The sequence below is a fragment of the Deinococcus aerolatus genome (genome assembly GCF_014647055.1).
In the GTDB taxonomy this organism is placed as follows: Bacteria; Deinococcota; Deinococci; order Deinococcales; family Deinococcaceae; genus Deinococcus; species Deinococcus aerolatus.
This window is the reverse complement of sequence record NZ_BMOL01000006.1, coordinates 113,548-170,420: the sequence shown is the minus strand read 5'-3', so window position 1 is coordinate 170,420 and position 56,873 is coordinate 113,548. Positions and strand designations below refer to the sequence as shown.

Annotated in this window: 49 protein-coding genes (2 of these 49 only partly in view); 22 read left to right on the top strand and 27 right to left on the bottom strand. The window is 67.6% G+C overall.

Annotation, left to right across the window (positions count from 1 at the left end; translation table 11 throughout):
• A protein-coding gene (locus tag IEY31_RS08655; RefSeq protein ID WP_188970953.1) for a PucR family transcriptional regulator crosses the window boundary here: on the bottom strand, positions 1–152 show its beginning. 553 nt of this gene lie to the left of the window's left edge; 152 of the gene's 705 nt are visible here — the first part of the coding sequence; it begins with the start codon at positions 150–152; the stop codon falls past the left edge of the window.
• 95 nt (positions 153–247) lie between these two features.
• On the opposite strand from IEY31_RS08655, the gene IEY31_RS08650 reads away from it, so the two are divergent.
• Genes IEY31_RS08650 through IEY31_RS08630 form a run of 5 tightly spaced genes read left to right on the top strand, consistent with a single transcriptional unit; the run spans position 248 to position 5,797 of the window.
• Positions 248–1,444, top strand: coding sequence for a trans-sulfuration enzyme family protein (locus tag IEY31_RS08650; RefSeq protein WP_188970951.1), 1,197 nt, complete (start codon positions 248–250; stop codon positions 1,442–1,444).
• Positions 1,445–1,482: 38 nt separating this feature from the next.
• The gene (locus tag IEY31_RS08645; RefSeq protein ID WP_188970949.1) at positions 1,483–2,256 is read left to right on the top strand and encodes a LamB/YcsF family protein; all 774 of its coding nucleotides are present in this window, start codon (positions 1,483–1,485) and stop codon (positions 2,254–2,256) included.
• On the top strand, positions 2,257–3,810 hold the full coding sequence (pxpB, locus tag IEY31_RS08640) for a 5-oxoprolinase subunit PxpB (protein WP_188970947.1): 1,554 nt from the start codon (positions 2,257–2,259) through the stop codon (positions 3,808–3,810). It begins immediately after the preceding gene.
• Between the two features lie 53 nt (positions 3,811–3,863).
• A complete protein-coding gene (locus IEY31_RS08635; RefSeq protein ID WP_188970939.1) occupies positions 3,864–4,679 on the top strand; it encodes an SDR family NAD(P)-dependent oxidoreductase in 816 nt (271 codons plus the stop codon).
• Entirely contained in the window at positions 4,676–5,797 is a 1,122-nt protein-coding gene (locus tag IEY31_RS08630; RefSeq protein ID WP_188970938.1) for an NAD(P)/FAD-dependent oxidoreductase, read from the top strand. Before IEY31_RS08635 ends, IEY31_RS08630 begins: the two co-directional genes overlap by 4 nt.
• A 135-nt stretch (positions 5,798–5,932) precedes the next feature.
• Here the strand turns inward: IEY31_RS08630 and IEY31_RS08625 are convergent, their stop codons facing one another.
• The 12 genes from IEY31_RS08625 to IEY31_RS08570 all read right to left on the bottom strand — a co-directional run bounded on the left by IEY31_RS08625 (position 5,933) and on the right by IEY31_RS08570 (position 20,654).
• The gene (locus IEY31_RS08625; RefSeq protein WP_188970937.1) at positions 5,933–6,421 is read right to left on the bottom strand and encodes a hypothetical protein; all 489 of its coding nucleotides are present in this window, start codon (positions 6,419–6,421) and stop codon (positions 5,933–5,935) included.
• Positions 6,422–6,444: 23 nt separating this feature from the next.
• Positions 6,445–8,265, bottom strand: a complete 1,821-nt coding sequence (locus tag IEY31_RS08620; RefSeq protein ID WP_229723433.1) for a hypothetical protein — start codon at positions 8,263–8,265, stop codon at positions 6,445–6,447.
• Between the two features lie 104 nt (positions 8,266–8,369).
• Complete coding sequence (locus IEY31_RS08615) at positions 8,370–9,023, bottom strand: GNAT family N-acetyltransferase (protein WP_229723432.1); 654 nt, start codon at positions 9,021–9,023, stop codon at positions 8,370–8,372.
• Positions 9,024–9,042: 19 nt separating this feature from the next.
• Positions 9,043–10,323: a phenylacetate--CoA ligase PaaK gene (gene paaK / locus IEY31_RS08610; protein ID WP_188970935.1), complete on the bottom strand. Its 1,281-nt coding sequence runs from the start codon at positions 10,321–10,323 to the stop codon at positions 9,043–9,045.
• A 298-nt stretch (positions 10,324–10,621) separates the two neighbouring features.
• Entirely contained in the window at positions 10,622–12,220 is a 1,599-nt protein-coding gene (locus IEY31_RS08605) for a glycerol-3-phosphate dehydrogenase/oxidase (protein WP_188970926.1), read from the bottom strand.
• 160 nt (positions 12,221–12,380) lie between these two features.
• Positions 12,381–13,901: a glycerol kinase GlpK gene (gene glpK, locus IEY31_RS08600; protein ID WP_188970924.1), complete on the bottom strand. Its 1,521-nt coding sequence runs from the start codon at positions 13,899–13,901 to the stop codon at positions 12,381–12,383.
• Between the two features lie 404 nt (positions 13,902–14,305).
• On the bottom strand, positions 14,306–16,069 hold the full coding sequence (locus IEY31_RS08595) for an ABC transporter substrate-binding protein (RefSeq protein ID WP_188970922.1): 1,764 nt from the start codon (positions 16,067–16,069) through the stop codon (positions 14,306–14,308).
• A gap of 181 nt (positions 16,070–16,250) precedes the next feature.
• A complete protein-coding gene (locus IEY31_RS08590) occupies positions 16,251–16,523 on the bottom strand; it encodes a DUF2160 domain-containing protein (RefSeq protein WP_188970920.1) in 273 nt (90 codons plus the stop codon).
• A gap of 58 nt (positions 16,524–16,581) precedes the next feature.
• Positions 16,582–17,448, bottom strand: coding sequence for a carbohydrate ABC transporter permease (locus tag IEY31_RS08585; protein ID WP_188970918.1), 867 nt, complete (start codon positions 17,446–17,448; stop codon positions 16,582–16,584).
• Positions 17,445–18,332 carry a carbohydrate ABC transporter permease gene (locus IEY31_RS08580; protein WP_188970916.1) on the bottom strand — a complete coding sequence of 296 codons (888 nt, stop codon included), beginning with the start codon at positions 18,330–18,332 and terminating at the stop codon, positions 17,445–17,447. The genes IEY31_RS08585 and IEY31_RS08580 overlap by 4 nt, the downstream gene beginning before the upstream one ends.
• A gap of 67 nt (positions 18,333–18,399) precedes the next feature.
• A complete protein-coding gene (locus IEY31_RS08575) occupies positions 18,400–19,494 on the bottom strand; it encodes an ABC transporter ATP-binding protein (RefSeq protein ID WP_188970915.1) in 1,095 nt (364 codons plus the stop codon).
• The gene (locus IEY31_RS08570; RefSeq protein ID WP_188970913.1) at positions 19,494–20,654 is read right to left on the bottom strand and encodes an ABC transporter ATP-binding protein; all 1,161 of its coding nucleotides are present in this window, start codon (positions 20,652–20,654) and stop codon (positions 19,494–19,496) included. Before IEY31_RS08570 ends, IEY31_RS08575 begins: the two co-directional genes overlap by 1 nt.
• 404 nt (positions 20,655–21,058) lie before the next feature.
• Here IEY31_RS08570 and IEY31_RS08565 point away from each other — a divergent pair, with 404 nt between their 5' ends.
• The 10 genes from IEY31_RS08565 to IEY31_RS08520 all read left to right on the top strand — a co-directional run bounded on the left by IEY31_RS08565 (position 21,059) and on the right by IEY31_RS08520 (position 34,075).
• Positions 21,059–22,063 (top strand): sugar-binding transcriptional regulator, encoded by a 1,005-nt coding sequence (locus tag IEY31_RS08565; protein WP_188970911.1) that lies wholly within the window; start codon positions 21,059–21,061, stop codon positions 22,061–22,063.
• Between the two features lie 129 nt (positions 22,064–22,192).
• Positions 22,193–26,623 carry an alpha-2-macroglobulin family protein gene (locus IEY31_RS08560; RefSeq protein WP_188970909.1) on the top strand — a complete coding sequence of 1,477 codons (4,431 nt, stop codon included), beginning with the start codon at positions 22,193–22,195 and terminating at the stop codon, positions 26,621–26,623.
• Positions 26,624–26,633: 10 nt separating this feature from the next.
• A complete protein-coding gene (locus tag IEY31_RS08555; RefSeq protein ID WP_188970907.1) occupies positions 26,634–27,248 on the top strand; it encodes a hypothetical protein in 615 nt (204 codons plus the stop codon).
• A gap of 33 nt (positions 27,249–27,281) precedes the next feature.
• On the top strand, positions 27,282–28,322 hold the full coding sequence (locus IEY31_RS08550) for a zinc-dependent alcohol dehydrogenase family protein (RefSeq protein ID WP_188970905.1): 1,041 nt from the start codon (positions 27,282–27,284) through the stop codon (positions 28,320–28,322).
• A gap of 103 nt (positions 28,323–28,425) precedes the next feature.
• Positions 28,426–29,070: a class I SAM-dependent methyltransferase gene (locus tag IEY31_RS08545; RefSeq protein ID WP_188970903.1), complete on the top strand. Its 645-nt coding sequence runs from the start codon at positions 28,426–28,428 to the stop codon at positions 29,068–29,070.
• Positions 29,071–29,327: 257 nt separating this feature from the next.
• Positions 29,328–30,233, top strand: coding sequence for a lysophospholipid acyltransferase family protein (locus IEY31_RS08540; RefSeq protein ID WP_229723431.1), 906 nt, complete (start codon positions 29,328–29,330; stop codon positions 30,231–30,233).
• On the top strand, positions 30,230–31,423 hold the full coding sequence (locus IEY31_RS08535; protein ID WP_188970901.1) for an ABC transporter substrate-binding protein: 1,194 nt from the start codon (positions 30,230–30,232) through the stop codon (positions 31,421–31,423). Before IEY31_RS08540 ends, IEY31_RS08535 begins: the two co-directional genes overlap by 4 nt.
• Before the next feature lie 5 nt (positions 31,424–31,428).
• Positions 31,429–32,268 (top strand): ABC transporter permease, encoded by an 840-nt coding sequence (locus tag IEY31_RS08530; RefSeq protein ID WP_229723430.1) that lies wholly within the window; start codon positions 31,429–31,431, stop codon positions 32,266–32,268.
• Complete coding sequence (locus IEY31_RS08525) at positions 32,265–33,044, top strand: ABC transporter permease (RefSeq protein WP_188970899.1); 780 nt, start codon at positions 32,265–32,267, stop codon at positions 33,042–33,044. Before IEY31_RS08530 ends, IEY31_RS08525 begins: the two co-directional genes overlap by 4 nt.
• Positions 33,041–34,075: an ABC transporter ATP-binding protein gene (locus tag IEY31_RS08520; protein WP_188970897.1), complete on the top strand. Its 1,035-nt coding sequence runs from the start codon at positions 33,041–33,043 to the stop codon at positions 34,073–34,075. Before IEY31_RS08525 ends, IEY31_RS08520 begins: the two co-directional genes overlap by 4 nt.
• A gap of 13 nt (positions 34,076–34,088) precedes the next feature.
• Here the strand turns inward: IEY31_RS08520 and IEY31_RS08515 are convergent, their stop codons facing one another.
• The 4 genes from IEY31_RS08515 to IEY31_RS08500 form a co-directional block, all read right to left on the bottom strand.
• Complete coding sequence (locus IEY31_RS08515) at positions 34,089–35,081, bottom strand: tyrosine-type recombinase/integrase (protein WP_229723429.1); 993 nt, start codon at positions 35,079–35,081, stop codon at positions 34,089–34,091.
• Positions 35,082–35,324: 243 nt separating this feature from the next.
• Positions 35,325–36,767, bottom strand: coding sequence for a potassium/proton antiporter (locus IEY31_RS08510; RefSeq protein WP_188971001.1), 1,443 nt, complete (start codon positions 36,765–36,767; stop codon positions 35,325–35,327).
• A 97-nt stretch (positions 36,768–36,864) separates the two neighbouring features.
• Positions 36,865–37,614 (bottom strand): DUF1175 family protein, encoded by a 750-nt coding sequence (locus tag IEY31_RS08505; RefSeq protein WP_188970893.1) that lies wholly within the window; start codon positions 37,612–37,614, stop codon positions 36,865–36,867.
• Between the two features lie 82 nt (positions 37,615–37,696).
• Complete coding sequence (locus IEY31_RS08500) at positions 37,697–38,857, bottom strand: anhydro-N-acetylmuramic acid kinase (RefSeq protein WP_229723428.1); 1,161 nt, start codon at positions 38,855–38,857, stop codon at positions 37,697–37,699.
• Between the two features lie 211 nt (positions 38,858–39,068).
• On the opposite strand from IEY31_RS08500, the gene IEY31_RS08495 reads away from it, so the two are divergent.
• Genes IEY31_RS08495 through IEY31_RS08485 form a run of 3 tightly spaced genes read left to right on the top strand, consistent with a single transcriptional unit; the run spans position 39,069 to position 42,455 of the window.
• Positions 39,069–40,598, top strand: a complete 1,530-nt coding sequence (locus IEY31_RS08495; protein WP_188970891.1) for an ABC transporter substrate-binding protein — start codon at positions 39,069–39,071, stop codon at positions 40,596–40,598.
• 34 nt (positions 40,599–40,632) lie between these two features.
• Entirely contained in the window at positions 40,633–41,583 is a 951-nt protein-coding gene (locus tag IEY31_RS08490; RefSeq protein ID WP_188970889.1) for an ABC transporter permease, read from the top strand.
• Positions 41,580–42,455, top strand: coding sequence for an ABC transporter permease (locus IEY31_RS08485; RefSeq protein ID WP_188970887.1), 876 nt, complete (start codon positions 41,580–41,582; stop codon positions 42,453–42,455). Before IEY31_RS08490 ends, IEY31_RS08485 begins: the two co-directional genes overlap by 4 nt.
• 42 nt (positions 42,456–42,497) lie before the next feature.
• Here IEY31_RS08485 and IEY31_RS08480 read toward each other — a convergent pair whose 3' ends face one another.
• Complete coding sequence (locus IEY31_RS08480) at positions 42,498–42,677, bottom strand: hypothetical protein (RefSeq protein ID WP_188970885.1); 180 nt, start codon at positions 42,675–42,677, stop codon at positions 42,498–42,500.
• Between the two features lie 19 nt (positions 42,678–42,696).
• Between IEY31_RS08480 and IEY31_RS08475 the strand changes: the two genes are divergently transcribed.
• Positions 42,697–42,990 carry an IS1 family transposase gene (locus tag IEY31_RS08475; RefSeq protein WP_188970883.1) on the top strand — a complete coding sequence of 98 codons (294 nt, stop codon included), beginning with the start codon at positions 42,697–42,699 and terminating at the stop codon, positions 42,988–42,990.
• Positions 42,991–43,053: 63 nt separating this feature from the next.
• Here IEY31_RS08475 and IEY31_RS08470 read toward each other — a convergent pair whose 3' ends face one another.
• The 4 genes from IEY31_RS08470 to IEY31_RS08455 form a co-directional block, all read right to left on the bottom strand.
• Positions 43,054–43,758, bottom strand: coding sequence for an HD-GYP domain-containing protein (locus tag IEY31_RS08470; RefSeq protein ID WP_188970881.1), 705 nt, complete (start codon positions 43,756–43,758; stop codon positions 43,054–43,056).
• Between the two features lie 413 nt (positions 43,759–44,171).
• Complete coding sequence (locus IEY31_RS08465) at positions 44,172–45,299, bottom strand: ABC transporter permease (protein ID WP_188970879.1); 1,128 nt, start codon at positions 45,297–45,299, stop codon at positions 44,172–44,174.
• The gene (locus tag IEY31_RS08460) at positions 45,296–46,267 is read right to left on the bottom strand and encodes an ABC transporter permease (protein WP_188970878.1); all 972 of its coding nucleotides are present in this window, start codon (positions 46,265–46,267) and stop codon (positions 45,296–45,298) included. The genes IEY31_RS08465 and IEY31_RS08460 overlap by 4 nt, the downstream gene beginning before the upstream one ends.
• A gap of 195 nt (positions 46,268–46,462) precedes the next feature.
• Positions 46,463–48,190, bottom strand: a complete 1,728-nt coding sequence (locus IEY31_RS08455; protein WP_188970997.1) for an ABC transporter substrate-binding protein — start codon at positions 48,188–48,190, stop codon at positions 46,463–46,465.
• A 207-nt stretch (positions 48,191–48,397) separates the two neighbouring features.
• Between IEY31_RS08455 and IEY31_RS08450 the strand changes: the two genes are divergently transcribed.
• Genes IEY31_RS08450 through IEY31_RS08440 form a run of 3 tightly spaced genes read left to right on the top strand, consistent with a single transcriptional unit; the run spans position 48,398 to position 51,074 of the window.
• Complete coding sequence (locus IEY31_RS08450; protein WP_229723426.1) at positions 48,398–49,171, top strand: GntR family transcriptional regulator; 774 nt, start codon at positions 48,398–48,400, stop codon at positions 49,169–49,171.
• Complete coding sequence (gene murQ / locus IEY31_RS08445; protein ID WP_188970874.1) at positions 49,168–50,079, top strand: N-acetylmuramic acid 6-phosphate etherase; 912 nt, start codon at positions 49,168–49,170, stop codon at positions 50,077–50,079. Before IEY31_RS08450 ends, murQ begins: the two co-directional genes overlap by 4 nt.
• Positions 50,076–51,074: a serine hydrolase domain-containing protein gene (locus tag IEY31_RS08440; protein ID WP_188970872.1), complete on the top strand. Its 999-nt coding sequence runs from the start codon at positions 50,076–50,078 to the stop codon at positions 51,072–51,074. Before murQ ends, IEY31_RS08440 begins: the two co-directional genes overlap by 4 nt.
• A 4-nt stretch (positions 51,075–51,078) precedes the next feature.
• Here IEY31_RS08440 and IEY31_RS08435 read toward each other — a convergent pair whose 3' ends face one another.
• The 5 genes from IEY31_RS08435 to IEY31_RS08415 all read right to left on the bottom strand — a co-directional run.
• A complete protein-coding gene (locus tag IEY31_RS08435) occupies positions 51,079–52,122 on the bottom strand; it encodes an SIS domain-containing protein (protein ID WP_373289135.1) in 1,044 nt (347 codons plus the stop codon).
• A 118-nt stretch (positions 52,123–52,240) separates the two neighbouring features.
• The gene (locus tag IEY31_RS08430; protein WP_188970870.1) at positions 52,241–52,990 is read right to left on the bottom strand and encodes a response regulator; all 750 of its coding nucleotides are present in this window, start codon (positions 52,988–52,990) and stop codon (positions 52,241–52,243) included.
• A 41-nt stretch (positions 52,991–53,031) separates the two neighbouring features.
• On the bottom strand, positions 53,032–53,790 hold the full coding sequence (locus IEY31_RS08425; RefSeq protein ID WP_188970868.1) for a DUF4388 domain-containing protein: 759 nt from the start codon (positions 53,788–53,790) through the stop codon (positions 53,032–53,034).
• Entirely contained in the window at positions 53,787–56,657 is a 2,871-nt protein-coding gene (locus tag IEY31_RS08420; RefSeq protein WP_188970866.1) for a hybrid sensor histidine kinase/response regulator, read from the bottom strand. Before IEY31_RS08420 ends, IEY31_RS08425 begins: the two co-directional genes overlap by 4 nt.
• Before the next feature lie 49 nt (positions 56,658–56,706).
• Positions 56,707–56,873: the 3' end of a methyl-accepting chemotaxis protein gene (locus IEY31_RS08415; protein WP_188970864.1), read on the bottom strand. The gene runs 2,095 nt beyond the window's last position; only the last 167 of its 2,262 coding nucleotides appear in the window; its start codon lies beyond the right edge, outside the window; the stop codon is at positions 56,707–56,709.

The window sequence follows — 56,873 nt, the reverse complement described above, 5'->3', positions numbered from 1 at the left end:
AGCAGCTCCCCGCCGCTGAGAAAGCGGGCCGCGTCGCTGATCTCGGAGACGTGGACCCAGGTGACTGGTGTCCCCAGCCGGGCGTGGCCGCTCCTGACCTCCGCCCCAGCGAAGGCCGGGAGGGTCAGCAATTCGGCCAGGGTAGGCAGCATGGGGCACAGCTTAGCGGCCTCCCCACCGGCCCAGGGTGCAGCGTCCGTCCCCCTCAAACGAACGCCCGTTAGGCCAGGTGTCCTAAGATGGCCGTATGTCCAATTCAGACCCACGCGGCTTTCGCACGCGCGCCGTTCACGCGGGCCAGGGAATCGACCCGGCCACGGGCGCGCACGCCACGCCCATCTACGCCACCAGCACCTTCGCCTACGGCAGCGCCGAGCGCGGCCAGCGGCTGTTCGCAGGGGAGGAGAGCGGTTACTTCTACTCGCGCGTGACCAATCCCACCGTGCGCGCCTTCGAGCAGAAGCTGGCCGATCTGGAAGGCGCCGAGGACGCGGTGGCGTTTGCCAGCGGGATGGGCGCAGTATCGGCCATTGCCCTGACCCTGCTGAAATCCGGCGACGAGGTGGTGTTCCTGGCCCCGCTGTACGGCGGTACCGAGGGCTTCTTGCTGGAAGTGGCCAGCAAATTCGGCGTGGCGGTCCATGAGGCCCATGACGAGGCGGACCTGGAAAGCAAGCTGAACGCAAAGACCCGGATGGTCTGGCTGGAAACGCCCACCAATCCCCGGCTGGGCATCTTCGATCTGGCGCGGGTGACGCGGGCGGCGAAAGCGGTGGGGGCGCTGACGGTGGTCGACAACACCTTCAGCACGCCGTACCTGACGCGGCCCATCGAGTTCGGCGTCGATCTGGTGATGCACAGCGCCACCAAGTACCTGGGTGGGCACGGCGACGCCATCGGCGGCGTGGTGGCGGGACCGGCAGACCTGCTGATGGAACTGCGCGGCGTGGGGTTGCGGCACGTAGGCGCGTCGCTGGGGCCATTCGAGGGCTACCTGTTCCTGCGCGGCATGAAGACCCTGCCCCTCCGGATGGAGGCCCACTGCGCCGGGGCGATGGCGCTGGCCGAAGCCCTGCAGGGCCACCCGGCCATCGAGGCGCTGTACTACCCCGGCCTCAAGAGCCATCCCGGCCACGACGTCGCCGCGCGGCAGATGCGGGCTTTCGGCGGGCTGATCAGCCTGGACCTGGGCAGCTGGCAGGCCGCCATGGCCTTTCTGGACAGCCTGACGCTGTTCACGCAGGCCGTCAGCCTGGGCGACGTGGAAAGCCTGACCTGCCATCCGGCCAGCACCACCCACGCCCTGCTGGGTGAGGAAACCCTGCTGCGCCATGGTGTGACGCCGGGACTGGTCCGCATGAGCGTGGGCATCGAGGACCCGGCTGATCTGGTCAAAGACGTGCTGGCCGCGCTGGAGACGGTACGGGTGGGTGAGCTGGCGTAAGTGCGCCCTTGGGCGTCCTTTTCCGCTAGCCTGACCGTATGACCCGCACCTCCATTGACCTGAACGCCGACGCGGGCGAGTCCTACGGGGCCTGGACGCTGGGCGACGACGCCCATCTGTTTCCCCTGCTGAGCAGCGTGAACGTCGCCTGCGGCTTCCACGCGGGTGACCCGCTGACCATGCAGAGGACGGTGGAGTTGGCGCGGCTGCATGGGCTGGGCCTGGGGGCCCATCCCAGCTACCCCGATTTACCCGGATTCGGACGGCGAATCCTGGAGGCGGCCCCCGATCAGGTCTACGCCGACACGCTGTACCAGATCTCGGCGCTGGCAGGTATGGCGCAGGCTGCTGGGAGACGGCTGCAACACGTCAAGGCACACGGCGCGCTGTCCACCCGTGCCTGGACGCACGCGCCGACGGCGGCGGCGATTGCCGGGGCCACCCGCGATTTCGATCCGGCGCTGCCGCTGATGGTCCTGCCGGCCACGCTGCTGGAAACCGAGGCCCGCCGGCTCGGCGTGCCGGTGGTGCTGGAAACCTTTCCAGAACGCGCCTACCTGGGAGACGGACGGCTGGCCCCACGGTCCATGCCCGGCTCCAGCATCCACGATCCCGCTGAGGCCGCCCGCCGCGCCGTGATGATGGCCACCCAGGGGCGCATCGAGGCTATCGACGGCGGCTTCTTCGAATTCGAGGTGGATTCGCTGTGCATCCACGGCGACAACCCCAACGCCGTGCAGATTGCGCGCGCCGTCCGGGACGCGCTGGAGGCTGCGGGCGTGGAGGTCCGCACCTTCGCCGCGCCAGCCTGAATGCGTCGCCCTGCCCGGCCCACCGGCTTCTACGTTCAGTTCTCTCAGGAGCTGGACCTGCACCAGAATGCCCGCCTGCACGCCCTTCACCGGGCGCTGCGGGCCAACCTGCTGGCGGGGGTCACCGATCTGGGTCCCGGCTACGTCAACCTGTTCGTGGAATACGACGAGGCACGGGTCTCTGGGGCAGAAGTCCGGGCATGGGCCGCGTGGCATCTGGCCAGTTTCGACGACCCGGTGGACGCTGAAGGCCGCCTGATCGAACTGCCTGTTCGTTACGACGGCCCCGATCTGTCCGATGTGGCTGCCCGCACTGGCCTTGGCGAGTCGGAGGTGGTCCGCCTGCATTCGGGTGCCGAGTACCACGTCTACGCGGTGGGTTTCACACCCGGCTTTCCCTTTCTGGGCGAGGTTCCCGAACAGCTCAGGTTGCCCCGCCGCTCCACCCCGCGTGCCAGTGTGCCGCAGGGTGCAGTCGCCGTCGCCAATGCCCAGACCTGCGTGTACCCGCTGCCCTCACCGGGGGGCTGGAACCTGCTGGGAACGGCGCTGACCACCATCTATGATCCCAACCGAGTGGAACCGTTTCTGATCGCGCCGGGAGACCGCGTGCGCTTCCGGCCTTCCCAGGGTCAGACGCCGCCCCTGCCTGCCGTGCGCGAGCTGTGGCCGACCGAACCCCGGCTTCCTGCTTTCCGTGTGGAGAAGCCCGGCCTGCTGGACCTGCTGATGGACGGGGGACGCCCGCATCAGGCGCATGTTGGTCTGGCCCGCAGCGGCCCGCTGGACCCGCTCGCGGCCCACTTCGCCAACGGGCTGGTGGGCAACCCGCCGGACGCGCCGCTGCTGGAACTTACCCTGAAAGGTCCGGTGCTGACTGCCCTGCGTGACGTGGTGGTGGGTGTGGCCGGATTTGGAATGCGGCCCCAGGGTCATCCGATGCAGCAGGGGTTCCGGCTGCGCAGGGGCGAGGCCTTGCGTTTTACGTCCACCCAGACCGGCGCGCGGGCGTATCTGGCGGTGGCGGGCGGCTTCGAGGGTACCCCGTTCCTCGGCAGTTGCAGCACCGACCTGATCGGCCGGGTGGGTCGGCCTCTGCGTGCAGACGACGTGCTGGGCGTCGCTGGCGTGCAGGACGCTCTCCCGGGGTTTGCCAATCTTCCGTTGGGCCTGCCCCAGCACGTCACCCTGCGCCTGCGGCCCGGCCCGCAGGCCTCGCTGGAGGCCCTGAAAGCCCTGGGGAGCGCCCCTTTCCGCGTGATGGGCTCAGACCGCATGGGATTGCGTCTGGGCGGCCCCGAAGTTCCGGGTGGGCAGGTGACCAGCGAGGCCACGCCGACCGGCGCGGTACAGGTCACGCCGGCTGGAGAGCCGATTATCCTGCTGGCGGACCGGGGGCGCATCGGCGGCTACCACAAACCTGCCGTCGTGCATCCGGAGGACCTGCCGCTGGCAGCGCAATTGCGGCCCGGTCAGCTGGTGTCTCTGACCCCTGATCTGTCTGGCACACCGCAGGACTGGGCGCGGCGCTGGTGCCTTGGCGCCCCGAATTAACCCTCAGCACCACCCCCACACGCCCAACAGACCCCACCCACAGGAGAAGAAACATGAGCAACCCACAACGCTTCAGCAACAAGACCGTCCTCATCACCGGCGCAGGCGGCGGCATCGGGCGGGCCGTGGCCCTGCGCTTTGCCTCCGAAGGTGCCAAAGTCGCCGTCAATGACATCAAGCCCGAGATGGTTCAGGCCGTGGTGGACGAGATCACGGCGGCGGGCGGCGCGGCCCTGGCGGTGCCTGCCGACGTGTCTGACACCGCTGAGGTGGACGCCATGTTCAGCGCCACCGAGGCTGAGTTCGGCTACGTGGACGTGCTGTACAACAACGCCGCCCTGATCGACACCACCCGGCACTTTCTGGACGCGGACGAGGCCTGGTGGGACCACATCCAGAAGGTCAATCTCAAGAGCGTGTTCCTGTGCTCGCACCGCGCGGCCCGCATCATGGCGCGGCGACGCAGCGGCGTGATTCTCACGACCTCTTCCGGCGGGGCCACCCGCGCCCACCGGGGCAATGTGGCCTACGACGCGATGAAAGGCGGCATCGAGGCGATGACCCGCTCGATGGCCCTTGATCTCGCACCCTACGGCGTTCGCGTCTGCGGTGTGGTGCCGGGCTTCATCAACACCTACGGTCTGACCGAGGAGCAGCTGCGCGAACGCGAGAAGACCGTGCCGCTGGGCCGCTACGGCGTGGCTGAGGACATGACCGGCGCGGCGCTGTTCCTGGCGTCCGATGACGCGGCATACATCACGGGGCAGTTCATCAGCGTGGACGGCGGCGTGCTGGTGCAGCAGCGCTCAGCCAACGTGGACACGTACCCGGTCGAGGGTTTTCCGGTGATCGAGGCGGACCTGAAATGACCGCACAGACCGCCGACATCGTGGTGATCGGCGCGGGCATCATCGGCGCGGCCAGTGCCTACCGTCTGGCGCAGCGCGGCCTGAAGGTGGTGGTGCTGGACAAAGACCGCCCGGCCAGTGGCTCCACCGGCCGCAGCGTGGCGGGCGTGCGGGCGCAATTCCACAATGAAACCAATATTGTGCTGTCGCGCGAGAGCATCGCGGAGTACGCCGCCATGCCGGCGTCCGGCTACCGCGCCGAGGGCTACCTGATGCTGATTCCGGAAGCGGGCTGGCCGGGGCACCGCGACGCCGTGGCGCTGCAGCAGAGCCTGGGCATTCCTTCGGAGGCCCTGACCCCCGATGAGGCGCAGCGGTACGCCACCTTTGACACTGCTGGCCTGGGCGGCTGCAGCTTCTGTCCCACCGACGGCAAGGTGGACGCCCACAGCCTCAACCACGAGTACGTGCGGCTGGCACGTGAAGCCGGGGCGCAGGTGGTGCTGGACACGCCAGTCACGGCCATCACGCGCGTGGGCGGACTCTGGCGGGTGGACACGCCGGCCGGCCCGTATCAGGCCCCGCAGCTGCTGAACGCGGCGGGGGCGTGGTCCGGGGAGGTGGGGAAGCTGGCTGGCCTGGACATTCCAGTGCAGCCGGCCCGCCGGATGGTCTTTTGCACTGGCCCGCTGACGCTGCCCCGCCCGGTGCCGATGACCTTTGACCTGGGCAGCGGCGTCTACCTGCGCTCGGAAGGAGAGCGTCTGATCTTCGGACGGGCGGACCCGCTGGACAGCGGCTGGAAGGAGGGCCTGAACTGGGGCTGGTTGGAACCTACCCTGGAACTGGCGCTGACACGCTGGCCGTGGCTGGACGCGGCCGCGCTGGACCGCAACGCCAGCTGGTGGGGCTACTACGAACTGACCCCCGACGGCTTTCCGGTGGTGGGCCGCATGCCCGGCGCGGAGGGCTGGCTCAACGCCTGCGGTTTTTCCGGACACGGCGTCATGCAGGCGGCCGCCATAGGCCGCGTGGTGGCCCAGATCGCGACGGGTGAGACCCCCTTCATCGATGTCTCGCCGCTGGGCATCGAACGCTTTGCCGGTACGGAGGTGCGGAGGCTGGACCTGCAGGTGTAGGGCGCTGGTCCACCGTCAGGTTGATGTGCAGCGCTTGGTAGAGACACCGACGGGGTCTTGAGCGTCCCGACATCCCTCGTGATTTTCACTCGCCTGCCCGGCAGACCTCCCGAATCTTCACGGCTTCGGCCTTCCCTAGCGCAACCGGGTGACCGCCCGCTTCGTAAGACTGAGTAGTGCGGCCTCGCTGGGTCCTTTCCCGTTCACCAGACTGATCATCATCAGAATATGCGGGCCCTTGCGAACAATTACCGAGACGCCGCTGGTCAAGGTACTGGGCTGTCCCTCCACCGCAACGACGGAGCTTGCCCCGGCGTAGGCCTCATCGCCCAGCTTTGGGACCGCATGGATCAAGCCGGGCAGGTCTGAGGCCTCTGCCATCTGTTTGAGCGGCTTGCCCTGAAGGATGCTATGGGAGGCCACCATCACCACCAGACCACCTTTGGCCTGCTCGAATTCGCATCTGTTCATGCCGTCCGCAGTTTCCAGCTGGCCTACCCTGACCTTGCTGCCGTACACGCCCTGAACTTCGGCGGCGCTCAGGAGTTTGCAGGGATTGGGCAGGGCCGCTGCGCTCCATCCCGAGAAAGCCAGCAATGCCGTGAACAACAGTCCGTTCTTCATGTTTTCCTCCCTGAGGGAACAGGTCAGCGGTGTGGCGTGTGTTTGACATCAATCCGCAGGTCCCAGACCTTCTTACCGTCTTTTTGAGGTGTCCGACTCCCGTCATCGTGCTGGGTCAGGCGGCCAAGCACGCCTGGCGCAGGCTGCAATGGTTCCAGCGTCCAACCCGCCTGTTCGTCTCCTGCCGGGCGCAGCCGCTGACTCCACTCGGTCAGCCAGGTCTGGGCCTCCTGTTTCTCAGAAGACGATCCGCCGGTCGAAACGCATTTCACGAGACTGATTTCTGTCGGCTCACCCGGCTGGATCGTCAGCGTGGAGTGTTCAAGATCCACTTCACGCGCGACGCTCAGAAGACCAATCCTCGGCAACCGCCCGAGAATTTTCTGGACTTGTTCACTCAGGCCCTGGATTTTCTGGGGCGGCTGCACCTGCTTGTCCTTAAAGAGCAGATCCAGCTTCACCTGCATGTTCCCCGCCCGCGTTCCGAAAGCCGACGAGGTACAACTGCCTGTGACGCCTATCGTCACCATTGAGGTGGAGCCCGCTTCCTCGTACTTCGCGTAGCTCAGGGGACCCTGACCGGTCGGAAGGGAAACCCCGACTGCAGAGGAGGCCTGCGTCACGAGGGGAAGGCGCGCCTGAACGCTGATCTGGCGCTTGAGCTCGGTTGAGCCCAGTGAAATGGCGCCTGAGGCGTCAGGCCGCACGCCCTCGTAGTCCAGCGTCGACACCATTTCCAGCTCATAGCGGCCACAGCGCTGCACGTAGTCTTTGAGGGCGGCGGCCAGTTCCCCACCGTCCAGCAGGGAACGGGGTGCGTCATCCGCCCCCACCAGTTGTCGGCTGCGCTCCCAGCCGATGGCCCACTGGACCAGGCCGGCCACGTCCCCTCCGCTCATCAGGCAAAGCTCGAACTGCTCTTTCAGACATTGCCGGCCCACCGCATCGCTGAGTCCCTCACCCAGCACATCGTGCAAAACGTCAAGCGCCTCATCGCCACGGCCAAGCGTCTGCATCTGCTTGATCAGGCCTACCCGTTCCTGGAGATAGAGGTGGGCCAGCGCGCAGTTTTCATTTGCCACAGCTTTCAGAGGCTCAAGAACTTGTGTTTCATACGCCTTGAGCAGCGCTGTGAGTTCCTCCAGGGCAGCAGACGACATGCCTGTCTCTGCATCGTCTATGCCCAGCAGCTGATTCTGCCGTTCCTGGCCCAGCACCTTGGCCATGTCCCGGCCCAGCTGCTCCTGTGCTTCCAGAGCGGGACGCGCCAGCTCAATGCTGCGTTCCGTTTCGGAGGCGCTGGAGGTTCCGTAATCCGAAAAGTGGTTGAGAACAAAGGTAATCTGGGTCGGGTTTGCACGGGCCACGATGACGTCCAGGTGCTGCCGCTCTCCCTCGATCCGCCACGGCATCAGGGTCTGGAGGTTCAGTGGCTTAGCGGGTGTGATGGCCAGGGTGGCCGGGCGCAGGAAGCTCAGGCCGTGCGGTTCCAGACGTGCACCGACACCCAGTCCAGCCTTGAAGGGCAGGCCGCCGACCCGGGTCAGAGGGGTGACCGTGATTCGCGTCGGCCCCGGCAACGCGCCGGGTGGAACGGTGAGGAGGTAGGAATTGCCAGCGTCGTCCAGGGCCTCCAGTTCGCCGCCGCTGGCGTCAACGACGGCGCTGTACGCACTGGATTGATCTGCCACGGGCTGCACCACCCGCAGGGGGACAGTCCGTGTGTACCAGTCTGGCGGCACGCTGGCCGCCTGAGCTGTGCCCACGAAGGCCAGCCAGCCGATCCATTTTCCCGCCCCGCGAAGCCGGGACCAGGTGTGTGTCTTGCGGGCCAGGGGCCGCACATGCCGACAGCTGTCACTGCCATTCATGATCCATCATACGCGCAAACGGAAACGAGGTGTAAAGCCTGGGGGGTGGATGCTGGGGCGCTGCCGGCGGCTGCGCTTCAGGGGCTGTGCGTGACCTCCAGGCGGCACGTCAGGCACAGTTGCTGGGCCGATTCACCCAGCCATGGCGTCCACAGACCGCTTCTCTCCGCAGCGGCAACCGTGAACCCTGCTTTTGCGTAGAGGCCCAGCGCGGCCTGGTTCTGATCGGTGGTAGACAGTTGCACGCCCGGCACGCCCAATTGTCCTGAACGCTCCAGGAAAGCCTGGAGCAGGCCCAGCCCCAGCCCCAGCCCGCGTGCCTGGGGCAGCAGATTCAGGTGCAGGTGCGCTGGGAACTGCGAAACTGGAGCGTGGGGTGAGGGATACCGCAGGGTACGCAGGAGGTAGGGGAGGCCCGACAGGGGGTGGGTGTACCGGCGGGTCAGCAGGCCGGGCACAACGGTGTCGGCCACGACACGCGCAAGGGCGCGCCGGTAGGCCACCTCATCGGCCGAACCAATGATGTAGCCGATCACGTCGCCGTCCACCTGGGCCACGAAGCCCACAGCCGCCGGCAGCCGGAAATAGGCCCGGATCCACAGGTCCGCGAAAAGCTGGCGATCGGGAAAATACGGCGCGGCACTGTTTCCAAAATAGCCGGTCAGGTAGGCGATCTCGCCCAGCCTTGCCTCGTCGGCGGGCAAGGCCGGGCGGATCAGCGCAGGGCTCAATGTGCGCTCACCTGTCTCGCTACCGTTCTCCCCGCAGGTCGGTCACGCGGCGCAGCTTGCCGCCCTCGCTGCGGGGTAGAGTGCCCGGTACGCACAGTTCACAGTGCACGGTCACGCCCACCTGGGTCTTGATCAGCCGCACGATCTCGTCGCGCAGACTGGCGGCCTCCGATTCGGCCTCCACCTGCAGGGTCAGCTCGTCCATGATGCCGGTGCGGGTCAGGGTCACGTGATAGTGCGGGCTGACCTGACCCAGGCTGACCAGCACGGCTTCCAGCTGGGTGGGATACACGTTGACGCCGCGCAGGATGATCAGGTCGTCGCTGCGGCCGCGGATGATGTCCATGCGCCGCATGGTGCGCCCGGTCTGGTTGTCGCCGGGCAGCAGCCGGGTGATGTCGCCGGTCCAGTAGCGCAGAATCGGCAGGGCGCTGCGGCTGATGCTGCTCAGGATCAACACGCCCCACTGGCCGTCCGGCACCGCCTCTCCGGTGTCGGGGTCCACGATTTCCGGGTAGAAGTGGTCCTCCCAGATGTAGCTTCCGCGCTGCTCGGCGACGTCCTCATTGCTGACGCCGGGGCCGATGATCTCGGACAGGCCGTAGATGTTGGTGGCGGTCACGCCCAGGCGTTTCTCCACCTCGGCGCGGGTCTTCTCGGCCCAGGGCTCGGCACCCAGCACGGCGTATTTCAGGGAGTGATCGCCCGGCCCCAGCCCCTGGCGTTCCAGCGCCTCGGCCAGCACCAGCGCGTAGCTGGGGGTGCAGGCGATCACCTCCGGCTCAAGGTCCTGGATCAGCCCGACCTGCCGCTCGGTGCCGCCGCCCGAGACCGGTACGGTGCACAGGCCCAGCCGCCGCGCGCCGCCGTCCAGGCCCAGCCCGCCGGTAAACAGCCCGTAGCCGTAGGCGTTGTGAAAGACCATGCCGGGCCGCGCGCCCGCCGCGTGCAGGCTGCGGGCCACCACCTCGGCGAAGATCTCCAGGTCGCGCTCGTCGTAGCCCACCACCGTCGGTTTGCCCCCGGTGCCGCTGCTGGCGTGCAGGCGGCGCAGGTTCTGGCGGGGGGTGGCCAGCAGCCCCAGCGGGTAGTTGTCGCGCAGATCTATTTTGCGGGTGAAGGGAAAGCGGCTCAGATCGTCCAGCGACTTCATGTCGCCGGGCTGCACGCCCACCGCACTGAACTTTTCGCGGTAGGCAGGAACATGTTCGTACTGCCGCGCCACCATGTCCTGGATACGCTGCAATTGCAGGGCGCGCAGTTCGGGCAGGGGCAGGGCTTCACGGTCAGGCTGAAACAAGGAAAAACCTCCTGGGATAGGGGCAGTCTAGCTGTCTTCCGCTGGAGGGTGACGTCGCGGGGCGCTGGGGTGGGCCGTTCGGGTCCTGGAGCATCCAGGAGAGGCCACCTGAGATCCCCACGATGGGACCGAAATGGCCAGCGTGTACCTCAATCATTCACCGCGCTGCGTGTCCTGGCGCCGCTCTGGCACACCGTTAAACATGTTCCCCAGGTGTGAACGGTGGGGCTGCCCAAAGGAAAAAGCCGTCCACACGCTCCGTGTCGGACGACCTTGATTGCTCTGCCTGAGCGGTTGTTCAGGCCGGGCGCACGGCTCCGCTCTCTCCCGCCTGCATGTCTGCGGGAACCACGCCCCCGGGCAGCATGTACCCCGCCGACAGCTCGCGGTAAGCCTGTACCTGCGCGGCCTGCCAGGCCTCGTCCCGGCCCAGCTCCTCGGCCAGGATGGCGGCCACGCGCGGCGCGGCGTCGGCACTGGCGCGGGCATTCAGCAGCAGGGCGCGGGTGCGGCGAGACAGCACATCCTCAACCGTGCGGGCCTGCTCCTGCTGGGCGGCCCAGCGCACCTCCGCCTCGAAGTAGGGCAGCTCGGCATGCAGCCGGACAGACGCGCCCGGCAGCGCCATGACCCGCTCGGCGTCGGTGCCGTAGACCTTCCAGGGCTCAGGCCGGTCCTCGGCGGTGGCCCCGTGGAGCTTCAGGCCCTCGGTCAGGCTCATGCGCCGGGGCAGACCCGCCAGTTCGGCGGCGCGCGTTACGGCGTCGGCGCCCATGCGGCGGTAGGTGGTCCATTTGCCCCCGGTCAGCGTCAGCATGCCGCCCGCTGAGATGCGAATCACGTGGTCGCGTGACAACGCCTTGGTGTCGGTGCCCTCGGCGGCCTTGACCAGTGGGCGTAGGCCCGCGTACACGCTCCGCACATCCGCGCGGGTGGGTACAGGGGAGAGGTACTGTGCCGCGGTCTCCAGGATGAAGTCCACCTCCTCAGGCAGGGCGCGCGGCTCCCACGACACGTCCGGTACCGGGGTGTCGGTGGTGCCGATCACCACATGGTCATGCCACGGCACGGCGAACAGCACCCGCCCGTCGTCGGTGCGCGGAATCATCAGGGCACTTTCTCCAGGGAGAAAGCGGCGGTCCACCACCACGTGCACCCCCTGGCTGGGCGACAGCATGGGCTTGACGTTCGGGTCTTCCATGCGCCGCAGATCGTCCACGAACACGCCGGTGGCATTCACGACAACCCTGGCGCGGGCCTCGTGGGTCTGGCCGGTTTCCCCATCCTGCCAGTGCACTCCCACCACCTTGCCGCCTTCCATGACGAGGCCCGTGACGGGCGCGTGGTTGAGGGCCACGCCGCCGTGGTCTTCCAGCGTCCTCAGCAGGGTGACCGCCAGCCTGGAGTCGTCAAACTGGCCGTCGAAGTACAGGATTCCGCCGCCCAGCCCGGACTTTTTCAGGGTGGGGATGTTGGTCAGGGCCTGAGCCTTGTTGATGTATCGGCTGGCCTGAAGGTTCAATTTTCCGGCCAGCAGGTCGTACATCTTCAGGCCAATGCCGTAGAACGGCGCGGACCACCACTTGTAGGCAGCAATCAGAAAGCCCTGATCCCGCACCAGATGCGGCGCGTTCTTTTTCAGCAGGCCGCGCTCATGCAGCGCCTCGCGCACCAGTGAGATGTTGCCCTGGGCCAGGTAGCGCACGCCGCCGTGGACCAGCTTGGTGCTGCGGCTGGAGGTGCCCTTGGCATAGTCGTGAGATTCCAGCAGCAGCGTGCGGTAGCCGCGGGTGGCCGCCTCCACTGCCGTCCCCAGGCCGGAGGCGCCGCCGCCGATCACCAGCATGTCCCAGGTGTGAGCCTCGATGGCCGCTTCGATGATGTCTGCACGCTTCATAGGGGTTCCTTTTAGAGCCGGGGAAAGAGCAAGGAGGTCACGGCCTTCAACATCGGCTTCGATGGCGAAGAACGTTTGTTCAATATATTTGAACATATGTTCACGATCAAAACAAGGGCTGAGCCTGTCCGTGGCAGCTGTGCAAACCATCACTGCGTCCCTATTCGGGCCTGTCCCAGTCGCGACTGCGCTCAACGGCACGTTTCCAGGTATGCAGCCGCGCCTCGCGCTGGTCGACCTCGATTGTTGGCTCAAAGGTACGCCCGGTCTGCCACAGCGCCTTGAGTTCATCCTGATCCCGCCAGAAGCCCACTGCCAGTCCGGCCAGATACGCCGCGCCCAGCGCCGTGGTTTCCGTCACCTTCGGCCGGATCACCGGCACGCCCAGAATGTCGGCCTGAAACTGCATCATGGCGTCGTTGACGCTGCCGCCGCCGTCCACTCGCAATTCTGAGACCTGCGTCCCCGTGCGGGCGGTGTCCTGCTGCATGGCCTCCAGCAGTTCGGCACTCTGGAAGGCCACACTCTCCAGCGCGGCGCGGGCAATGTGGGCGGCGGTGGTGCCGCGCGTCATGCCCACGATGGTGCCGCGCGCGTAGGGGTCCCAGTACGGTGCGCCCAGCCCTACAAAGGCCGGGACCAGGACCACGCCGCCGCTGTCCGGCACGCTGGCCGCCAGCGCCTCCACGTCCCCGCTGTTGCGGATCAGGCCCAGGCCGTCGCGCAGCCACTGCACCACCGCGCCCGCCACGAAGACGCCGCCCTCCAGGGCGTAGGTGGTCTGCTGGCCCCCCTGCCCGTCCGGCAGTTGCCACCCCACTGTGGTGAGCAGCCGGTGCCCGGACTGCACCGCGTGCTGACCGGTGTTGAGCAGCATGAAGCAGCCGGTACCGTAGGTGTTCTTCGCCATGCCCACGTCCAGGCAGACCTGCCCGAAGGTGGCCGCCTGCTGATCGCCCGCGATGCCCGCAATCGGCACCTGCGCGCCCAGCAGTCCCGGCGCGGTGTGTCCGTAGACCTCCGAACTGGCGCGCACCTCGGGCAGCATGGCGCGGGGAATGTCCAGCACGGCCAGCAATTCGTCGTCCCAGTCGCCCGTGTGGATGTTGTACAGCAGCGTGCGGCTGGCGTTGCTGGCGTCAGTGATGTGCAATTCGCCGCCGGTCAGCTTGTAGACCAGCCAGGAATCCACTGTGCCGAAGGCCAGTTCGCCGCGCTCGGCCTTCTGGCGTGCGCCCTCCACGTGGTCCAGAATCCACCTGATCTTGGTCCCCGAAAAATAGGCGTCCAGAATCAGTCCGGTCTTCTCGTGAAAGAGGCTTTCCTTGCCCGCCTCCCGCAACTGGTCACACAGGCCAGCGGTGCGGCGGTCCTGCCAGACGATAGCGTGGTGAATGGGCTGCCCGCTCTGACGGTCCCAGACCACCACCGTCTCGCGCTGGTTGGTGATGCCGATGGCGGCCAGATCCGAGGCGCGAATCCCGGCGCTGCTCAGGGCCTCTTGCATCACGCCGCTCTGGGTACTCCAGATCTCGCTGGCGTCGTGCTCCACCCAGCCGGGACGGGGGAAAATCTGCCGGAACTCCTTTTGCGCCCGCGCCCGGATCTGGCCGGCGTGATCGAAGACGATGGCGCGGCTGCTGGTGGTGCCCTGGTCAAGAGACAGAATGTACTGGGTCATAGACGGTGGGGGCCTCCTGTACCGATTGAGTCTGAAGATAATGACGCCTGAGTCTGAGAATGGAAGTGAAAAGCAAAGTGACGACCCGAAATGTTTAAGATTCTTTGTTGTGTGGTCCTGAGATTGCTGGAACACATGGAAAAGCCAGGCAGAAAGTATGGTTTTGCCAATAGATTGGGGCTTGCTGACTTGTCCTCACGCGTGGCTTTCAAAAAAACTGGCCAAACGTCAAAGCGAGAGGGTCTACCGCGCCGCCGGGCAATTCAAACGCCAGCGGCGCGGAGGGCCAAGGTCAATGTTTATACCGGAAGTGTTTGTGTCGGCAAAGTGCAGTGACCCCTCCCCGCCTCAGAGACCGCCACAACACGCAGCAGCTCTGGGGCCAGGGCAAGAACAGAACTCAATTACTTGACCTTGCCTGCCTTCCAGTTCTTCAGCAGGGTTTCATAGGCCACGGTCTCACCCTTTTCCTTCTCGTTGGCGAGCTTGGGGTAGGGTGCGCCGGGCTGATCGAACCAATACTGCGCGGTCTTTTCGGGGTTCATAATCGGGGCGCAGCGCTTCATGCCCGCGCGTTCCAGACGGCTCATGATCTTGTCCTGCTCCTTGGCAAGGCCGTCCATGGCCTGCTGCGGCGTGACTTCGCCGGCAGCGGCGGGAGCAATCGCCTGCCACCACAGTTGCGCCATCTTGGGGTAATCGGGGATGTTGGTGCCGGTGGGGGACCAGGCCACGCGGGCAGGCGAGCGGTAGAACTCAATCAGGCCGCCGTACTTGTTGGCATTGTCGGTGAAGTACTTGCTATTGATGTCGCTCTCACGGATAAAGGTTAGGCCCACGATGCTCTTTTTCAGGCTGGTGGTCTTGGCCGTCACAAATTGCGCGTACAGCCACGCGGCGGCGGTGTGCTTGGGATCCGTACTTTTCAGGAAAGTCCACGCACCCACGTCCTGATAACCCAGCTTGGTGCCCTCGCGCCAGTAAGAGCCGTGCGGGCTGGGGGCCATGCGCCACTTCGGCGTACCGTCGGCGTTCACCACGGGCAGGCCTTTTTTAACCATATCGGCAGTAAAGGCGGTGTACCAGAAGATCTGCTGGGCAATGTTGCCCTGGGCGGGCACTGGCCCGGACTCGGAAAAGGTCATGCCGCCCGCCTCTGGCGGCGCGTATTTCTTGAGCCACTCCACGTACTTGGTCAACGCGTACACCGCCGCCGGGCCGTTGGTATCCCCGCCGCGCGTGACGCTGGACCCCACCGGGTGACAGTTCTCCACGCGTACGCCCCACTCGTCTACCGGCAAGCCGTTGGGTGTGCCCTTATCGCCGTTGCCCGCCATGCTCAGCCACGCGTCGGTGAATCGCCAGCCCAGGCTGGGGTCTTTCTTGCCGTAGTCCATGTGACCGTACACTTTCTTGCCGTCGATGGTCTTGACGTCGTTGGTAAAGAAGTTGGCGATGTCCTCGTAGGCGCTCCAGTTGACTGGCACGCCAAGTTCATAGCCGTACTTGGCCTTGAACTTCGCTTTCAGGTCCGGGCGGGCAAACCAGTCGGCGCGGAACCAGTACAGGTTGGCGAACTGCTGATCGGGCAACTGGTAGAGCTTCTTGTCGGGGCCGGTGGTAAAGCTCAGGCCGATAAAGTCCTTGAGATCCAGTGTGGGCGAAGTTACGGCCTTGCCTGCCCCGGCCATATAGTCACTCAGCGGCAGCACGAAGTCGTTGCGGAAGTGCGTGCCGATCAGATCCGAGTCGTTGACGTACGCGTCATAAATGGTCTTGCCCGACTGAAACTGCGTTTGCAGCTTCTCGATCACGTCGCCTTCCTGAATGATGTCGTGCTTGACCTTGATGCCCGTGATCTCGGTGAACGCCTTTGCCAGCACTTCGGATTCATATTTGTGTGTGGTCAGTGCCTCGGAAGCTACGGTGATGGTCAGACCCTTGTACGGCTTGGCCGCGTTGATAAACCACTCCATTTCCTTCATCTGCTGCGCCTTGCTCAGCGTAGACGGCTGGAACTCCTTGTCCACCCATTTCTTGGCAGCGGCAGTGCTGGCGGCGGCAGTCTGGCCCTGGGCCTGCACCCCCAGCGTGGCGGCCAGCGTGAGGGCCAGCGCACCGCTGAAGAGCAGACTGTTGCGGGCAAAGCCTTGTTGCTTGCGGTTCATAAGTCCTCCAGAAAGGGGTTCTCGAACGTCTTCCGACTACCCGGTTGTGGGTCAGCCTGGGAAACGGGTGGGGGCGGACCTTCTCCGGCCTGTCAGGGTCTGATCGCAGATGGAAGGGATGAGCTGCGGACCCACGGATGGACAACGGGTGGACAAGGGGGGGAAACGGAAAGCGGCGGGTCTAGCCCCAGCGCATGGTCACGCCCAGCCAGATCAGCGAGAGGGTCAGGCCGATCAGCGGGGTGGCGTCGGTCACGCCCCACCACGTCAGGTTGATAACCAGCAGGCCCAGCATGGCGATGTAAAAACGGTCGCCCCTGTCGGTGGGAATGGGCAGGAAGCCCTTGCGCGTCACCGGCGCAGAACGCAGGTCCATGATGGTCAGCACGGCGATGGCAGCGAAGATCAGCATGATGAAGACGGCGGTGGGCCAGGTCCAGGACATCCAGGCCATGTTCAGGTCCTCCTTATACGCAGGGCGCGAGGAGATACGGTGGCGGTAGCCGGCAGCATCACACGCGCCCCAGTGCGAAGCCCTTGGCGATGTAGTTGCGCACGAAGTAGATGACCAGTGCGCCCGGCACGATGGTCAGGACGCCGGCGGCGGCCAGCAGACCCCAGTCCATGCCCGACGCGCTGACGGTGCGGGTCATGACGGCGGCGATGGGTTTGGCGTCCACGCTGGTCAGGGTACGGGCCAGCAGCAGCTCAATCCAGCTAAACATAAAGCAGAAGAACGCGGTCACCCCAATCCCGCTGCGGACCAGCGGAATAAAGACCCGAAAAAAGAAGTGCCCAAAGCTGTAACCGTCGATATACGCGGTTTCGTCGATCTCACGCGGCACGCCGCTGATAAAGCCTTCCAGAATCCACACCGCCAGCGGCACATTGAACAGCAGGTGGGCCAGCGCCACGCCGATGTGGGTGTCGAACAGGCCCACGCTTTGATAGAGCTGGAAGAAGGGCAGCAGGAACACGGCGGGCGGGGCCATGCGGTTGGTCAGCAGCCAGAAGAACAGGTGCTTGTCGCCCTGAAAGCTGTAGCGCGAAAAGGCGTAGGCGGCGGGCAGCGCGATGACCAGTGAGATCACGGTGTTCATGGCAACGTAGGTCAGGGAATTCAGGTAGCCGGTGTACCACGCGGGGTTGGTAAAGATCTCCCGGTAATGCTCAAAGGTAATCGCCTGGGGCCACAGGCTGAAGCCCGACACGATCTCGGCGTTGGTCTTGAGGCTCATGGTGATCATCCAGTAGATCGGCAGCAGCAGCAGGATGAAGTAGATGGGGAGCAGCACGCTGCCAGGGCGGAAGGGACGCCGGAGCCGGGGCGCGGGAACGCCCAGGACCTGGGAAGACTGGACTTGCGAGGACTGGCTCATGGCGTCTCCTGCCTGGGGGTCTGGGGATTGGCGTTGCGCTGAATAACGGTGTACAGGATGAAACTGACGATCTGGATGATCAGGAAGTACACCAGACTGAAAGCCGCCGCCGGGCCGAGGTCAAACTGCCCCACCGCCAGCTTGGTCAGGTACACCGACAGGAAGGTGGTGGCGTTGCCGGGACCGCCGCCAGTCAGCACAAAGGGTTCGGTGTAGATCATGAACGAGTCCATGAAGCGCAGCAGCAGCCCGATCATCAGCACGCCGCCCAGTTTGGGAAGCTGGATAAAACGGAACACTGCCCAGGCTTTTGCACCGTCAATCTTGGCGGCCTGGTAATAGCCTTCCGGGATAGCCCGCAACCCCGCATAACACAGCAGCGCCACCAGCGGCGTCCAGTGCCACACGTCCATCAGGATCACGGTCAGCCAGGCGTGCAGCGGATTGGTGGCGTAGTTGTAATCAACTCCCAGACTCGCCAGGAAATGCCCCCCCAGTCCGATGTCGGCGCGGCCAAAAATCTGCCAGATGGTTCCCACCACGTTGAACGGCACCAGCAGGGGCAGCGCGATCAGCACCAGCGACAGCGACGCCTTCCAGCCGCGCGCCGGAAGCGACAGGGCAATCAGGATGCCCAGCGGAATCTCGATGGCGAGAACGATCATCGTGAACAGCAACTGGCGCACGAACGCGCCGTGCAGGTCCGGGTCGCGCAGCACTTCCTGAAACCACTCCAGGCCCACGAAGACCTTGCGGTTCGGTCCCAGGATGTCCTGCACCGAGTAGTTGATGACGGTCATCAGCGGAATAATCGCGCTGAAGGCCACCGACAGCACCACGGGCAACACCAGGAACCAGGCTTTGTTGTTGCGGGTCTTTAGCATGGCATTCTCCGTAGGTGGCCACTCCAGATGACGTCGGGGCGCAGCAGATTGGGGCGGCTCACGGCGCTCACCGGACGATCCGCGAGTTGGCGTACAGCTTGGTGTGCTCCGGCGGAAAGCTCAGGTAGCCGGGCCCGGTGAGAATTGCGGCGTCCTCGGCCAGCTTGGCCTTGACGGTGTGCTGGCCCATCACGGCGGTGGCGATCTTGTAGTTGCCCAGATCTTCCACCCGCGTGATGTCGGCCTGCACCGCGCCGGGCTGAGGGCTGTTGCTGCACCCCAGAAACTCCGGGCGGATGCCCAGCGTCAGGTTGCCGCGTCCGCGTGCGCGTTCCAGGCGATCCGGGTTGAGGGGGAGCTCGTAGGTCTGGCCGTCCACCTGCACGCCCTGAGCGCCGGGAGCCACTGCGCAGGGCAGCAGGTTCATGCCTGGACTGCCGATGAAATAGCCCACGAACACATGTTCGGGTTCCTCGAACAGCGCCTGCGGCGTCCCGGCCTGAACCACCTCACCGCCCTCCATCAGGACCACCTGATCGGCGAAGGTCAGGGCTTCCACCTGATCGTGCGTGACATAGATCAGGCTCAGCTTCAGTTCGTAGTGAATCTGCTTGAGCTTGGAGCGCAGTTGCCATTTCAGGTGAGGATCAATCACAGTCAGCGGCTCGTCGAACAGGATGGCGGCCACGTCCTTGCGGACCAGCCCGCGTCCCAGCGAGATCTTCTGCTTCATGTCGGCGGACAGACCGCTGGCGCGGTTTTTCAGATCCCCGGTCAATTCCAGCAACTCCGCCACCTGCGCCACCCGCGTTCGGACTTCGGATTCCGGCACCCGGCGGTTTCGCAGCGGAAAGGCCAGGTTGTCATGCACGGTCATGGTGTCGTAGATCACCGGAAACTGAAAAACCTGAGCGATGTTGCGGGCCTCGGTGGGCAGGTTGGTCACCTCCTCTCCGTCAAACAGCACCCGCCCGTGCGAGGGCCGCACCAGCCCGGAAATGATGTTCAGCAGCGTGGACTTGCCGCAGCCGGACGGTCCCAGCAGCGCGTAGGCTCCGCCGTCCTGCCAGGTCATGGTCATGGGCTTTAGCGCGTAATCCTCGGGTTCTTGGGGGTCGGGCATGTACGCGTGAGCCAGCTCGTCCAGTTCGATGCGGGCCATTACGCGCTCCTCTCGGTGGGCGTTGGAGCGATGGGCGCTTCCAGTTGGCTGGGCGCGGGCGGGCGCGGTGGTGCGGCGGCCAGCTGCCCGTCAGAGGCGAAGGCGAACATGCGGTCTGGATCGACGTACAACGTGACGTCCTCGCCCGGTTTGATCGAATGGATGCCGGGCAGTTGCGCGACCATGTGTGCGCCCGGCGCGGCGCTGGGGCCGCCACCAGGGCTGATCAGGCGGGTATGCAGGTAGGTTTCTGATCCCGACAGCTCGGCCACGTAGACCCGCGCGGCCAGGGCCACGTCGTTCGGGCCTTCGGGGCGCAGTCCAGCGTGGTTGGCCCGCACGCCCAACTGGTGGGGACCGCTCAGGCCCGACATGTGCGGCGGCAGCGGGAAGCTCAGCCCTCCACTCAGCAGTGTGCGGCCCTCACCCAGTTTGGCTCCCAGCAGATTGATCGGCGGATCGCTGAACACCTGCCCCACCCGCACAGTGACCGGCTGGTGGTAGACCTCCAACGTGGGGCCGGACTGGAGCAGACGGCCCTCGCTCAGCACCGCCACCTGTCCGCCCAGGCTCAGGCCCTCGAACGGTTCGGTGGTGCTGTACACCACCACGGCGTCGCGCCGGGCAAAAATTTCTTTCATCTCGGCCCGCAGCTCCTCGCGCAGCTTGTAATCCAGGTTGACCAGCGGCTCGTCGAACAGCAGCAGCTCGGCCTCCTTGATGAGGGCCCGGGCGATAGCGACGCGCTGCTGCTGACCGCCCGACAGCTCGGCGGGCAACCGCTTGAGCATGGGTTCCAGATGCATCAGTTTTGCCACGCCGTGTACCCGTTCGTTGAGCTCACTTCCCTTCAGCCCGGCGATCCGCAGGGGAGAAGCGATGTTCTCAAAAACACTGAAGCTGGGGTAATTGACGAACTGCTGATAGACAAAGGCCACGGCGCGTTTCTGCACGCTCACGTTGGTCACGTCCCGTCCGTCTACCAGCACGCGCCCGGTGGTGGGCTTGTCCAGCCTCGCCATGATCCGCATCAGTGAGGTCTTGCCCGCCAACGTCGGCCCCAGCAGCACGTTCAGACCTGGGTTGAGGGTCAGCGTCATGGGATAAAGGTGGATGTCATCGCCCACCTTCTTGGTCACGTTGTCCAGGGTGAGGCTCATGAGAAATACGCCGGGAGACAGGCAGAACCTCTGGCAACCGCGGTGAGGGTCATAAACCTCCTTGGAGTCGTCTGATCGAAGAATGTCTGGGCCCCTGCTACCGGCAAGGTGGGTATCGGCAGCGTCCTCAGAGACGGGCTGAACCAAGAAGAGTCGCCAATAAAAGCATAAGGCGAAAGGCGGCTGATAGGCGGTGGGGACGGCCAACATGCACGGTCAGTTGCGGAGAAGCTGAGAACTGGGATTGAGAACAAATGATATGACGGATTGAACAGATGTGCAAGGTTTGTCTGGCGGCACCAGGGGCACCTGACCTGAACACACCTGACCTTGCGAATGGACGGCGCACTGCCGGACGGCTGAAACGCTGTCCTGGGCCGCAGGAGGACGTATGCTGATCGTCCATGCCTCCCGCTTCCGCCGTACCTGCTGCCACCTCTAACGTTGCCAGCCAGGACGTTCTGGCCGTCCAGGTGGCCCGGCTGTATTACGTGCAGGGCCTGACCACCGACGCGATTGCCGGGGAACTGGGGCTGTCGCGGCCCAAGGTGTCGCGGCTGCTGTCGCACGCCCGGCGCAGCGGTCTGGTGGAAATCCGGATTCGTGATCCCGAAGGCCAGTCCCAGGACCTGGAGGCCCGGCTGCAGGCCCGCTACCCGTTCCTGACCGCGCAGGTGGTCAGCGTGCCGCAGGGCAGCCCCGAGCAGCTGTGGCTGGAGCGCACCGCCGCCGCCGCTGCCGCCGCGCTGGGCGAGATGCTGCGCCCCGACATGACGGTGGGGCTGGCCTGGGGCACCACCCTGAGCGCAGTGAGCCACGCCCTGGTTCCCCGGCCCGTGCCGGACCTGACCTTCGTGCAGCTCAACGGCTCGGCCAGCGCCGCCGACTTCATGAGCGGCTTCGTGACCGACACCATTGTGCGCTTTGCCCGCAATTTCACGGCGGGCGCGCAGCTGTTCCCGGTACCGACGTTCTTCGACGACCCGGACACCAAGGGGGCGATGTGGCGCGAGCGCAGCGTGCGGCACGTGCTGGGCCTTCAGGAGCAGGCTGACTTGCTGGTCTATTCGGTGGGCAGCCACACCGCCTCCATCCCCAGCCACGTCTACAGCGCCGGGTATCTGGACGCTGCCGATCTGGCCGCGCTGGGGGCCGAGGGCGCGGTGGGGGACATCGCCACCGTCTTTTACCGTGCTGACGGCAGCGACGCGGGCCTGTCGCTCAACGCCCGTGCCAGCGGCCCGCCCCTGAGTCTGATCCGGGAGGCTGCCGGGTCGCTGTGCGTGGTCAGCGGGCTGGGGAAGGCCGCCGCGCTGCACGCCGCCCTGGCCGGACGCCTGATGCGCCGCCTGATCGTGGACGAGTGGACGGCGCGGGCGGTGCTGGACCTGGGCGAGCCCGGCCGCTGAGGTTCCCAGACGTCTGACATGGAGATGAACTCGCCCCTGGCTGGAGCCCCCCACAGCCACGGTGAAAGGTGACACAATCCAGGCAGCACGGACGCTCGGACAGGCGCGGGAGCGAAAAAAGGGGCAGACATGAAGCGACGTTGGACGCGGGGCGTGTTGTTGTCGGGCTTGCTGCTGGTGGGTCTGGCCCCGGCGCAGCGCAATGTGGCCATCTACGGCGGCGTGTTCCGGGGCAGCCAGCCGGTGCGGGTGGAGGTGTCGGCGCCGGCCGGGACGGTGTTCACGCTGAGGCGGGTGCTGGATCCGGCCGCGCTGTTCGCCGCCTCGCCCGATCCACACAGTCCGGGGGTCACGGCGCAAAAGGTCAGCCAGACGATCCGCAGCGTCACCCTGAGAAAGCGGGACCAGCCCCTGGAGTTCGGCCGGCTGCCCAGCGGCGTGTATGTGGTGGGCAGCGGGCGTCTGGGCGCGGTGGTGCTGGTCAGCAACCTGGGCCTAGTGGTCAAGCGCGATCAGAACGCGGCCCTGGCCTACACAGCCGACCGCGAGAGTGGCCAGACGCGGGCGGCGCGGGTGTGGCCGCTGGGCCGCGGCGCTCCGGTACTGGCGGGAGGCGACGGCGTGGCCCGCTTCGCGAAAAAGGCCAGCGTCAGCGGAGACACGGAGACCTATCTGGCCCGGCACGGCAACGACTGGGCGGTGAGCGGGGCGGACTGGAACAGCTACGCGGCCCCGCTGGTGCGCGGCTACGTGTACACGGACCGCCCCATCTACCGCCCCGGCCAGCATGTGGAGTTCAAGGCGGTGCTGCGGCAGGCCGGCCAGCTGACCCCGCTGGCGAACACGGCGGTGCGGGTGGCCATCAGGTCGCCGGACGGCGATGAGGTGTACCGCAAGACCCTGACCACCAGTGCGCTGGGTTCCCTGAGCGCCGGGCTGGACCTGGGGGCCGGCGCGAAACTGGGCGAGTACTATTTCTCGCTGGTGCCGCAGAACGCTGCCGGGGACGGCCAGACCGACATCGGCGGCAGCTTTCAGGTGGAGGCCTACCAGAAGCCCGAATACGCCGTCACGCTGGCGCCGGACCGCCGACGTGCGGTGCAGGGTGAGAAGGTCAGTGTGCGTATCTCTGCCCGCTACCTGTTCGGCGGCAACCTAGGCGGGGCCAGGGTCAACTACAACGTGACCCGCGCGCCGTATTACCCGCCCGGCTTCGACAGCGCGTCCCTGCCGCCCGACGACGGGGGCCGCGACTACGGCTCGGACCTGGTGATCCAGGAGGAGACGCGCCTGAACGCCAGCGGCGACCTGGACCTGACGTTGCCGCTGGCGCGTGACCCTGATGGCCAGCCGGTCAGCTACCGCATCGAGGCCGAGGTGGAAGACGAGTCGCGCCGCACCGTCAGCGCCCAGACGCAGGTGATCGCCTTTCCGGCCAGCCTGAACGTGGAGGCCAGCACCGACGGCTACATCTACGACGCCGGCAAACCGATTCGCGTTTCGCTGGACACCCGTGACCTGCGGGACGTGGGCCGCGCCGCGCACGTCACCCTGGACCTGATCCGCCAGCGCTACGACTACGACCGGAAAAAGAGCCTGTGGGTGCTGAGCGAGACGCGGGTGGCCCGCTCGCAGGTCACCACGAATGCGGGCGGCACGGCCAGCAGCACCCTCAGCACCGTGCGCGGCGGCGGGTATCTGGTGCGGGCGACCGTCCGCGACGCGCAGGGCCGCGCCAGCACCTTTGAGAATTTCGTGTGGGTGCTGAAGCCCGGCGAGGACTACGGCTGGAACTCCCGCGACCTGACCGTCCAGCTGGACCGCAAGAGCTACGCCCCCGGCGACACCGCCACGGTGCTGGTGGGCAACCCGAAGCCCGGCGCCCCGGTGCTGGTCACGCTGGAGGGTGACCGACTGCGCAGTTCCACGGTCCTGCGCGGCAGCGGCGCGGTGCTGACCTACCGGTTTCCGGTCACGCCGGACATGGCCCCCAACGTCCACGTCGCGGCGGCCACGCTGTCGGACGGTCAGTTCTACAGTAGCGAGGCCAGGGTCAGCGTTCCCCGCGCCGGCGCGGCACTGACCGTCAGGGTGAGTCCCGAAAAGGCCCGCTACGCTCCCGGTGACACCGGCAAACTCAGCGTGGACGTGCGCGGCGCGGACGGCAAGGGCGTGGCCGGCGAGGTGGCACTGGGCGTGGTGGACCAGGCCATCTACCTGGTACAGCGCGACAATGCCACCCCGATTGCCCAGGTGTTCGACGCGCCGCGCGCCAACGCGGTGGGGACCAATTCCAGCCTCAACTTCTACTTCTCGCAGGTGGGCACCGTGGCGGGTGGCCCCAGACCGATGGAATCTGCACCCGCCTTCGCTCAGGACAAGCAGGCCAGGGCCGCCGACGCCGCCAGCGCCGACGCGGTCACGCCGCGCCAGGAGTTCAGGGACACCATTCTGTGGCTGCCCAACCTGCTGACCGACGCGCAGGGCCACGCCGAGGTGGAGGTCAAGTTTCCTGACAACCTGACCACCTGGGTGGCCACGGCCCGTGCCCAGACGGTGGCCCCGCGTTTCGGGCAGGGCACCGCCACCACCATGACCACCAAAGACGTGATTGCCCGCCTGAGCCTGCCCACCTTTCTGGTGCGCGGCGACACGGTCACGCTGTCGGGCATCGTCAACAACACCCTGAACTTGGAGGTGACCGGCACGGCCAGCGCCGTCCTGAAGGGCCTGAGTCCCCTGGGCGGCGCGGCGCTGCAACCGGGGGGTGCGCCGCTGCGGGTGGGTGCCAACGGACGCGCCCGCAGCGACATGCAGGTGCGGGCCGGCAACGTCGGCACGGCAGAGGTGACCTTCACCGCCCGCACCGCCTCCGGCAACGACGCCCTGAAACTGCCGCTGCCCGTGAAGGCCAGGGGCTACGAGGTCACCCAGACAGCAGTGGGCAGCGTCAGCCAGCCCAGCGTCACGCTCAACCTTCCGCCGGACGCGAACCTGAAAACGCTGGACCTGAGCCTGAGCCTCACGCCGTCGCTGCTGTCGGCCGTGTCGCCGGCACTGGAGTATCTGGTGGGCTATCCCTACGGCTGCACCGAGCAGACCATGAGCCGTTTCCTGCCCGCGCTGCTGGCCGAAGAAACCCTGGGCAGCGCCGCCCTGCCGCAGGGCGTGACCCAGCATCTGCCCGACATCGTGAGTGCGGGACTGGCCCGGCTGGAACTGTTCCAGCACGAGGACGGCGGCTGGAACTTCTGGCAGTACGACAGCAGCACCCTGGAAATGAGCGCCTACGTGGTGGAGGGGCTGTTGCGGGCCAAGGCGCTGGGCGTGAAAGTCAACAACGACGTGCTCTACAGCGGGCTGCAGTACCTTGCCCGGCATGTGCCCAACCCGAAGGGAAGACAGGCCGAACGCGCCAGCGCGTACCGTGCCCTGGCCGCCGCCGGAAAAGTGGACAGGGGCCAGCTGGCCACCTTCGCCCGCCGGGGGGACCTGGAACCCTACGCGCTGGCCCAGACCGCGCTGGCGCTGAACAAGACGGGACAGGAGCAGGCCGCCCGCGACGTGCTGGACCTGCTCAAGGCGAAGCGCATCGGGACGAACGGCGGCGCGCTCTCGCACTGGGAAAAGCCGAAACGGAGCGGCGGCGACGTCTGGTACGACTCCTGGGACGACAACAGCGTGCAGGTCACCGCCAGGGCGCTGGAGGCCCTCGCCACGCTGGAGCCGAACAGCCCGCTGATTCCCGGCGTCTCGCAGTGGCTGCTGGGCAACCGGCGCGGCCCGAAGTGGCTGTCCACCCAGGACACCACCAGCGTGATCATCGCGGCGCTGGCCCTCAAGCCTGTGAAAGCGGTGAGCGGTGACGTGAGTGTTCTGCTGGACGGCAAGACGGCCGGGGAGGCCACGCTGGGCGGGCAGGGGGCCACCCTGAAGATCGACACCAGCACCCTGAAGGCCGGGGCACACACGGTTACGCTGCAGGGCGCGCCCGCCGGGCTGACCTTCAGCACCCAACTGAAATACAGCCGCGAGCCCGCCGAGCTCAGGGGCGACGCCAGCAAGGGCTTCCGCCTGAGCCGCCAGTATCAGCGCCTGGAACCGGTGTGGGACGCGAAGAAAAAGAGCTACAGCTACCGCCGTGTGCCGCTGCTGCGGGGCGGGCAGATGCAGCCGGTCACGGTGGGCGACCTGATTCTGGTGACGCTCAGCGTGCAGCCGGTGGGCCAGGCCGCGCGGTACCTGGTGGTCAGCGATCCCATCCCGGCTGGCATGAAGGCGCTGGATGAACGCAGCCTGGCGATTGCGGGCCTGCAAAATCCCGACGGGTACGGCTGGGACCGCTGGAACTACTGGTACGCGGGCCGTGAGCTGCTCGATGACCGCGTGGACCTGTACGCCGACCACCTGAAAGGCGAGCAGAAGCTGACCTACCTGCTGCGCGCCCAGACCCCTGGCACCTTCACGGCGCTGCCCACCCACGCCTTCCTGATGTACGACCCGGACGTCGAGGGCTACGCCCCGGCGACGACGTTCACGGTGCGGGACCGGGGCCGGTAGTGAGGCAGTCGTGAGCAGGCCGTTCCCCTGGCGCATGCTCGCGGCGTTCCTCAGTCTCACGCTTCCGATTCCCGGCGCCCAGGCCTATGAAGCTCAGCACGGCGCCCTGACGGTGAGCTATGCGGACCCGCGGGACCGTCAGCACCTCGGCGTTGTCTTTGTGGCGTGGGACCGGGCCGCGCGTGACCTGAGGGCGCTGGGCCTGCCGCCGCCTGCCCGCGTGCGTCTGGAGGCGGCCGGCAACGCGGCGGACTTCGCGGCCCGCACCGGAGAGCCGGTGAACATCGCGGCGTCCACCCGGGGCGCGGTGATCCGCACGCAGCGGCTCTCGGCGCTCTCGGCGCGCGGCCTGCTGCCCACCACCGTGCGGCACGAGGCCTTCCACACCGCCCAGTCGGCCCGCATTCCACGCTGGCTGGCCGAGGGGCTGGCCCGCACCTTTAGCGGCGAGGGACAGGCGGACCCGCGCACCTCGACGGGATTAGAAAGCGCACGTGCCAACCGTCTGGACGCCGAATTGCTGAACCGTGACGCAGCACAGTTGAGTGCCGCCTACCGCGAGGCCACCGTCCGGGCGGCAAGGCTGGTGCGGGCGCGGGGCTGGAAGGGAGCGCTCAGGTGGTGACGCGCGGCCCACGCCCGTGAAAGACTCGCCACAATGAAAGCCGTCGTCTACGAGCAATTCGGAATGCGCCCCGAACTCCAGACCGTTCCTGACCCCGTGCCGGCAGCGGACGGTGTGGTGCTGCGGGTGGAGGCGTCCGGCGTGTGCCGCAGTGACTGGCACGGCTGGATGGGCCATGACCCCGACATCGCCCTGCCGCACGTCCCCGGTCACGAGATCGCCGGAACCGTGGTGGCGGTGGGGGCAGGCATCACCCGCTGGCGCGAGGGGGACCGCGTCACGCTGCCTTTCGTGTCGGGCTGCGGGCGCTGCCCCGAGTGTCAGGCGGGGCAGCAGCAGGTGTGCCGGGCGCAGTTTCAGCCGGGCTTCACGGCCTGGGGATCATTTGCCCAGTTCGTGGCCCTGCGCTACGCGGAGCACAATCTGGTGCGCCTGCCGGAGAACCTGGACTTCGTGACGGCAGCCAGCCTGGGGTGCCGCTTTGCCACCTCGTTCCGGGCGGTGGTGCAGCAGGGCCGGGCCAGAGGCGGTGAGTGGGTGGCGGTTCACGGCTGCGGCGGCGTGGGCCTGTCGGCGGTGATGATCGCCCATGCCCTGGGCGCACGCGTGATCGCGGTGGACATCGGCGCGGACAAGCTGGAGCGGGCGGCCGAACTGGGTGCGGAATTCGTGGTCAACAGCCGCGAGGTTGATGTCGTGACGGCCATCCGCGAGGTCACGGGCGGCGGCGCCCACCTGTCGCTGGACGCGCTGGGGCACGCGCAAACCTGTGCCGATTCCATTCTGTGCCTGCGAACCCAGGGCCGCCACGTGCAGGTGGGCCTGCTGGTGGCCGAGCATGGCCGCCCGCCCCTGCCGATGGACGCCGTGATCGCCAGGGAACTGGTGATCTACGGCAGCCACGGCATGGCCGCGCACGCCTATCCGGACATGCTGGGCATGATCGAGAGCGGTCAGTTGCGCCCGGAACGCCTGATCGGCCGGCGGCTGACGCTGGGGGAGTCGGTGGACGCGCTGACCGGCATGGACACCTTCAGCGGCACTGGTGTTCAGGTGATTGACCGCTTCAACTAGCGCCGCGCCATTTTGTCCGTTCACCCCACCACACTGCGCAGCCGGTCTCACAGCGCAGCCCATCACACACAGCCGCCGGCCTTCCTGACCGAGACTGCCGGGCATGATCCGTGAGCCCACGCTGCCCAGCGCAGCCTTCCGCCGCGCCGATGAGACGCCGGACGAGCAGTTCTACCGCGAGCCGCGCTTCGTCACCCACATCGACGCCGGGGCCATCGCGGCCGTCACGGCCCTCTACCGCGAATACTTTCCCGCCGGGGGCCGCATCCTTGACCTGATGTCCAGCTGGGTCAGTCACCTTCCGCCCGAGGTCCGGTACGGCGAGGTGGTGGGCCTGGGACTCAACCGCGCTGAACTGGAACGCAATCCACAGCTGACCTCGGTGATCGTCCAGAATCTCAACGCCGCGCCCAGGCTGCCCTTCGCGGACCACAGCCACGACGCAGCAGGCATCACGGTGTCCATCGATTACCTGACCGATCCGGTGGCCGTGCTGCGCGATCTGGGACGGGTGCTGGTGCCTGGCGGCCCGGTGGTGATCAGCTTTTCCAACCGCTGTTTTCCCACCAAGGCCGTGGCGGTGTGGCACACGCTCGACGACGCCGGCCACCTGCGCCTGGTCCAGCAGTATCTGGAGGCGGCAGGCAATTGGGGCGACATTGCCGCCCTGGACTGCAGCCCACGCTCGGCGCGGGGCACCCTGACAGGCGATCCGCTGTATGCCGTGGTCGGCCGGGCGACAGGGTGAACCCGGGCGCCGTGTGGGCGGCTGACCACGTCCTGTCTGGGAAAGGCCTTCAGAAACGGTGCAGGTGCGGGGACGGACCTGCTGTGGCTCCCAGGCGGTAGGCTCACTCGAGCACCTGACCGTGTCCACCGCCCACGTCCCAGAGCTGGCTGGTCTGCCTGGAGAGGAGGGCGGAGGCCGCACCGAACGCTTTGCCGCCGGATTGCGTACCCACTTATGCAGGTGCCACGCCTGAACATTCCTGTCCAATTTCCGAGGTGCCCTTGATTCCGCCGCCCACCCCACATCCTGACGAACCTGTCGAACTGCACTTTGCTCCGCAGGGCCGCGCCGCACGGCTGAAATTCAGTGTGCTGGGCCGTCCGCTGATCTGGAGGGCGCTGCGTCAGGCGGGCCGTGCCTCTGCGGACCTCAGCGTACAGCAGCGGTTTCAGTTGCAGCAGCGCTTCAGCCGCCTAGTCCTCAACCATCTGGAAGTGAGGCTGGAGATGCGCGGACTGGAGCATGTGGGCGCTGGCCCCTACCTGATCGCGCCGCTTCACGAGGGCATTGCCGACGTGCTGTGCCTGTTGCAGCTGCCCCTGCCCATGCGCTTTGTGGCCCGGCGCGAGATCTTCGGCTGGCCGGTGGTGGGACCAGTGGTGACGCGGCTGGGCCACCTGCCCATCAACCCCGAGCACCCGCTGGGCGGGTTCCGTGACCTGTGGCGCGGGGCCGAGGCCATCTTGGAGGGCGGCGAGAGTCTGACCACATTTCCGCAGGGGGCCATCGCCGGAATTCAGTCCGACTTCCAACGTGGCGTCTTCGAGGTGGCCCGGCGTGTGGGCGCGCCGATTCTGCCTGTGGCCATCAGCGGGACGCACCGCATCTGGGAACACCCGTTTGCGCCCGCGCTGCGCTACGGCCAGCCGGTGGCCCTGACCGTCCTGCCGCCCATCTCTGCCCAGGAGGTTCAGGCGGGCCACCTCGAAGCCATTCGCGTCCGCACGCGCAGGGCCATGAAGGCGGCGGCCCTGGCCCCGAATTCGCCGCCCGCCCGCTTCTTCGACCCGGACCGCGACGGCTACTGGGACGGCTACCGTCTCGACATCGACCCCGATTTTCCCGAACTGGCGCGCAAGATGGCAGCCCACCGCGCCGCCTTTCTGAGAGGTACCGCATGAAACGTGTTCTGATTCTGTCCGCCCTGCTGACCCTGACCACCGCCCGCGCCCAGAGCTGGGCGGCCATCCAGAAACAGGCCCAGGGCCAGACCGTTAACTTCTACATGTGGGGCGGCTCAGACGATATCAACCGGTACGTGGATACCGTGGTGGCCCCGGCCGCCAGAAAGGCCGGCGTGACCCTGCGCCGCGTGCCTGTCAGCGACACCGTGCAGGCCGTTAACAAGGTGCTGGGCGAGAAGCAGGCCGGGAAGAACACCAACGGCAGCGTGGACCTGATCTGGATCAACGGCGAGAATTTCAGAAGTGCCGCGCAGGCCAACTTGCTGCTGACCGGCTGGGCCGAAGCGCTGCCCAACGCCCGCTATGTCGACTGGAAGAGTCCGGCGATCCGCAACGATTTTGGTTTTCCGGTGAACGGTGCGGAGTCTCCCTGGGGCAGCTCGCAGTGGCAGTACGTCTACGACAGTGCCCGCGTGAAGGAATCAGAACTGCCGCGCAGCTTCAAAGCGCTGGCCGCCTGGATCGCGGCGCACCCGGGCCGCTTCACCTTTCCCGCACCGCCGAACTTCTCGGGCAACCGGTTTCTGCGTCAGGCCATGTTCGAGCTCGCGGGTGGACAGGCCCAGTTCGTCGGCCCGTACAAGCCGCAGCTGTGGGCCACGGCCGCGCCCAAACTCTGGACCTACGTCAAGACCATCAGGCCGGACCTGTGGCGGGGGGGCCAGACCTTCCCCGCCGACGTGCCCAACCTGTATTCGCTGTTCGCCAACGGCGAGATCGACTTTGCCTTCGTGCAGAACATCGCCGGAATTGCAGCCGAGGTGAAAAGCGGCGTGCTGCCAGCAACGGCCCGGGTGTTCGTCTTCGACGCCGGAACCGTGACCGACACGCACTACGTCGCCATCCCCTACAACTCGGCCCATTCTGCTGGGGCCAAGGTGGTGGCCAATCTGTTGCTGACGCCGGAGCTGCAACTGGCCAAGCTCTCGGGCAACCTGTGGGGCGATGGGCTGGGCATCGATCCGGCCAGGGTCGGGCCCGCCTTCCAGAAGCAGGTCAGGGCCGCGCTGAAAGTCGGACCGTACACCCTGGACCCGGCGCTGCTGAGCAGCAAGGCGTTCAGTGACGTGGACGCGCAGTACGACAGGAACGTGCAGGACGGCTTCAAGAAAGAGATTCTGAAATAGCTGTGGTGTGGCGCGTCCTGTCCTTTGTGCCTGCGCTGCTGGTCACGGGCCTTCTCTTCGGTGGGGGTCTGCTGCTCGGCGGCCTGCAAAGCCTGGGTTACGCGCCGGCACTGGGACAGGACACGCTGAATGTGGACGCCTACCGGCAGCTGTTCGCGGACCGCGGTTTCTGGGCCTCGCTGGGTCTGACCGCCTGGGTGGCGACGGCCAGCACGCTGCTGGCGGCGGTGTTCGGTACGGCGTTTGCCCTGTTGCTGCACCGGGCAGGCGCGGGCGGACGCCTGCGCTTCCTGTTTGGCCTGACGCTGCCCATTCCTCATCTGGTGGCTTCCATTCTGACGCTGCTGCTGCTTTCGCAAAGTGGGCTGCTCTCGCGGTTCACGCTGGCCGCGGGCCTCACCGCAGGCCCGCAGGATTTTCCGGCGCTGCTGTATGACCGCCGGGGGATGGGCATCGTGCTGGAGCTGATCTGGAAGGAAACGCCGTTCATCGGACTGAACGTGCTGGCCGCGCTGACGCAGCTTGATCCGCGTCTGAACGAGGTGGCAAGGACCCTGGGGGCCGGGCCCTGGATCCGTTTTTTGCGCGTGACCCTGCCGCTGATTCGTCCGGCGCTGCTGTCGAGTGGCGTCCTCGTGTTCGCCTTCAGCCTGTCGTCGTTTGAGGTCCCGGCGCTGCTGGGAGCCACCTCGCCCACCACGCTGCCCGTGCTGGCCTACCGCGCCTTCACCGATACCGATCTGACGGCGCGGGCCTCGGCGCTGGCCATCAGCATGGTGGTGGCGGCGCTGGGCGGGGCGCTGGTATGGGCCTATGTGCGGGCGCAGGGGGGGCGCGGCGGATGAACCGCAGCCTGAAAGTCACCCTCGGCGTGGGGCTGGGCGTCTCGGCCACGCTGCCGCTCGCGCTGCTGGTCCTCTGGTCGGTGGCGGGGCGCTGGTATTACCCGGCGGCGCTGCCCACAGAGTGGAGCTTGCGGGCGTGGCAGTCGGTGTTTGCCCCCACCTCCCAGGTGTGGTCCGCGTTGTGGGGCAGCGTGTGGGTGGCGACCGTCACGGCGGTGCTGGGCACAGCCATCGCGCTGCCGGCAGCTCGCGTCCTGGGCCTGGGTCAGGTCAAGAAACGCGGGCGGCTCTCGGCGCTGCTGCTTGCGCCGCTGGTGTTGCCTTCCTTTGCCAGCGTGATGGGCATTCAGGTGATGTTCATCCGTCTGGGCCTGGCCGACACGCGCCCCGGCGTGGTATTGGCACACCTGATTCCGGTGGTGCCGTACGCGGTGGTGCTGCTCAGCGGCGTCTTCGGCAGCTACGACACCCGCCTGGAAGTTGTGGCCCGCTCGCTGGGTGCAAACCGCTGGCAGGTGTTCTGGCGGGTGACCCTGCCGGTGGTTATGCCCGGCGTGCTGGTGAGCGTGCTGTTTGCGTTTCTGGTGTCGTGGAGCGAGTACCTGTTGACCCTGATCGTGGGCGGCGGGCAAGTGCTGACCCTGCCGCTGCTGTTGTTTTCGGCAGTGCAGGGTGGCGACTACGCCATTACCGGGGCCCTGAGCCTGCTGTACATCGCGCCCACACTGCTGGTGTTTGCCCTGATCGCGCCGCGGGTACAGGGATGGCGCACTTGAGCCAGCTCACCATCCAGGGGCTGGGCAAAGCCTACGCGGCCGGCCCGGACGTGCTGAGCGACATCACGTTACAGGTGGCCTCCGGCGAACGTTTCGTCCTGCTGGGGGCGTCCGGAAGCGGAAAGAGCACGCTGCTGCGGGTCATCGCGGGGCTGGAAGGCGCCCAGCGTGGGGAGGTGCGGCTGGCCGGGCAGAGCATGCTCGGGGTGCCGGCCGAGCGACGCGACATCGGCCTGGTGTTTCAGCAACCCCTGCTGTTTCCGCACCTGACCGTGGCGAGAAACCTGTCGTTCGGGTTGAACCTGCGCGGCGTGTCTGCCCGGGAGATCGGCCCGAGGGTCGAGGAGATGCTGTCCCAGACGGGTCTGAGCGGTTTTGGCCAGCGGCTGCCGCACCAGCTGTCGGGCGGGCAGGAGCAGCGGGTGGCCCTGGCCCGGGCGCTGATCACGGCCCCAAAAATGCTGCTGCTGGACGAACCTTTCAGCGCGCTGGACGCCCCGCTGCGCCGGGAGATGCGCCGCTGGGTGGTGGATCTGCAGCAAAAGGCTGGCACCACGTTGCTGCTTGTCACCCATGATCAGGAGGAGGCCCTGGCGGTGGCGCAGCGCATCGGTTTTCTGGAAGCGGGACGGCTGCAGCAGGTGGGCGAACCCGAAGATTTTTTCCTGCGCCCGGCCAGCCTGAGTGTGGCGCGGTTCTTCGGCGGGCAGAATTTCATTGCTGGCGTGCAGAGCGGCCTGGACGTCCAGACGGCGCTGGGCAGGTTTGTGACGGCGCGCCAGCACCATGGTCCCGTCACGCTGACCTTTCGCCCGGAAGCGCTGCAGCTGGGGGAGGCCGCGTGCAATTCGTTCGTCGCCGTCATCTGCGGGACGTCGTTTGGCGGAACGTTTCGCCAGTACGACCTGGAGGTGTGTGGCCAGCGTCTGGTGTGGCAGGCCCCGCCCACCGTGCGGCTCACGGTGGGGGAGAGGGTGGCGCTGCACTGCCCGGCTCACGCGTGCTGGACGCTCCCTGACCCCCGGGACTGAACGATTTTGCGGCCTACCAGCCCAGCAGATCGTCCTTGAGGTCATCCGCCGCAAGCTGCGCGTAACCCTTGCGGGTGGTGTCCACCGACGCGTGGCCGAGGTGCGCGGCCACCCGCCCGAAATCCTTGATCTGCCGCAGCAGGCGCGTTCCGGCGTACTTGCGCCCCGGATGAAAACCCCGGAACGGCACGTTCGCCGCCCTGAAGGCCTTTTCCACGTGGTAGCGCGCCGTCATCACCCGGCCGTAGCGGAACACCTGCGTGGCGGGCGTGGTGCGCTTGCCGTCCATGTGTTCCGGACCCCCCGGCGCGAACAGCGCGCGGTACTGACGGCAGGCCCGGCCCAGGCTGCTGCTCATGGCCACGATCCGTCCCTTGCGCCCCTTGCCTGAGCGCACATGGATGCGGCGAGCGGTCTCGTCCAGGTCCGCCCATTCCAGCGCCAGCGCCTCGCTGATGCGCAGCCCCGCGTGGGCCGTCAGGAACAGCAGGAACCTGGCCTGCACGTCCGCGCAGTCGATCACGTCGGCCAACTCGTCTTCGGAATAGGGCGGCCGCTTGACAATACCGGGGGTGGGGTCCCTGGGGACCCGCACGTCGCGGAAGGGATCAGCCTCGCTGGCCCCGGCCCAGCGCAAGGCGCGGTACAGGCAACTGGCCGCCGCCACCTTCAACCCCACCCCGGCGGGTTTGCGCCCCGCCGCCAGCATGGCGTTCACGTAGCCCTGGGCGTCGTGTCGTCCGGGCCGCAGAACACCCACCGCCTGCGCGGCGGCGTAGTCCACGTACTGACGCACGCCCAGCGCGTAGGCCTCCACAGTACGTGGGCTAGTCAGCACGCCGCTGCCGCCGCCGTGGGCCAGATACGCCACCGTCAGCGAGACCAGTTGTGCCGCGTCCTTCTCGGCGGCGGCCCGCACGGCGCGGCGGCGCAGCTCGTCGTCGTGCAGCCCGGTCCATTCCCGGCTGCGCGCCAGCAAGTCGCCCCGGTAGACCGCCAGCGTCACGCGCGGGGCTTCCTGGGTTGAATCAGATTCGGAATAGAGGGTGAGAGGTCCACCCGGCCAGTCTACCCTGTTCTCTTGCCTAAGAAGCATTAGGGCAGAGAACCGTAAAATGAGCTGTGGGCACCCTCATCCTGGTCAGGTGAAGGCTTTTTGCCGGCACTGATGTTTCGCCGACTGGGGCCGGACGTGCCTGGGGTGCGGGCGGCCTCAGTCCGGTGCCGGGGTCAGGCGGCGGCCCCCAGCTCAGACCGGGTGCCCGAGCTGGCGCTGGACCTCACGCAGTCCCTCGGCCTGGGCCAGCACCTGCACGTTGTCGCCGGCGACCAGCCGGGTGGCGCCGCCGGGAATCAGGTACTCGCCGGCGCGGTCGACCAGCACCACCAGCGCCTCGGCCGGCAGGTGCAGGTCCACGATGCGCCGGCCGTCGGCCGCGCTGCCGGAGCGCACCTCGACCTCCACCAGCGCGTTCTTGCTGTAGCCGGTGGGGGTGTAGGTCAGCGGCGGGGTGGGCGGCACACTGCGGGTCTCGCGCAGGTCCAGCAGGTCCGCCACCCGCGTCAGGGTGGTGCCCTGCAGCAACACGCTGGTCAGCACAATAAAGAATACGACGTTGAATAGGGTCTGGGCCTGCGGAACGCCGGCCAGCAGCGGAAACGTGGCCAGCACGATGGGCACCGCGCCGCGCAGGCCCACCCACGCCACCATCGTCTTGTGGCGCAGCGGCATGCGCGAGGCCGCCAGGCTCACGAAGACGCTGACGGGCCGCGCCACGAAGACCAGCACCAGCGCGCAGGCTAGCGCCAGCTCGGCGGTGGGCAGCAGCTCGCGGGGGTTGACCAGCAGGCCCAGGGTCAAGAACATCGCCACCTGCATCAGCCACGCGAGGCCGTCATGGAACGACAGCAGGCTGCGCTTGTGCAGGAAGTCGGCGTTGCCCAGCAGGATGCCCGCCACAAAGATCGCCAGGAAGCCGCTGCCGCCCGCCACCGCCGTCAGGCTGAAGATGGTCAGGGCCAGTGCCAGGCTCAGCACCGAGTACAGGCCCTCAACCTGCAGCTGCAGCCGGTTGAGCATCGCCAGCGCCACGCGGCCCAGCACCACGCCCAGGACGCCGCCGATCACCATCTGCCTGACGAACAGCGGCACGATCTCCAGCACGCCCATGCCGGGGTTGGCAATCAGTTCCAGCAAGCCCACGGTCAGGAACACCGCCATGGGATCGTTGCCGCCCGACTCGAATTCCAGCAGTGGCCCCACGTCCCCCTTGAGGCCCAGCGCGCGTTCCTTGAGCACGCTGAACACGGCCGAGGCGTCGGTGCTGCTGACCACCGCGCCCAGCAGCCACGCGATCAACCACGGCAGCCCCAGCGCGAGGTGAGCAAACGCGGCCATCACGCCCGCCGTGATCAGCACGCCCAGGGTGGCCAGACTCAGCCCGCGCCGGATCACGGGCCGCGTCTCCTCCCAGTTGGTGGTCAGGCCGCCCTGAAACAGAATGAAGCACAGCGCCAGGGTCCCCAGCGCCTGCGCCAGCTGGTAATCGCTGAACTGAATGCCCAGGCCGTCGGACCCGGCCAGCATGCCCACGCCCAGAAACAGCAGCAGGCCCGGAATGCCCAGCCGACCGCCCAGGCGGCTCACGATCAGGCTGACCAGCAGCAGAATTCCGGCAGCCAGCAGGTACATTTCGGTGGTAAGAGCGGGCACCTCCCCAGCATGCCACAGGGCCGCGGTTCGTCCGGAATTTCACGCTGGAGCGCGCTGCGCTGGCCGCGGGGGCCGCTCAGTCCATGATCTTCCAGCGGTAGACGCCCAGAAAGTTGGGATTGCCGGCCGCCGGGTGAAAGGCGCGGTCCGCGTAGCGCAGCAGGCTCTGGACGGTCAGCAGCCGGACCTCACCGCCCTCGGCGGGACTGGCCCCGGTGTGGTACACCACCCGGCCGCCGCCCAGGTAAACCATGCTGTGGTACGAGCGCAGACCGGGGCGGATAAAGATCAGCAGGTCGCCGCGCCGGGCCGCCGCCAGGTCACGCGACACCGGCCGCATCGAATGCGTCGCCAGGTGCTGCACCCCGGTGCGCCCCACCAGCCGCCCCGCCTCGATGTCCCCGGCCTGGTACGCCCCGCCCGCCACCCGGAACACCGAGCGACTGATGACGGGCAGCGGGTAACGCAGGGCCTGCACCGGGCCGAGTGTGGGCCGGGGAAAGTAGCCGAATTTGGCAAACCACGCCGCGTCATGCGGCATCAGCGCGTTGACCAGGGCGTAGCGCAGCAGCCCGCCGCAGTCGCGGTCCTCCGGCCTCCAGTCGGCGTTCATGCGGGTGTACTGGCTCTCGGCGATGGCGGCGAACCAGTCGGCGAACCGGGCGCGGTCGGTGCCCACCAGCTCGGCGGCGTCCGGGTAGCCGTCGCGGTCCCGGTCCGCGGCACCGGCTCCGTGGGTCACGGCCGGCGCCGAAGGCTGCGCGCCGCCGCCACCCAGACCCAGGCACACCACCAGGCCCAGGACCGTGAACAGACGCCGCGTCATGACCCGAGTATCGTCCCGCAGCTGGCGCGGCGGGTGAGGACAGCGCGGGCATTCTGGGCGTCCCGGGCCGCCAATATGCGCCTCAGGTCCGGGCGGGCCGCGACAGCTTCCCAGCGATCACCGCGTGGCGTGCCCCGGTGGTGTGCGGCAGGGTGTTGGGCCAGCCCTGGTAGGCGTAGTACCCCAGGACGGCAAAGGCCGCGGCCTCGCGGGCGCTGGAGTTCCAGCCGCGCTCCTCGAAGGTCAGCACCGGCAGGGGCGCGAGGGCGGCCCGCAGCTGCGCCATGAAGGTGGGGTTGTACGCGCCGCCGCCCGCCACGACAATCTCGTCCAGACCGTGCGGCACGATAAAACGCTGGTAGGCGTCCACCACGGTCTGAACGCTGAAGGCGGTGACGGTGGCGGCGATGTCGCGGGCGTTCAGCTCGAAGACGCCGGGCAGGTTCTGGAGATTCCAGCGTTCCCGTCCGGTGGATTTGGGCGGCGGCGCGCTCAGGTAGGGGTCTGTGTGCCACGTCTCCAGCAGTGAGGGGGCCACGTGACCGGCGGCGCCCATGCGTCCGCTGTCGTCGAACCGCTGGCCGAACAGTTCGGCGGCCTCGTCGATCAGGGCGTTGGCCGGGCCGGTGTCGAAGGCGATCACGCCTCCCTCGTCCAGCCCCGGCAGGTAGGTCAGGTTGCTGATGCCGCCCAGGTTGTGAACGGCGCGTCGGACCCCGGCCTCGGCGTACATCAGGCGATCAGCGAACGGCACCAGCGGCGCGCCCTGTCCCCCGGCCACCAGGTCGGGCGCGCGGAAATCCGAGACCACCGGTTTGCCGGTGCGCTCCACGATCACCGACGCCTCGCCGATCTGCAGCGTGGAGCGGGTGTGCCAGCCGCGCGCGGCGTCGGGGGCAGGGATGTGGTGGACGGTCTGGCCGTGGCTGGCGATCAGGTCCGCGTCGGCCGAGAGTTCGGCGGCGGCCTCGGCCAGCGCCTCGCCCAGCCAGAACTGCAACTGGGTGATCTCGCTGGTCTTGGCCTCGTCCCGGCTGGCGGCCAGCAGGGCCGCGCGAAGATCGTCGGCAAACGGCGTGTAGCGGTGCTCAAGCACGGTGGCGCGGGGGGCGGCACCGCGTAACACTGGCGGCTGGCCGCCATCACCGACCGCCGGCCAGCCAGGCAGTTCGATCAAGACCGCGTCGATGCCGTCCACGCTGGTGCCGTTCATCAGCCCCAGCAGGCGCGGGGCGCGTGTCACCGGGGGCCGCCGAATGAACCGGTGGTTCCGGACCCGCACCCCGGCGGCGTTCTCCTCTGCTCTCCCTGCCTACGTCTGCACATAAGGCCACTATAGACCACTTGCATACCAAAGTAGAACCAGCTACAGTGAAATGGTCGCGCATTTAAATTCGGGTTGGTGCTGGTTCCGGTTCGCCCGAGATTGCCTGCCCAGCAGGCCAGGAGATGCCATGAAGTTTTATCCCGCGAAGACGTTTTTGACCGCTGCCCTGACGCTGACCCTGCTCACGTCGGCCCATTCGGCCGCACAGACGGTGCAGCGGGGCGGCACCCTGCAACTGGCCGTGGACCAGTCGCCGGTGGGCCTGGACCCGCATGTGGCCACGGCCTTTTCCACCTTCGTGGTCACCGGGCAGGTCTACGAGGGACTGCTCGATATCGATGCCAGCCTCAAGATCCGCCCGCTGCTCGCAAGCAAGTACACCAAGAGTGCCGATGGCCTGCGCTACGTCTTCACGCTGCGCCCAGGCGTCAGGTTCCACAACGGTGACCCGCTGAGCGCGCAGGACGTGGTGTTCTCGATGGACCGTGTCAAGGATCCCAAGACGGCCTCGCCGCTGGCCAGCCGGCTCAGCTCGGTCAGCGACATCAAGGCGACGGGCCCACTGGAAGTCACCTTCGTCCTGTCCAAACCCTTCGCGCCGTTCTTGAGCGAGGTGGCCACGATTTCCATCGTAAGCAAAAAATACGTTGAGGGCGGCGGCAACCTGCAGCGCAGCGCCGTCGGCACCGGCCCCTTTGCCTTTAAGCAGTGGGTGCCCGACACGTTCCTGGAACTGTCCAAAAACGCGGCCTACTGGGTCAAGGCCCAGCCCTACCTGGACAGCCTGAAGTTCAACATCGTGCCGGACGCCTCCACGCGCCAGATCGGCCTTCAGAGCGGCGCCTACCAGTTCCTGCCCAACATCGACGCCAGCGTGGCCGCCACCCTCAAGACTGCGCCGGGCGTGCAGCTGTTGAGGTCGCAGGACCTGGCCTACAGCCTGATGGGCGTCAACGTGAGCCGCAAACCGTTCAACGATCCGCGTGTGCGCGAGGCCCTGAACTACGCCATCAACCGCCCCGAACTGGTGCAGGGCGTGTACTTCGGCGACGCCGTGCCGGCCGGTCCGCTGCCTCCTGCGCTGCGGACCTACGCCACGCCAGTCAGCAACTTCCCGTGCTACGCCACCAGCGCGGCCAAAGCCAGGGACCTGCTCAAACAGGCCGGGTATCCCAACGGCGTCGATTTCTCGATTCTGACCTTCTCGACCATCAAGACCGTGGCCGATTCGGCGCAGGTGTTGCAGGCGCAGTTGGCCAAGGCGGGCTTCCGTGCCAGGGTGGACGTCCAGGAATTCGGCAGCTTCGTTCAGAACTGGCGTAACTCGAACTTTGACGCCTTTGTATCTCTGAACGGCGGCTCGGTCGATCCCGACGGGCACCTGTACCGCGGCCTGATCTCGAACGGGTCAACCAACGTGTTCAAATTCGCCGATCCGGTGGTGGACAAGTTGCTTGAAGAGGGCCGCAACGCCACGAGCACCGGCAGCCGCGTCCGCACCTACGCGCAGCTTCAGAAGTCACTGGCCTGCCGGGGCCCCATGCAGTTCCTGGCCTACGGCACGCTCTTCTCCGCGGCGCGCAGCAATGTCAAGGGCTTCACGCCCAACCCGACGCGCTCTCTGAGCACCCTCAAGACGACGTGGCTTGACCGGTAGTGTGCCGAATGAATGCTAGGCCTGCGGGGACGCCGTGCTGAACTACGCGCTGCGGCGGCTGCTGGACCTGCTGGTGGTGTTGTTCGGCGTGTCGGTACTGGTGTTCCTGATGATCCGGCTGATTCCCGGTGACGCCGTGCAGATTCTGCTGGGCGCCAACACCGAGGTCACGCCGGAGCAGATTACGGAGTTGCGCGGCAAGCTGGGCCTGGATCAACCGCTGCTGACGCAGTACGCAGGCTGGCTGTCTGCGGCGCTGCGCGGCAACCTGGGTCAGAGCGTCTGGACCGGCGCACCGGTGTCCGGCGAGATTCTGTCGCGCTTGCCGGTCACGCTGGAGCTGACCGTGCTGCCCCTGCTGCTGGCCACCACGCTGGCGGTGCCGCTGGGCATGCTCACCGCCGCGTCACACAATTCCAGACTCGAGCAGGTGATCCGCTTTTTCACCATCGCCGGCATCACCACGCCCGCCTTCTGGCTGGGCACGCTGTTCATCTACCTGGCCTTCGTGATTGCGCCGGGCTGGCCCACCATCGGGTACGTGCCGTTCAGGGACGATCCGGCCGGCCACCTCTCGCGCATGATCCTGCCGACAGTGGCGCTGGCGCTGCCCATGCTGGCGGGGCTGGTCCGCATTCTGCGGTCCTCGCTGCTGGAGGTGCTGGGCCAGGATTTCATCCGCACGGCGCGCTCCAAGGGGCTGACCGAGCGGAGCGTGCTGTACCGCCACGCCCTGCGGAACGCGATGGTGCCGCTGCTGACCGTCCTGGGCATCCAGGCGGGCTACCTGTTCGGCGGGGCCATCGTGGTGGAGCAGGTCTTTGCCATTCCCGGGTTCGGGCGCCTTGTCGTGGGGGCCATCAACGAGCGCAACTACGCGCTGGTGCAGGGGGCCATCCTGATCGTAACCGCAGGATTCGTGCTGATCAATTTCGTGGTGGACCTGCTGTACGCGGTGGTTGACCCACGCGTGGAGTACGGATGAGCGCGTTGACGGCGGCCCGCCCCGCCCGGCGACGGGTCGTCGGCATTCTCGCCCGGCTGCTGCGCGATCCACTGGGTCTGTTCGGGCTGCTGCTCACGGTGGTGGTCATCCTGCTGGCGGTATTTGCACGTCAGCTGTTTCCCACCGGTCCGCTGGAACAGGACATTCTGGGGCGGCTGGGCAACCCCTCGCTCACGCACCTGCTGGGCACCGACCAGTTCGGGCGAGACACCCTGGCACGCATCCTCTACGGCTACCGCGCCTCGCTGGGCGTGGCGGTGGGCGCGGTGGGGGTGGCCCTGACGGTGGGCGGGACCCTGGGCATTCTGGCGGCGTATCTGGGCGGCTGGTTTGACCGCGTCGTGATGCGCGTGATGGACGTGCTGCTGGCGTTCCCGGTGATTCTGCTGGCCATCGGTGTGGTGGCGGTGCTGGGCCAGGGCAGTTTCAACACCGCGCTGGCCATTGGCGTGGTCTACATTCCCGCCTTTGCCCGGCTGCTGCGCGGTCCAGCCCTGGTGCTCAAGAGCAGCGAGTACGTCAGCGCCGCGCAGGCCCTGGGTGCCAGCGACGGCCGCATCGTGTTCCGGCACATTCTGCCCAACATCGTGGCGGTGGTGCTGGTGCAGACCTCGCTGGCGCTGTCCACCGCCATTCTGGTGGAAGCCTCCCTGTCTTTTCTGGGGCTGGGCACCCGTCCGCCAGAACCCAGCCTGGGCCTGATGCTCTCGGAGGCGCGCACCTTTCTGACCTTGCAGCCGTGGCCCGCCGTGTTCAGCGGCCTCGCCATTCTGATCGCCTCGCTGGGGTTCAACCTGCTGGGCGACAGCCTGCGAGACATCCTTGATCCCCGGTTGCGCGGACAGGCATAAAGGCTGGGCCATGCCGCACAACCGCCCGTGGCCACCTGGGCGTCAGTCTGCCGCGTAGGTGTGCAGGTATGCCCAGCCGTCCACGGTGCGGGGCCGCACGTACTCCAGACCGAAGAATTCCTCGCCAACAACAATTCGTCCGCCGGGACGCAGGACGCGGGCGCACTCGCGCAGGGCCGGCACCGGCGCGGAAGTTTCGGGCGGTAGTGGATTTCCTGGCATCACGGGTGTTCAATGGACCATGAACGGTCTGGAGTGTCCGCAATGCGGCGCCGTCCGCATCGTCAAAAATGGTCATGCCCACACCGGCAGGCAGCGCTATCTGTGCCGGATCTGCACCTATCAGTTTACCCTGGATCACATCCGCCCGCCGGTTTGCGCCGAGCACGTCGACTGGGTGGACCGGCTGCTGTCCGACCGTGTCCCCCACCGGGAAATCTGCCGGGTGGTGGGGGTCAGCCGGACATGGTTGCGCCGTCACCTCGACGCCCGCATTGAAGGGGCGCCCCACTGCTCTCCCCCGCCGTCCCGCTAAGCCTGTCCTGGGTGCCAGGAGGCGCCCCGGCCCGTGCGGTTCATGCTGTCTGCAGGCCAGGAGTCAGGACAGGCGGGGGCCGCAGCAATAATCGCCTTCCACACTGAGGAGCGCCACAAACATCCGGGTCAGACCCGGATCGAAGTGCTGTCCGGCCTGGGCCTCGATCTCGGAAAGCGCCGCTTTGGACGTCCACGCCGCCTTGTAGGGCCGCTCGTTGGTCAGGGCGTCGTACACGTCGCACAGCGCGAACAGCCGGCCCGCCAGACTGATCTCACCCCCTGATTTGCCGGCCGGGTAACCGCGCCCGTCCCAGCGTTCGTGATGGTCGCGGACGACCTGCAAGGCCGTTTCTGGCAAAAACCCCAGGGAGCCGGCAAACTTGACCCCCTCCTCGACATGTGAGCGCATCACGGCCCGTTCCGCGTTGTCCAGGGCGCCGGGCTTGAGCAGCACCGCGTCGGGAATGATCATCTTGCCGATGTCGTGCAGGTACGAGCCCCAGCGCAGCGCCCGCGTTTGGGACGGCGACCAGCCCAGGGCCTGCGCCATCCGCACCGCCAGGGCTGTGACCCGGTCGGTATGGCCCTTGGTCTCGCCGTCGCGGGCTTCCAGTGCTAGGCCCAGCACCCGCAGCGCAGCCTCACACATCTCGCTGGCCTGACGTTCGGCGGTCAGGCGATACGCCAGGCTGGTCTGCGCCGCGCTGAGGTCGCTCTCGTCGGCCGTGGCGTCAGCGCGGCTCAACTGATGGTTGGCGAACAGCATGTCTCCATTCTGCTCCTGCAGGCCTCACAGCAGACTGACCGCTCTGGGCCCGGAGTTGGATAAAGAAGCCCCGCGCATTGGGTGCCCGGTGACGTGTTGTCCAGCACCGCGAAGTAGTTAAAGCTCTGCGGGCTGCTGGCCAGCGGCAGGGTCAGGGTGCCGCCGCGCTTGCCGTTGGCCTGGAACAGCGAGGGCGGCACGTTGGTCTTGCCCTGGGCAGACTGGCCTGGGCCGGGGCGCACAGCAGGGCGGCGCTGAGGGCAAGCAGGGCGGACGAGCAACGAAGACGCATGGGTGGCCTCCTTGGGGGTGGGGGGGCTGGCGGATCTGGGAACGAAGTGGATGAAGGTAAAACCGAAAGGGTCAGGCAAGGGGCGGGGGCCGCAGCGCACCGCCCGCACCTCAGGGGGCGATCAGCGGCTCTGGGTGTCGGCCGCGTCGCGCAGGGCGTCGCCCATGAAATTGAAGGCCAGCACCGACAGCACGATCATCACGCCGGGCAGCAGCAGCCACGGGTACAGGTTGAGGGTCTCGAAACTCTGGGCGTCCTTGAGCAGCAGGCCCCAGCTGGTCATCGGTTCCTTGATGCCCAGCCCCAGAAAGCTCAGCGCGCTCTCGCCCAGGATGTAGCCGGGCAGCGCCAGCGTGGCGGTCACGATCAGGAACGAACTGAGGTTGGGCATGATGTGGCGCAAGATCACCCGCAGGTCGCTGGAGCCGATGGCGCGCGCCGCCTGCACGTAGTCCACGGTGCGCGCGCTCATCACCTGCCCGCGAATCACCCGCGCCAGCCCGGCCCAGCCGATCAGCGCCAGCACCGCCACGATGCCCAGGTAGACCCAGGTGCTGGGCCAGCGGGCCGGAATGATGGTGGACAGCGCCAGCAGGATCGGCAGGCGCGGGAACGACAGCAGCACCTCCACCAGCCGCTGGATCAGGTTGTCGATCCAGCCGCCGAAGTACCCGCTGATGCCGCCCAGCACGATGCCGATGGTAAACGAGATCAGAATGCCGATCACGCCCACCGTCAGGCTGACCTGCGAGCCCACCAGCATGCGCGAGAACAGGTCGCGCCCGAACTTGTCGGTGCCCAGCGGGAAGTAAAAGCCGTCCTTGACGCCGAACAGGTGCCACTGGCTCTTGAAGACGCCCAGGAAGTTGTAGCGCGACTCCAGCGGGTCCTCACCCTTGACGAAGAACAGGATCGGCAGCGGCCTGCTGGTGTCGGGCGCGAAGGTGCTCAGGAACGTCACCGGATCGCGGGTCTTTTTAAAACCGTAGACAAAGGGCCGGGTCAGCTGTCCGTCGTGAACGACGTGAATCGGCTGCGGGCGCTGGAAGGGAAAGTCCTCGTGCTGGGCGGTGATGGAGTACGGGGCCAGAAAGCCGGCCAGCAGCGCGATGGTGTACATCGCGGCCAGCACCCACGCGCTGATCACCCCGATGCGGTTGCGGCGAAAGCGCCTGAGTGCCAGGGCCAGCGGGGACTGCCGGACCTCGTGCGAGGGGGGCGGCGCGGTCATGGTGCCGGAAGCGGTCATTCGAACCTCACGCGGGGATCGGCCCAGGCCAGCGCCACGTCGGACAGCAGGTTTCCGATCAACAGCAGCAGGGCGCTGAACAGCAGCAGGGTCATCGCAACGTACTGGTCCTTGTTCAAGAGGCTGTCGTACAGGAACGGCCCGATGGTCGGCAGATTCAGCACGATCGAGGCGATGATGGTTCCCGAGATCAGGCTGGGCAGGCTCAGGCCCGCGAGGCTGATCAGCGGGTTGACCGCGTTGCGCACGGCGTGACGCCACAGCACCGCCTGTCCGGCCAGCCCCTTGGCGCGTGCGGTGCGGACGTAGTCCTGCCCGATCACGTCCAGCATCGAGGCGCGCATCTGGCGCATCAGGCCTGCGACGCCCTCCAGGCCGATGGCGATCATGGGAATCCACAGGTGGCCCAGCAGGTCACCCACCTTGGCCCAGCTCCAGGGCGCGCCGATGTACTCCGGACTGAACAGCCCGCCCACGTTGGTTCCGCCGGTGTTCAGGACCAGCGCGATCAGCAGCAGCGCCACCAGAAAATCCGGCGTGGCCAGGCTGATGTAGCCCAGGAAGTTGGTAATGGTGGCGCCGACGCCGTAGCGGTTGATGGCGGTGTAGATGCCCAGCGGAATGGCGATCGCCCACGACACGATCAGGGTCAGCACGGCTAGGAACACCGTCCAACCCAGGCGCTCCCAGATCAGGCTGGACACCGGGCGGCCGTTAACGAAGGAATACCCGAAATCGCCCTGGGTCACGATGCCCTTCATCCAGGTCAGGTACTGCACCCACAGCGGCTGGTCCAGGCCCAGCTGCCGAGTGATGGTCTCCACCGTTTCCTTGGTCACGCGCGGGTCTTCCAGGTACTGGTCCAGAAACGAGCCCGGCTGCAGCTGGATCACGGTGAAGCACACGACGCTAATCAGCAGCAGCGTGGGCACCATGCCCAGAATGCGTCGCAGCACGTAACTCAGCATGTGGCGCGTCTGGGCCTGGCGGGCGGGGCGTGGGGGAAAGGGTGTTGGGGCACGTTAAATCTCCATCCCCTGCTGGGCCGTGGGGCGCAGCAGCGGGAAATGCACGAAAAGAGGTTCGGACCTGTGGTCAAAAAATGGCCAGTGGTGGGTGGGGCCGCATTGATCGGCCTCACCCACCACCAGCCCCCGCTTCACTTACTTCTGGTACATCAGCGGCAAGGGGTTGTAGCCCGGAATGACGCCGAGGTTGTAGACATAGTTGCCGAACTTGTTGCTCACCGCGCCGATGTTCTCAGGTTTGGCGATGGGCGTGACCGGCAGGTTCTGCGCGAACAGCAGCTGCCAGCGGGTGTACAGCGCCTTGCGCTGACTGGCCGAGGTGGTCGTCGCGGCGTCTTCGAAGATGTTGTAGATCTCTTTTTCCCAGCCGGCCATCTTGGCGGTGTTGGGTTTGCCGCCGTCCTGCGTGGGCTGCGTGCTGCGGTGCCAGTAGTACAGTGCGCCGCCCGGCTGCCAGATGGGCTTGCGCAGCTCGGGGTCCGGCTGGTCGCCGAAGGCGTGCACGATCATCTCGTAGTCGCCCGCCAGACCGGTGGACAGCAGCTTGCTGCTCAGGATGCCCTTGAGGTTGACCTTGACGCCCAGCTTCTTGAAGTCGTTTTGCAAGATGGTGGCGATGGCCGGATATACCACGCTGTCGGTGCCGTAGGTCAGGTCGATTTCCAGGTCCTTGCCGCCGGGCACGTTGCGCACGCCGTTGCCGTCGGTGTCCTTGACGCCCAGGGCGTCGAGTGCCTTGCCGGCGGCGGCCAGGTCAAAGTTGCCCAGCTGCGCTTTTGTGTTGGTGTACCACTGGGTATTGACCGGCGCGACGCCGTGGCCGGGCAGGCTGGCCAGCCCGTTGTACACGGTATCGATCACGCGCTCGCGGTCCACGGCGAACTGCATGGCGCGGCGGAAGCGTGCGTCACTGAACAGCTTGGACAGCGCCGCGTTCTTGGCGTCGAAGTTGTAGGCCACGAAGGGCGGGCTGCCGAACAGCGCCGTGCTGCGAATGACCTTGAACGGCGCGCCCGCGACTTCCTTGGACTTCAGGTCCGGGAACTGCGCGCCGCTGATGTTCAGCTGGTCAAGATTGCCGGCCAGGAACTGCGCCACCTGCGCCTGCGGGTCACGGATGACCAGGAACTCCAGGGCGTTCAGATAGGGCAGCTGGGTGCCGCTGGCGTCCACCTTCCAGTAGTTGGGGTTCTTGACCAGGCTGACCTTCTGGCCCGCGATGTAGCCGCTGAGCTTGAACGGTCCGGTGCCCACCACCTCGCTGACGGCCACGTTGGTGGGCCAGGCGTTGTTGATGTCGGCTGCCTTGGCCCCGCCGTCCTGAGAGAACTTGGTCAGCTTGTGCTGCGGCATGATGAAGTAGCGCTGCTGCAGCAAGAAGGCGGGTGCGGGGCGCGGCAGGACAAACTGCACGGTGTTGGCGTCCAGCTTCCTGATGGTCACGTCCTTGCCGTCGAGCTTGAAGTTGCCGGCGTCGCCCGCGCGGGCCTCGGGGTTCATGATGATGTTCTTGTAGGAGAACACCACGTCGTCGGCGTTGAAGGCCTGGCCGTCGCTCCACTTGACGCCCTGACGCAGCTTGAAGGTGTAGGTCTTGCCGTCCGGGCTGATGGTCCAGCTTTCGGCCAGCGCGGGCTCGATCTTATAGGTGGCGTAGTTGAACTCCACCAGGCCGTCGAACATCTGCTGCGACACCAGGCCCAGGTTGTTGTCGATCACGCCGTAATAGAACAGGCTCTGGGGGCTGTCGCCCAGCGCCAGGGTCAGGGTGCCGCCGGGCTTGCCCTTGACCACGCCCAGCGAACTATAGCCGTCCACCTTCTTGGGGGCGGCCAGCGCGCCGCCCAGCAGCGCCAGGGTCATCAGGGCCAGGCCAGTCCGGCGCTTGCCGGGGCGGAGCGTGACAGGGGGAAGGGAAGATGGATGCATGTGGACCTCCGGAGGGATGGGGATGATTGAGGCTCCAGATGGGAGCCGGTGGGTTGTGGTTTCGCCGCCCTAGCTTAATACCACTTTGGGTCCAATGGCAAGTGGTTTGCCAATTGGTCTGAGGGTGGTATGTTCTTTGTAATGTCCGTTTCCACGCCACCCTGGGCCATCGTGCTCGACAGTGCCAGCTCCCTGCCGGTCTACATGCAAGTTGCCCAGGGGCTGGAACAGCGGATTCACAGCGGTGACCTGCGCCGGGGCAGCGCCCTGCCCGCCGAGCGCGAGCTGGCCGCCAGTCTGCGCGTGTCGCGCGTGACCGTGCGCCAGGCATTGGCGCTGCTGGCCCAGCAGGGGTTGCTGACGCGCAAGCACGGCAGCGGCACCTTTGTCACGCCGCCCAGCGCCGAGGAGCGCCCCAGCCGCCCCCTGGGGCTGCTCAGCTCGTTTTCCGACGACGTGCGGTCGCGGGGGCAGGTGCCGGGGGCGCGGGTGCTGAGCTTCGAGCTGGCCCGTCCGTCTCCCCAGGAGGCCATGAGCCTGGCCCTGGCGCCCGGCGAGCAGGTGTACCGCGTCCGGCGGCTGCGGACGTCCGATGGCGAGGCGCTGGCGGTGGAGTACAGCACCCTGCCCGCCGCGCTGGTGGGCGAGCTGCGCCGCGAGGACGTGACCGACGCCAGCCTGTATGCCCTGCTGGGCGGCCGGGGGCTGCAGCCGGTGCGCGCCATCCGGCACCTGCGGGCCGTCAGCGCCGATCACGGGCTGGCCGAGCTGCTGGGTATCGCGCCCGGCGCGGCGCTGCTGGCCACCGAGCGGGTGTCGTGGACCCAGGGCGGGCGGCCCGTCGAGTACGCCCGCGCGCATTACCGCGGTGACCGCTACGACTTCGTGATGGAACTGCACGGGGACGGCGCGTGACGCCCGATCCGCGCCGCACCGAGGGCGTCCATCCCGACCACCCGGATCTGGACCGGCTGGCGGTCCCCGACCTGGTGCGTGTGCTGGCCGACGATCAGCGCGGCGCGGTGACGGCGGTGCAGGCCGCGGCACCCGCGATTGCGCGGGCCGTGGAGCTGGCCCTGCCCCGGTTGGAGCGCGGCGGACGGCTGGTCTACGCGGGCGCCGGCACCAGCGGGCGCCTGGGCGTGCTGGACGCCACCGAGCTGACCCCGACGTTCTCGTGGCCCACCGAACGGGCCGTGCCACTGATCGCCGGCGGCAGCCGCGCCATCCGCGAGGCGGTGGAGGGCGCCGAGGATGACCGGGCGGCCGGCGCAGCAGACGTGGGGGCCGCCGGGGTTGGTCCCGACGACGTGCTGATCGGCATTGCCGCCAGTGGTACCACGCCGTACGTGCTGGGCGCCCTGGACGCGGGGCGGCTGTCCGGGGCCCTGACGGTGGGCGTATCGAACAATCCCGGCACGCCGCTGCTGGCGGCGGTGGACTGCCCGGTGCTGCTCGACACCGGCCCGGAAGTGATCAGCGGCAGCACCCGCCTGAAGGCCGGCACCGCTCAGAAGATCGCGCTGAATACCTTTTCCAGCGCCGTGATGGTGCGCCTGGGCAAGGTCTACGGCAACCTGATGGTGGACGTGCGGGCGACCAACGCCAAGCTGGAGGGCCGGGCGGTGCGCCTGGTGTGCCACGCCACCGGGGCCGATGAGGCCAGCGCCACCGCAGCCCTGGCACAGAGCGGCGGAAGCGTCAAGACCGCCGTCGTGATGCTGCTGCTGGGCGTCGGTGCCGCCGCGGCCACGGCCCGCCTGGACGCCCACCGCGGCCACGCCCGCGCCGTGCTGGAAGACCGCACTGGAGGCCAACCATGATTCCCGATCGCACGCGCGAGCTGCTGGAAGCCGCGGTTCAGACCGGTGGGCTGTCCGGCGCCGCCCTGGGCGTGGTCAACGCGGCGGGCGAGCGCAGCACCCTGACGCTCGGCCACGCCCAGCTTCAGCCCCGGCAGATCCCACTGGAGCAGGATGGCCTATTCGATCTTGCCAGTCTGACGAAGCCGCTGTTCACCGCGCGTCAGGTGCTGCGCGCCGCTGAACAGGGCCGACTGGATCTGGACGACACGGTGGCCGCGCACCTGCCTGAACTGGGCTGGATGCAGGACACGCCGCTGAAATCCCGCACCCTGCGCGAACTGCTGACACACACGGCGGGGCTGCCGGCCTGGGCGCCGCTCTACACCTGGGGCGAGGCCGCAACGATTCGCGCCCGCCTGATGCAGGAGCCGTGGGCCATGCAGCCGCCGGGAGAGGTGGTGTATTCCGATCTGGGCTACATGCTGCTGGGACGCGTGCTGGAGCAACTGCGGGGCCACGCGCTGCGCGACTTTGCACTGGACGACGGGTTGACCTTTGCCCCGGACCCGGCCCACAGCGTCGCCACCGAGATCTGTGCGTGGCGCGGGCGCCTGCTGCGCGGCGAGACGCACGACGAGAACGCGGCGGCGCAGGGCGGCGTGGCCGGCCACGCGGGGCTGTTCGGCACGCTGGGGGGCGTGCTGGCGCAGGCCGAGCTGCTGCTACGCGGCGGCTGGCTGTCCGCTGCCGCCCAGGCCGAGGCGACGCGGATTCAGACGCCGGGACGCACGCTGGCCTTTGTGGCCGCGCAGCCCGGCTGGAGCGGCGGCAGTCTGGCCAGCCCGGCGGCCTTCGGACACACCGGCTTTACCGGGACCGGGGTGTGGGTGGACCCGGCGCGCGGGCTGGGGTGGACCCTGTTGACCAACCGCGTCCACCCCACCCGCCACGGCCGCCTCGACATTCAGGGGCTGCGGCGGGCGGTGGGCAACACGCTGCTGGCCGCCCAGTAGGCCCTCAGCGCGTCCTGGTCACCTTGCTCAGCAGCGGGGGCGCGTCGGGGTTCAGGCCCCGGCCCAGCGCCAGGTGCGCGGCGAACAGGTAAAACGCCAGGGCGCTGGGCACCGTGTCGGTCAGGCCGTGCCCGGTGCCGGGCGTCTGCAGGGTGCTGCCGGCTGCCGGCCCCAGGGTCCGCAGGTCAGCCCCACCTGCGCGCAGGTCACCGTAGGCCGCGCTGGTGGCCGGCCACGCCGCGTCGGCTGAGGAGAAGCCCAGCAGGGGCAGGCCCTCGGCCAGCAGGCGTTTGGGGCCGTGGCTGAACTCGGCGGCGCTGTAGGCCTCGGCGTGGATGCCCGACGTTTCCTTGAGCTTCAGCGCGGCTTCCTGGGCCACGCCGTAGTGCAGGCCGCGGGCCAGGATCAGCAGGTTCTGGGCGAAGCTGTAGCGCGCGGCCAGAGCGTTGGCGGCGTCCTCCAGTTCCAGCGTGCGCTGCAGCGTCTCCGGCAGGCGGTCCAGCGCTGCCTGCAGTCGGCCGTCGGGCCCCAGCGCCGCAATCACCGGCAGAAAAGCCGTGAGGCTGGCCAGGTAGCTCTTGGTGGCCGCCACCGCCCGCTCCTCGCCGCAGCGCAGCGGCAGGGTAAACTCGGCCGCCTGCGCCAGGTCACTGTCCTCCACATTAACCAGCGCCACGGTCAGGGCGCCGCCCTCCCGCGCCATGCGGACATTTTCCACCACGTCCGGGCTGGCCCCGCTCTGCGACACGGCGATCACCAGCGCGCCGCGCAGGTCCAGCCGCGCGCCGTACAGGGTGTGAACGCTGGGCCCCAGCGACGCCACCGGCAGCGACAGCTCGGTTTCTAGCGCGTACTTCAGCACCGTGCAGGCGTGGTCGCTGCTGCCGCGCGCGATGGTCACGGCGTAGGCCGGACGGCGCTCCCGCAGCACCTCTGCCAGCGCCCCGGCCGCCTGCGCGTTCTCCGAGAGCTGCCGCGCGATCACGGCGGGGGTCTGTCGGGCTTCTTGCAGCATCAGGGGATCTGTCGTGCCGGAACTGAACATCATCTGGCTACTGTAGTCAATTTCCGGTCTGCTGGTCCCCGAAGGGTTATGCAGGCGCTGGCCCCCACCGGGTCACCCTGCGGCGGGCCTGAAGTGGGGGCCTATCTGCGCGGCGCGGGCGCTAGTTCAGCGTCTTGAGGTCCAGGCGCGTCAGGGCGATGACCAGGTGCCCGTCCTGCGGATGGAAGGTGGCCTCGCGGCCCGCGTAGCGCAGGGTTACCGACTGCAACGCGTCACCCAGCAGATGCTGGCCGATGACGCTGGCAGTGGCGACGAAGTGCCGGGCGTACATCGGCAGGCGCTCGGCAGCCCCTGGCGAACCCGGTTCGCCGCCGGCCAGCATGATCTGGCCGTGGGCGTCCAGCACAATCAGGTCTTCCACGTCGCTGCGGCGGCGGTACTCGGCCACCAAGCGGTCAAGCTGGCTGGGGACACTCTCGGGCGCAGCCTCAGGCGCGGCGGGTTCAGCGGCGGGTTCGGGTTCCGCGGCCATGCTGTCCTCAGCGGCGCGCAGCAGGCCCTCGACCAGCGGGATCAGTTCGTCGGGGCTGAAGGGCTTGCGCAACACACCGTTGGCACCGACCTCGCGCGCCTGACGCCGGATCTCGTCGTCCACGTTGCCGCTCATCAGCACGATAGGCAGGTGGTCGAAGCGGGCGTCACGGCGAAGCTCGGAGCACAGTTCCAGGCCGCTCATGCCCGGCATGATCACGTCGGCCATCAGCAGGTCGAAATGCGGATCGCCGGCCAGGGTCTCCAGGGCGTGCTCGGCACTGACGGCGCTGAAGGAATCCAGCGCGTGGCGTTTGAAGGTGATCTCCAGCGCCTTGCGGACACTGATGCTGTCGTCAACGATAAAAATCTGGGGCATGGGGTTCCTTTGGGGACGGCTTGGGAAATTGGAGTGGGCGATCAGTGCCGGCGGCCGGTAGGACCGCCGAGCCCAAGCTCGTCGAGGTCCACGGCCAGTTCCATCAGCAGCCGGGGGGTCGAGGCGGCAAGATCCGGCTGGCGGCCGGCCGGCAGATCGGCGCAGTCGTAAAACCGGAACTGGCCGACGCCGCGCTCACTGCGGCGCAGGAGTTCGAGCACGGCGGCGCGGCCGGCGAGGCCCGCGAACTCGGCGTAGGTCAGGCGGCCGACCGTCATGGTGAGGTGCCCGCTGCAGGGCGGGCTGCCGCCGGCGCTGACGGTGACCAGCCAGTGGCCGCTGCACGCCAGCTCCGCGGCCCAGTTGAGGAATTCGGTCAGGCTGAACGGATCGAGCTGGCCCGACAGCTGCGGCGCAGCGGTGGCCCGCAGCGGCAGTGGATACGCGGCGCCGTTGACCCCCAGCGCGTCGAGCGCCTCGGCCAGCACCTGCGGGCCGGCCGGGCCGCTCAGGCCGGACACGCCGGGCACCTCGTCTCCGATCAGGTAGACCGGCAGGTCCCCGGTGTGGGCGTCGTGCTGCAGGATGCTGCGGAACTCCGCGCCGCTCATGTCCGACATCTGCGCGTCGCAGATGATGGCGTCCACCGGGGTGCGCTCCAGTTGGGTCAGGGCGTGCAGCGCGCCGTCGGCCTGGATCACGGTGACGCCGGCCAGGGCGGCCAGGTGACCGTACATCGCGGCGCGCGAGGAATCGTTCAGCACGGTCAGCACCGACAGGCCAGTCTGAAACGCGGTCATGCGCCCGCCGCCTGCGCCGCCACGCCGGCCAGCACGCTGCCGATGCGGCGCAGCAGCAGGGCCTCGCCCACCGGTTTGGTGAAGTAGTCGCTGGCTCCCAGCTGCAGCGCGAGCCGCTGGTGTTTCTCGCCGGCGCGGGTGGTCATGATCATCAGCGGCAGTGCGGCGGTGGCGGGCCGGGCACGCACGGCGGACAGCAGCTCGTAGCCGTTCATGCGCGGCATTTCCAGGTCGCTGACCACCGCGCCGAAGTCGGCGTCCTGTTGCAGCAGGTCCAGTGCCTCCTGGCCGTCGTTGGCCGTGACCACCGCGTAGCCGCCGTTTTCCAGCATGCGGCCCACCAGGCGCCGGACGCTCAGCGAGTCGTCCACCAGCAGGATGCGGGTGCGCCGCGCAGAGGCGCCGGCTGCGCCGGTCGACTGCAGGAAGTCCTGCGGGCGGCGGGCCAGGCGGCCCAGGCCGGTCGGGTCAAGAACCGGGAAGGCGTGCCCGGCGGCTGATAGGGCCGTGCCGGACAGGTAGTCCAGCCCGCTGAGCAGGCCGCCCAGCGGCGTCACGCTGACTTCCTCGATCTGCCCGAAGTCGTCGACGCGCGCGGCCAGTTCCCCGGTGGGCGTGGACAGCACCACCAGCCGGAACGTCTCCTCATGCTCGCCGCCCTCCGGCCGGCCCCACACTGCGCGCAGGTCGATGATCGGCACCGTATGGCCCTCGAAGCCCAGTTCCGGCCCAGCGTCCCCGAACAGGATCTCATCGACACGCAGCTCGCGCAGGGCGCGCACGCTGCCCACCGCAAAGCCCAGTTCGACGCCGGCCACCTGCACCGGCAGCACGTCGATGACGCGGCGCGTGACCGGCAGGCGCAGGGTAAAGGTGGTGCCGGCGCCGCGCCGGGTGTAAATCAGCAGTTCCCCGCCCAGCTGCCGGGCGGCCGTGGCCACCACGTCCATGCCCACGCCGCGCCCGGCGGCGGTGCTGACGGCGGCGGCGGTGGACAGGCCCGGCAGCAGGATCAGCCGCGCCCGGTCCTCGTCGCTCATCTGGCTCAGCTCCTGCACGGACCGCAGGCCCTTTTCCAGCGCGCGGTTGCCGATGGCGTCCAGGTCCAGGCCCTGGCCATCGTCCTGCACGCTGACTTCCAGAAAGTTCTGACGCTCGGCGGCCCGCAGCCACACCTGGCCGCGAAGGGGTTTGCCCGCAGCGGCGCGCGCCTCGGCGCTGCCCACACCGTGGTGCAGGGCGTTGGTCATCAGGTGCATCAGGGGGTCGATCAGGCGCTGCAGCGAGGCGCTGTCCACGCGCACGTCCTCGCCCTCGCTGATGAATTCAAAGCGGTCCTCGTGCTCGCGGGCCCAGCGCCGCAGCCGGAACGCGGCCTGCGAGAACGCCACCCGGCTGGTCTGGGTCAGGTCCAGCCGCAGCCGGCGCAGCAGCTTGCCCAACAGCTCGTTGTCGCCCTGCAGTTCGGTCACGTTGCCCGACAGGCGGCGGCGGACCTCGGCGAAGTCGGCGCTCAGCTCGGTGATCGAGCGTGCCAGAATGTTCAGGTCGTTGTAGGTGTCAAATTCCAGCTCGTCGAACTGCTGTGTCAGGTTGGCCCCGCCCATGCTGGCCTCGCTGCCCGGCGCGGGACGGTCCGGTGCGGCGCGCACCATGTCGGGGTTCAGGTGCCGTTCCTCAAAATCGCGCACAGTACGCTGGAAGCGGCCCTGCGAGTCCTGCATGGCGCCCTGGAGGTCGTCGAGGCGGGCCAGCGTCTGCCCCAGCCGCGAGCGCACCGTCACCAGCTCGCCCATCTGCTCCATCAATGCCTCGATCTGGCGCGACGGAATGCGGATCGAGGCGGTCTCCTGACGGCCAGGCGAAGTTTCGGGCGTGGGGGCCGCCACCGTGGTGGGCGCGGGCGCCGCCACGAGCTCAGCGGGGACTGGCCCGTGACCGCCGGCCATCGCCGCCATTCGGGCGCTCAGCATGGCCAGGGTCCGGTCCAGGTATCCGGTGGCGGCGCCCCCTTCGGCCACTTCCAGAATCTGGTCCATGCCGCCCAGGGCGGCTTCCATCACGTCGCGGGCGGCGCTGTCCAGGTGCAGCGCGCCGTCGCGGACGCCGCCCAGCAGGTCTTCCAGGCCGTGAGCAAAGTCGCCCAGGCCCGGCAGTCCCACCATGTAGGAACTGCCCTTGACGGTGTGGGCGGCGCGGAACATCACGTCCAGGTCAGGCGGGCTGTCTGCCGACGCGCTGTCCAGCTGCGCGCGCAGGCTGCCCAGATGCTCGCGCACCTCAGGGGCGAAGTAGGACCAGACCTCGGCATTCTCGCGGTGAAACTGCCTCAGTTCGCCTTCCAGCACCGAGGTCAGCGCCGCGTCGGAGTCAGACACCGGCGTGTCCATCACAGCCAGGCGGCGCGCGTCCTCGGGGGGGCGGGGGGCGAAGGCGGCCGGGTGGCTGCGCAGCAGGGCCTGCAGGCCGGCGGCGCCGCCGGCCCGCGCAAACGCCAGACCCAGGTCACTCTCGCCGTCGCCGCGCAGGATGCGCTCCAGGCCCGTACCCAGGGTGGCGTGAGACTGGCCCAGCAGCGCGAGGTACGCGGCGCGCGCCTCGCCGGTCAGCAGCGGCCTGGACTCCAGCATGCGCTCGAGCAGCGCGGCCATCTTGGACAGCTGCGGAAAGCCGTACAGCGCCGCGCTGCCGCGCAGGCGGTGGGCCAGCAGGCCCACCCCGCCCAGGTGCGCGGCGTCGTCCGGCCCGGCAGGCGCGGCGCGCAGCCTGCCCAGCCCGGCGTCCATCTCGGCCAGCACCTCACCGGCCTCCTGCAGGAACCCGCCCAGCAGGTCACTGTTCTCGCTGCGCTGTTGTGTGGTGCTCATGGCTCTTTCCTGTGGCATCGCTCTTTCCCCCTTGACCTTTGGATGCCGATCAGGACGGCAGCCGGAAGCGCGTCAGGCTGGCGCTGAGTTTCTGGGCCAGCGTCTGAAGCTGCTCGGCGGCGGTGCGGCCCTGGGTCACGGAGTCCTGCGATTCGCGGGCGACGGCGGCAATCTGCTGCACCGCGCTGCCCATCTCCTCGATGCCCTGCACCTGTG

What these genes read in the sequence shown, in the direction of transcription:
- IEY31_RS08485 (WP_188970887.1), top strand. Translation starts at nt 41,580, where the DNA reads ATGAGCGCGTTGACGGCGGCCCGCCCCGCCCGGCGACGGGTCGTCGGC.
- IEY31_RS08430 (WP_188970870.1), bottom strand. Translation starts at nt 52,990, where the DNA reads ATGCCCCAGATTTTTATCGTTGACGACAGCATCAGTGTCCGCAAGGCG.
- IEY31_RS08525 (WP_188970899.1), top strand. Translation starts at nt 32,265, where the DNA reads ATGAACCGCAGCCTGAAAGTCACCCTCGGCGTGGGGCTGGGCGTCTCG.
- IEY31_RS08605 (WP_188970926.1), bottom strand. Translation starts at nt 12,220, where the DNA reads ATGAAGCGTGCAGACATCATCGAAGCGGCCATCGAGGCTCACACCTGG.
- IEY31_RS08420 (WP_188970866.1), bottom strand. Translation starts at nt 56,657, where the DNA reads ATGAGCACCACACAACAGCGCAGCGAGAACAGTGACCTGCTGGGCGGG.
- IEY31_RS08475 (WP_188970883.1), top strand. Translation starts at nt 42,697, where the DNA reads ATGAACGGTCTGGAGTGTCCGCAATGCGGCGCCGTCCGCATCGTCAAA.
- IEY31_RS08545 (WP_188970903.1), top strand. Translation starts at nt 28,426, where the DNA reads ATGATCCGTGAGCCCACGCTGCCCAGCGCAGCCTTCCGCCGCGCCGAT.
- IEY31_RS08550 (WP_188970905.1), top strand. Translation starts at nt 27,282, where the DNA reads ATGAAAGCCGTCGTCTACGAGCAATTCGGAATGCGCCCCGAACTCCAG.
- IEY31_RS08450 (WP_229723426.1), top strand. Translation starts at nt 48,398, where the DNA reads ATGTCCGTTTCCACGCCACCCTGGGCCATCGTGCTCGACAGTGCCAGC.
- IEY31_RS08505 (WP_188970893.1), bottom strand. Translation starts at nt 37,614, where the DNA reads ATGACGCGGCGTCTGTTCACGGTCCTGGGCCTGGTGGTGTGCCTGGGT.
- IEY31_RS08585 (WP_188970918.1), bottom strand. Translation starts at nt 17,448, where the DNA reads ATGAGCCAGTCCTCGCAAGTCCAGTCTTCCCAGGTCCTGGGCGTTCCC.
- IEY31_RS08625 (WP_188970937.1), bottom strand. Translation starts at nt 6,421, where the DNA reads ATGAAGAACGGACTGTTGTTCACGGCATTGCTGGCTTTCTCGGGATGG.
- pxpB (WP_188970947.1), top strand. Translation starts at nt 2,257, where the DNA reads ATGCGTCGCCCTGCCCGGCCCACCGGCTTCTACGTTCAGTTCTCTCAG.
- glpK (WP_188970924.1), bottom strand. Translation starts at nt 13,901, where the DNA reads ATGACCCAGTACATTCTGTCTCTTGACCAGGGCACCACCAGCAGCCGC.
- IEY31_RS08595 (WP_188970922.1), bottom strand. Translation starts at nt 16,069, where the DNA reads ATGAACCGCAAGCAACAAGGCTTTGCCCGCAACAGTCTGCTCTTCAGC.
- IEY31_RS08455 (WP_188970997.1), bottom strand. Translation starts at nt 48,190, where the DNA reads ATGACCCTGGCGCTGCTGGGCGGCGCGCTGGCCGCCCCCAAGAAGGTG.
- IEY31_RS08570 (WP_188970913.1), bottom strand. Translation starts at nt 20,654, where the DNA reads ATGAGCCTCACCCTGGACAACGTGACCAAGAAGGTGGGCGATGACATC.
- IEY31_RS08630 (WP_188970938.1), top strand. Translation starts at nt 4,676, where the DNA reads ATGACCGCACAGACCGCCGACATCGTGGTGATCGGCGCGGGCATCATC.
- IEY31_RS08590 (WP_188970920.1), bottom strand. Translation starts at nt 16,523, where the DNA reads ATGGCCTGGATGTCCTGGACCTGGCCCACCGCCGTCTTCATCATGCTG.
- IEY31_RS08635 (WP_188970939.1), top strand. Translation starts at nt 3,864, where the DNA reads ATGAGCAACCCACAACGCTTCAGCAACAAGACCGTCCTCATCACCGGC.
- IEY31_RS08435 (WP_373289135.1), bottom strand. Translation starts at nt 52,122, where the DNA reads ATGATGTTCAGTTCCGGCACGACAGATCCCCTGATGCTGCAAGAAGCC.
- IEY31_RS08440 (WP_188970872.1), top strand. Translation starts at nt 50,076, where the DNA reads ATGATTCCCGATCGCACGCGCGAGCTGCTGGAAGCCGCGGTTCAGACC.
- IEY31_RS08565 (WP_188970911.1), top strand. Translation starts at nt 21,059, where the DNA reads ATGCCTCCCGCTTCCGCCGTACCTGCTGCCACCTCTAACGTTGCCAGC.
- IEY31_RS08495 (WP_188970891.1), top strand. Translation starts at nt 39,069, where the DNA reads ATGAAGTTTTATCCCGCGAAGACGTTTTTGACCGCTGCCCTGACGCTG.
- IEY31_RS08580 (WP_188970916.1), bottom strand. Translation starts at nt 18,332, where the DNA reads ATGCTAAAGACCCGCAACAACAAAGCCTGGTTCCTGGTGTTGCCCGTG.
- IEY31_RS08645 (WP_188970949.1), top strand. Translation starts at nt 1,483, where the DNA reads ATGACCCGCACCTCCATTGACCTGAACGCCGACGCGGGCGAGTCCTAC.
- IEY31_RS08425 (WP_188970868.1), bottom strand. Translation starts at nt 53,790, where the DNA reads ATGACCGCGTTTCAGACTGGCCTGTCGGTGCTGACCGTGCTGAACGAT.
- IEY31_RS08650 (WP_188970951.1), top strand. Translation starts at nt 248, where the DNA reads ATGTCCAATTCAGACCCACGCGGCTTTCGCACGCGCGCCGTTCACGCG.
- IEY31_RS08575 (WP_188970915.1), bottom strand. Translation starts at nt 19,494, where the DNA reads ATGGCCCGCATCGAACTGGACGAGCTGGCTCACGCGTACATGCCCGAC.
- IEY31_RS08465 (WP_188970879.1), bottom strand. Translation starts at nt 45,299, where the DNA reads ATGACCGCTTCCGGCACCATGACCGCGCCGCCCCCCTCGCACGAGGTC.
- IEY31_RS08480 (WP_188970885.1), bottom strand. Translation starts at nt 42,677, where the DNA reads ATGCCAGGAAATCCACTACCGCCCGAAACTTCCGCGCCGGTGCCGGCC.
- IEY31_RS08470 (WP_188970881.1), bottom strand. Translation starts at nt 43,758, where the DNA reads ATGCTGTTCGCCAACCATCAGTTGAGCCGCGCTGACGCCACGGCCGAC.
- IEY31_RS08460 (WP_188970878.1), bottom strand. Translation starts at nt 46,267, where the DNA reads ATGCTGAGTTACGTGCTGCGACGCATTCTGGGCATGGTGCCCACGCTG.
- IEY31_RS08560 (WP_188970909.1), top strand. Translation starts at nt 22,193, where the DNA reads ATGAAGCGACGTTGGACGCGGGGCGTGTTGTTGTCGGGCTTGCTGCTG.
- IEY31_RS08535 (WP_188970901.1), top strand. Translation starts at nt 30,230, where the DNA reads ATGAAACGTGTTCTGATTCTGTCCGCCCTGCTGACCCTGACCACCGCC.
- IEY31_RS08510 (WP_188971001.1), bottom strand. Translation starts at nt 36,767, where the DNA reads ATGTACCTGCTGGCTGCCGGAATTCTGCTGCTGGTCAGCCTGATCGTG.